This is a genomic window from Marmoricola sp. Leaf446, assembly GCF_001424755.1.
Lineage (GTDB): Bacteria > Actinomycetota > Actinomycetes > Propionibacteriales > Nocardioidaceae > Marmoricola.
Genome location: NZ_LMRF01000005.1, coordinates 1 through 56,114 on the forward strand (window position 1 = coordinate 1; position 56,114 = coordinate 56,114).

Below are 56,114 nucleotides of genomic sequence, written 5' to 3' on the forward strand. Positions count from 1 at the left end.
CGCGACCTGCTCTTCCATACCTCCATCCAAGCACCGAGCACCGACAAGAACCGGCTCTGACCTGGGGTTTCGTCCGGGATGCGGACGCCGTACGGAACTTCTTCCCGGGCGCCGTCGACGGAGGGCTGGGGGGTCTCGAGACGGTCGCGGAGCGACCTCCTCGACCACCCGGACCGCGTCGCAGCGCGACCTCCTCGACCACCCGGACCTGCCTCGCGGAGCGACCTCCTCGACCACCCGGACCGCCTCGCGGAACGACCACCTCGACACCCCCGTCGCGTCGACCCACCGAGCCCTGGCCGCGTCATACGAGACGGTCGCACCGACACCCACCCCGCATGACCGACCCCAGGACGTCATACGAGACGGCCGCCCCCACGACCAGCACGTATGACGCTCCGCCCGCCGACGCTCCGCCCCGGGTAGCGCCGCCCCACCTACAGCGTCAGGTGGCCGTCGGTGACCAGCTCGCGCACGACCGGCAGGTACGCCGCCCGCAGCTCCGACTCGTCCCGCTCGAGCAGCTGGGCGAGCGCGCCGAGGACCTGACCGACGGTGAGCTCGCCGTCGCAGGCCCCGACCAGGGCCGCCTCGACCGTGTCGACCTGGCGGGCGCGGCGCAGCAGCCGCTGCTGACGCACCACGATCTCCTCCGGATCCTCGGCGCCGGGCGCGCCGTAGGTCTCCTGGCGGACGTCGACGCGGGTGACCGGACGCGCGGCCAGCAGGGCCGCGTCGTCCAGGGAGCGCAGTGCCGCGAGCCGGGCGAAGCGGTCGGTCACCTCGGGGCCGATGGGCTGCTCGACGTCGTAGGGCCACTCCTCGAGGTGGTGCTCGCCGGCGCCGCCCGCGCGGAGGTTGATCCAGCCGAAGCCGACGCCCACCGCGCCCTGGTCGGCGAACCACGACAGCCAGGTGTCGTAGCGCTCGGCGTACGACGCGGCGTCGATCCGTCCCGTCGAGGGGTGCAGGCCGGCGTCCTTGAGCCAGAGCTCGACGTACGACGGCAGGTCGACCACCTCGCGCTGCAGCACCCAGGCGTCGCAGGCGTCGGCGCCGGTGCCGTCGGGCAGCCAGGAGGCGAGCCGCTCGTCCCACGACCGGTCGCCGAGGATCATCCAGTTGGCCAGCACCTGGCCGGTGCCGCCCTCGGTCAGCAGACCGGGGAGCCCGCGCACGATGTGCTCGACGACCTGGTCCCCGGGCAGCCCGGAGTCGCGGTAGACCAGCCGCTCCCCCGTCGCCGGCGAGATCACGAACGGCGGGTTGGTCACCACGAGGTCGAAGCGCTCGCCGGCCACCGGCTCGAAGAACGACCCCGAGCGGGTCTCGACGGAGCCGACCGCGTTGAGCTCGGCGTTGACCCGGGTCAGCCAGAGCGCGCGCTCGTTGACGTCGGTGGCCACGACGTGGGTGGCGTGCGGGGCGAGGTGGAGCGCCTGGACGCCGCACCCGGTGCCGAGGTCGAGCGCGCGGCCGACCGGCTCGCGCACGGTGAGCTGGGCCAGCGAGGTCGCGGCCGAGGAGATGCCGAGCACGTGGTCGCCGGACACGTGCGAGGGCCGGCCGTCGAGGCCGGGGGTGAGGTCGCTCGCGATCCACAGGTCGAGGTCCTCGGTGGCGTAGGGACGCACGTCGACCCGCGCCCGCACCTCGGCCACGGACCGCTCGAGCAGCCCGGCCGCGCACAACGGGTCGAGCAGGTCGGGCAGCGCCGCCTCGACCTCGGCCACCGCGACGGGCGCCTGCAGCAGCCACAGCCGGGTCAGCGTCTCGACCGGGCTGCCGCCGCGGGTCGCCCGCAGGCCCGGCACCGTCTCGTTGCGCGACAGCGCGGCGTGGGCCACGGGCCCGAGGGCCTCGGCGACGCCGTCGTAGGTGAACCCCGCGGCCTGCAGCGCGGTGCGCAGCCGCCCGGTCCACGGCGTCGTCGTACGTCCTGACTGCCCCGCCGTGTCCGCCACCCCCGCACGCTATCCGGCCCCGGACGCAGCCCGGCCGGTCGCCCACGGGGGACGACCGGCCGGACCGGTGGTGCGACGGCTCAGGTGGTTGTGCGCGCCTGGGCCGGGGCGTCGTCGGTCATCACGTTGCCGCGTCGCTTGGACACGACGACCACGAAGACGATCAGCGCCAGCGAGACCAGGGCGATCGCGACCCGCAGCACGTCGTTCTGGTCCTCGCCCACGCTCAGCGACACCACCGCGCCCGCGATGAGCAGCGAGACGAGGTTCATCACCTTGATGAGCGGGTTGATGGCCGGACCGGCGGTGTCCTTGAAGGGGTCACCGACGGTGTCACCGATGATCGTGGCCTCGTGCGAGGCCGAGCCCTTGCCGCCGTGGTGGCCGTCCTCGACCAGCTTCTTGGCGTTGTCCCAGGCGCCACCGGAGTTGGCCAGGAACACCGCCATCAGGGTGCCGGTGCCGATGGCGCCGGCGAGGAAGCCCGCCAGGGCACCGACGCCGAGGCCGAAGCCGACCGCGATGGGCGACAGCACGGCCAGCACGCCGGGCGCCACCAGCTCGCGGAGCGAGTCGCGGGTGACGATGTCGACGACCTTGCCGTACTCCGGACGGCCGGTGCCCTCCATGATCCCGGGGATGTCGCGGAACTGGCGACGCACCTCGTAGACCACCGCGCCGGCCGCGCGGGCGACCGCGTTGATGGCCAGACCGGAGAACATGAACACCACGGCCGCACCCAGCAGCACGCCGACCAGGACGCCGGGGTTGAAGACGTCGAAGGTCAGTCGGGACAGCTCGTCGCGGGTCGGCGAGGCCTCGTCGAGGGCCTCGATCACCGAGGTGGAGTAGGACCCGAAGAGCGCCGTCGCCGCCAGCACGGCGGTGGCGATGGCGATGCCCTTGGTGATCGCCTTCGTGGTGTTGCCGACCGCGTCGAGCTCGGTGAGGATCTGCGCCCCCTCCGGGCTGACGTCGCCCGACATCTCCGCGATGCCCTGGGCGTTGTCGGAGACCGGGCCGAAGGTGTCCATCGCGACGATCACGCCGACGGTGGTGAGCAGGCCGCAGCCGGCCAGGGCGACCGCGAAGAGCGAGACCGTCACGGTCGCGCCGCCCAGCAGGAACGCCCCGAACACGGCCGCGCCGATGACCAGCGTGGTGTAGACGGCCGACTCGAAGCCGACCGAGAGGCCGGAGAGGATGACGGTCGCGGCGCCGGTGAGCGAGGACTCGCCGACGCCCTTGACGGGGCCGTACTCCGTGCCCGTGTAGTAGCCGGTCAGCGCCAGGATCCCGGCGGCCATCACGATGCCGATGACCACGGCCAGCGAGGCGATCACCCGGGGGTCGCCCGAGGCGCTCGCCATGTCCGCGCCGCCCACGTTGGCGAACTCCGAGAAGCTGCCGGGCAGGTAGACGAACGCCGCCAGCACCGAGGCGACGGCGCCGACGGAGGCCGAGATGTAGAAGGCGCGGTTGATGGTGGTCAGCCCGTTCTCGCCCGCCCGCGGCTTGGTGATGTAGACCCCGAGGACGGCGGTGAGCGCCCCGATCGCCGGGATCACCAGCGGGAAGACCAGGCCGTCGTCGCCGAACGCCTGCGAGCCCAGGATCAGCGCGGCGACCAGCGTCACGGCGTACGACTCGAAGAGGTCGGCGGCCATGCCGGCGCAGTCGCCCACGTTGTCGCCCACGTTGTCGGCGATGGTGGCGGCGTTGCGCGGGTCGTCCTCGGGGATGTTGTTCTCGACCTTGCCGACCAGGTCGGCGCCGACGTCGGCGGCCTTGGTGAAGATGCCGCCGCCCACCCGCATGAACATGGCCAGCAGGGCAGCGCCGAAGCCGAAGCCCTCGAGGACCTCGGGGGCGGAGTCTCGGAAGACCAGCACGACGGTGGCCGCGCCGAGCAGGCCCAGCCCCACGGTCGCCATGCCCACGAAGGCGCCGGTGCGGAAGCCGATCCGCATCGCCGGGTCGCGGCCGACGGTGTTGGCCGCGGCGGCCACGCGCAGGTTGGCCTGCACCGCCAGCGACATGCCGAGGTAGCCGATCGCCGCCGAGAAGCCGGCACCGACGAGGAAGAACACCGACCGCCCGATCCGGACGCCGATGTCGTCGGCCGGCAGGGCCAGCAGGAACACGAACGCCACGGCGGCGAAGATGCCGAGGGTCCGGAACTGGCGCTGCAGGTAGGCGTTGGCGCCCTCCTGCACGGCGTGCGCGATGTTCTTCATGTTGTCGGTGCCCTCACCGGCGGCGAGAACCTCCTTGCGGAAGACCACGGCCATGCCGAGCGCGCCGAGCGCGATCAGGAGGACCAGGACGACCAGCACGAGGTTGCCACCGGAGAGTTCGACGACGGTGTTCTGCCCGTCCATGTCGCTCCTCGGGGGATGGAAGAAGGTGTGACCGCGCCGGAGTCTACGTGTCACGGGTCACAGTGCTGTGACCTGCGACACACGACCAGGTGTGTCGGCGTGGCGGACGCGCACCAGCCCCGGACCGCAGCGGGTCCGGGGCTGGTGAGGGGCGACGCGGGAGCGGTCGGGTCAGGCGCTGAGCGCCTGCTCCTCGGAGTCGTGGATCGTGAAGACCTTGGCCAGGCCGGTGATCCGGAAGATCTTGAGCAGCCGGTCCTGGGAGCAGATCAGGGCCATCGAGCCGTCGTGGGCGCGGACCTTCTTCAGGCCGCCGACCAGGACGCCGAGGCCGGTGGAGTCGAGGAAGTCGACGCCCTCCATGTCGATCACCAGGTGGTGGTGGCCCTCGCCGACCAGCTCGGTGATCTTGTCCCGCAGCTTGGGGGCGGTGTAGACGTCGATCTCACCGCCGACGGCGACGATGGTGCGGTCAGCCACCTCGCGTGTCTGCAGCGAAAGATCCACGAATCTCACCTCCGAACGAGTTCCTGGCGGTCCTCGCTCCTTGCGTACCGGTCGACGGCAGTCATTGAACCACGCGGCGCGGTGCCGCCGCCGGGCAACTGTCCGAGCCCGCTGACAGACTGTGCGGGTGCAGGTCATGGACGTCGAAGCGCTCGTCGGACGCCTCAGCGGGGCGCCCGGACGCGAGGACGGCCTGACCCACCTCGAGGTCCTCGAGGCCCGCGAGGCGCGGCACGCGCCCTGGCCGGAGTGGCTGCACCCCGACGTCCGCGACGCGGTCCTCGCGCGGGGCGTCGCCCTCCCGTGGACCCACCAGCGCCGCGCCGCCGACCTGGCCCACGCCGGCACCCACGTCGTGCTGTCCACCGGCACCGCGTCCGGCAAGTCGCTGGGCTACCTGCTCCCCGCGCTCCACGCCGTCGAGTCACGGCGCGGCCCCAAGGGCCAGCGCGGGGCGTCGGTGCTCTACCTCTCCCCGACCAAGGCGCTGGCCCAGGACCAGCTGGCCGCCGTACGCCGCCTCGGGCTGCCCGACCTGCGCGCCTCCACCCACGACGGCGACTCCACCCCCGAGCTGCGCGAGTGGACCCGCGACCACGGGGAGTACGTCCTGACCAACCCCGACATGCTGCACCGCTCGATGCTCCCCGGCCACGAGCGGTGGTCGCGGTTCTGGGGCTCGCTGCGCTACGTCGTGGTCGACGAGTGCCACCACTACCGCGGCGTCTTCGGCGCCCACGTGGCGCAGGTCCTGCGGCGGCTGCGGCGGGTGGCCGCGCTCCACGGGGCCAGCCCCACCTTCGTGCTGGCCTCGGCGACCGTCGCCGAGCCCGAGGTCTCGGCCCGCCGGCTGACCGGGCTCGACGTCACGGCCGTCACCGACGACGGCTCGCCGCGGGGACGCACCGCGATCGCGCTGTGGGAGCCGCCGTTCGTCCCCGGCGTCGGCGAGAACGGCGCCCCCGTGCGGCGCTCGGCGGCCAGCGAGGTCGCCGACCTGCTCACCGACCTCGTGGTCGACCGGGTGCGCACCCTCGCCTTCGTCCGGTCGCGTCGCGGCGTCGAGACGGTGGCGCTCTCGGCCCGACGGCAGCTCGCCGAGGTCGACCCGTCGCTGGTCGACCAGGTCGCGGCCTACCGCGGCGGCTACCTGCCCGAGGAGCGTCGGGCCCTCGAGGACGCCCTGCGCGACGGCCGGCTGACCGGGGTCGCCGCGACCAACGCCCTCGAGCTCGGCATCGACGTCAGCGGCCTCGACGCCGTCCTCCTCGCCGGCTTCCCCGGCACCCGCGCGGCGCTGTGGCAGCAGGTCGGCCGCGCCGGCCGGGCCGCCACCGACGCGCTCGGGGTGATGGTCGCCCGCGACGACCCGCTCGACACCTACCTCGTGCACCACCCCGAGGCGCTGCTGGGCGCCCCCGTCGAGGCCAACGTGTTCGACCCCGACAACCCCTACGTCCTGGGCCCCCACCTGTGCGCCGCCGCGGCCGAGTCCCCGCTGCGCCACGAGGACCTGCCGCTGTTCGGACCCGGCGCCCGCACCGCCGTCGACGCGCTCACGGCGGGCGGGCTGCTGCGTCGCCGGCCGCACGGCTGGTTCTGGACCGACCGCAGCCGGGCCAGCGACCTCGCCGACATCCGCTCGACCGGCGGCCCGGCCGTGCGCCTCGTCGAGGACGTCACCGGCCGGGTGCTCGGCACCGTCGACCACGCGGCCTCCCACGGCACCGTCCACCCCGGCGCGGTCTACCTCCACCAGGGCGAGACCTGGATGGTCTCCGAGCTCGACCTCGACGAGTCGGTCGCCGTGCTCCACCGCGACGACCCCGACCACTCCACCTCGGCCCGCGAGGTCGTCGACATCGAGGTGCTCGGCGAGCGCGAGTCGACCTCGTGGGGCCGCGCCCGGCTCACCCTCGGCGACGTCCGGGTCACCCACCAGGTGGTCTCGTTCCTCAAGCGGCGGGTGCCCTCGGGCGAGGTCATCGCCGAGGAGCCGCTCGACCTGCCCGAGCGCACCCTCCAGACCACCGCCGTCTGGTGGACCCTGCCCGCCGCCGTGCTGGCAGAGTGCGGGGTCGACGAGCGCGACCTGCCGGGCGCCGCCCACGCGGCCGAGCACGCCTCGATCGGCCTGCTCCCCCTGTTCGCGACCTGCGACCGCTGGGATATCGGCGGTGTCTCCACCGCGCTGCACCCCGACACGGGGATGCTCACCGTCTTCGTCCACGACGGCCACCCGGGCGGGGCGGGGTTCGCCGAGCGGGGGTACGCCGCCGCGGGTCGCTGGCTGCGCGCCACCCGGGAGGCCATCGCCTCCTGCGGCTGCGCCGAGGGCTGCCCCTCCTGCGTCCAGTCGCCCAAGTGCGGCAACCAGAACAACCCGCTCGACAAGGCGGGAGCCGTCGCCCTGCTCGACGTGCTGCTCGCCGGAGCCCCTGCCGAGCCGCCCCGGGTGCCGGAGCCCCGCGCGGCCGGTCTCGCGGGCTAGGGCAGCTGCCCCACGGGGCCGGCCCGGGCCCGGGCCCGCAGCTCGAGGGCCCCGCCCGGCAGCCGGCCGGTGCGCGCCGCGGTCTCGACCGAGACCACGAACCCCTCGACCCGGCAGCGCACCACCCGGGCGTGGTTGCGGCGCGCCACCTGACGAGCCGCACCGCACGCGTCGCGCCCGTCCTGCACCGCGGTGGCGCCGGCGAGCGAGGCCAGGTCGGCGGCCGCCTGCGCGGCACGGTGCCCCAGCACCACCGAGCCGACCCCGACGGCGGCCAGCGTGACGGTGACCAGGACGCCCAGCAGGGCGGTGGAGGCCACCACCGCGAGGCCGCGCTCGTCGCGGTGGCCGGCAGGTCGCCTCACGACCGGGGCTCCGTCGCGGCGACCGCCTCGGCCTCCACCGTGTGGGCCCCCAGGGCGCCGAACAGGCCGCCCGGGCCCCGCACCGGGGCGGAGACCCGGGCCACGACGAGGTCGCCGCCGACGTCGACGCTGACCCGGCTGCCCGGCGGAGCCACCCGACGACCGAGCGCCGTGGCCGTGCCGGCGGAGTCGGACCGGGCGGCGGCGCGGGCGACCTCGCGAGCGGCGTCCAGAGCCCGGACCTGGGTCACGCCGAGCGAGACCAGCCAGGCCATGGCCAGGGTGAACAGCACGAGGACCGGCAGCGCCATCGCGGCCTCGGCGGTGACGGCGCCCCGCTCGTCGGCCGCGCGCCGCTCGCGCCGGGGCGGGGCGACGTCGGGTCGGTGGTGGTGCATCGGGGTGCTCCTCTGCTCGGGCTGGGCGCTGGAGACCGGCGGGGTGGGCAGCCCGACCCACCCCGCCGGCCGTCTGGGTGCGACCTAGAAGGGCAGCAGGGTGCTGATGCCGCGGAAGATGGCCTGCAGCAGCTCCTGGCCCGCGTCGCTGGTGAGGAACTTGAACAGCAGCGCGCCGAAGCCGACGCCGGCCCCGGTGACCGTGGCGTACTCGGCGGTGGTCGCGCCGTCCTCGCCGCGGAGCCGCACGGCCGCCACCGGGAGCTCGGAGGTGGTCTCGTCACCGACGGGGGCGAGGGATGCGTTCTTCATGGGTTTCTCCTTGGATCGGCCCGGGCCTTGGGACCCCGGGCTGCGTGGTTGGACACCGAGGAGGTTGCTCGGGTGGGAAGCGGTCGGCGAGGGGGTCGGCGCGATCGGTGGACAACCCGGCTGCCGCACCGCCCTGTGGGGGCGAGGTGGCTACCGGAAGACCGCCATCGAGGCGAACGCGCCGGCCACGAGGGGCACGATGCCGAGCAGCACGAAGGCCGGGAGCAGGCACAGGCCCAGGGGTGCGGCGGCCCGCACCTCGATGCTGCGGGCGCGCGTCTCGACCTCGGCCTCCGCCCGCTCCCGGAGCTCGATCGCCAGGCCGCGCACCGCCGTGGCGACGGACGCGCCGCTGTCGTGGGCCCGCGCGACGGTCCGGCCGAGCGGGCCCAGCTGGGGGTGCGAGGCGAGCTCGTGCCAGACCGCCGCGGGGTCGACGCCGAGCTCGAGGCGCGCGTGCACGGCCAGCAGCTCCTCCTCGACCGGGCCGCCCAGCGCCCGACCCACCGTGACCAGCGCGGCCTCGGGCGCGGCGCCCGCGTCGAGGCAGGCGGCGAGCAGGTCGACGCCGGTGGGCAGCTCGTCGTCGAGCCGCTCGCGTCGCCGGGCCAGGGCCGGGTCCTCGGCCCGACCCAGCACGCGCCAGGCCAGCACGCCGGCCACCGGGCCCGCGGCCACGCCGAGCACCCCGCCCAGCAGCGCCCAGACGCCCAGCGCCACGAGGCCGGACAGCGGCGCTCGCAGCCGCACGAGCAGTGCGCGCTCCTCCCCCGGCCCAGCGCCGGCGGGTGGCCCGGTGGCGTCACCGTCGTCCGGGGAGCGCGGTGCCAGCGCCGGGGGCGGGGCCGCGAGCAGCACGCAGGCCCCCGACAGGAGGGCCACCACGACAGCGGCGGCCGGCGTCACCGCAGCACCCGGTCGCCGATGCGTTCCAGCCAGGACAGGCCGAGCCAGGTCAGTGCCAGCCCCGCGGACAGGCAGACCAACCCGGGCGTGGTGCCGGTCAGGAACCCGATCGGGTCCGTCCCGATCCCGATCGCCATCAGGGCGACCAGGGCGGGCAGGGCCGCCAGGGTCCGCGCCGTGGCCCGGGCCCCGGCCAGCTCGGCGGCGACCAGGCGCGTCGTACGCCGCCGGGCCCGGGCCGCCGAGGCCGCCTGCGCGATGGCCGGCCCAAGTCCCGACCCCGTCTCGTGCGCCACCTGCCAGGCCGCCGCGACCCCGCGCAGCTCGCCTGCTCCCGGGAGGTGGCCGACCGCGCGGAGCGCGTCGGGCACGTCGGCGTCCACCCGGGCCGCCACGGCGACGGGCGCGAGGTCGGCCCACTCCTCCGCGGCCCGCTCCAGCGCCCGGACGGGAGGCTGGCCCGCCGCCAGGTCGGCGGCCATGGCCTCGCAGGCGTCGAGGACCTCCCCGCGGCGCCGGTCCGCGTCGGTCCGCTCGCGACCCCGCCGGAGCGACCGCACCACCGCTCCCGCCGCGGCCAGGCCGAGCCCGGCCAGCACCAGCTGCCGGAGGCCGAGCCAGCTCCAGGCGGCCGCCGCCAGCAGACCCACGGCCGGCACCACCAGACGGGCGGCCACCGGACCGGCACCGGCCCTCGGCACGTCGACGACGGCGCGGGACCGGAAGGCCAGCGCAGCCGCGGCCGCGGCGAGACCCGCCGCGAGCAGGCCCCCCGGGCCGAGCGGGACCGACCAGGTCGCCGCGTCGGGGGTGGGCCAGCCGCTCACGGCTCGACCAGCGCGGTGAGGCGGTCCAGGCCCGGGCCGGGCACGAGCCGGCCGTCGTCGCCGAACCCCACCCCGACCTGCACCTCGACCCCACGGTCGCCCTCGCCGACGACGCCCAGCTCGCGGACCCGGCGACGGCGGTCCCGGCCGCGGCCGAGGTGGACGACCACGTCGACGGCCGAGCGCAGCTGGCTGTGGGTCGCCTCCCGGCTCAGCCCGGCGGCGAGCGCCAGCGCCTCGACCCGGCTCGGGACGTCGGCGGCGGAGTTGGCGTGCACGGTCGCGCACCCGCCCTCGTGGCCGGTGTTCATCGCCGCGAGCATGTCGACGACCTCGGCCCCCCGCACCTCGCCGACGACGAGCCGGTCGGGGCGCATCCGCAGCGCCTGTCGGACCAGGGTGCGCAGCGTGACCTCGCCGGCGCCCTCGATGTTGGCCGGGCGCGCCTCGAGGGCGACCACGTGGGCGTGCGCGGGTCGCAGCTCGGCGGCGTCCTCCACCAGGACGATCCGGTCGGTGGGGTCGACCACCGAGAGCAGGGCGTTGAGCAGGGTGGTCTTGCCCGATCCCGTGCCTCCGGAGACCAGGAACGCCAGCCGGCGCTCGACCACCTGGCGCAGCAGCGCGGCCCCCGCCTCGGGCACCGCCCCGGTCGCGACCAGCTCGTCCAGGGTGAAGACCGTCGAGCGCGGCACCCGCAGCGACAACGTGGTGCCGGGGCGGGCCAGCGGCGACAGCACCGCGTGAAAGCGGCTGCCGTCGGGCAGCCGGAGGTCCACGTGGGGCGAGGCGTCGTCGAGACGGCGCCCGGCCGTGGCGGCGAGGCGCTGCGCGAGGCGGCGTACGGCCTGGTCGTCGGGGAAGCGGACCCCGGTCAGCTCCAGGCCTCGGCCCCGGTCGACGTAGACCGCCCCCGGACCGTTGACCAGCACGTCGGTGACGCCCTCGAGCCGCAGCAGCGGCTCGAGGGGCCCGGCGCCGACGACGTCGCGCTGCAGGGCGTCGTGGACGGCCAGCACCGTGGCGTCGCCGACGGGGTGGCCCTGGTCGCGCAGCGCCCGGGCGACCAGCTGCGGCGACAGCGGCGCGGCGTCGCGTGCGAGCCGCTCGCGCACGCCGTCGAGCAGGTCGGCGGCGACCGGCGCCGCCGCGGGGGAGTACGACGGAGCAGGGTGCTCGTCCACCCGGGTCAGGTCGGCCACGGCGTGCTCACGCCACCGCGCCGGCGCCGCCGGCGGGGTCGGCCAGGGCACGCACCACCGACCGCGCCGTGCGCACCAGGACACCGCGCCCCGCCCGGCCGGGGCCGGCACCGAGATCGATGGACTCGTCGAGCCCGCGCTGGTCCGACATGGCGGCCAGCAGCGGGAGCCGCAGCAGCCGGGCGGCCGCCTCCGGGGTCACGCCGCCCGCCCCTCCCCTGGTCACCAGGTGGCGTCGGGGCAGCGGCTCGGGCAACCGGGCGGCCACGCGCGACGCCGCGCTCACCGCCGGGACGGTCAGCCGGGAGACCACCACGACGTGGTCGCAGCGCACCGTGGCCTCCTCCGCGACCGGGTCGGGGTGCCGGGGCAGGTCGACCACGACCGTGTCGAAGCCGCGACGCCCGGCGCTGAGCACCTCGCGGACCGCGAACGCCTGCAGCCGCCCACCCCGGTCCGGGGGCCAGGTCAGCACCGACAGGTCGCCCGACCTCGGCAGCGCCTCGCGCAGCGACCGTGCGCTCAGCCGGCCGGTGGTGCGGTGCAGCGCGTCCCACCGGATGCCGTCGGCGCCGTCGAGCCCCAGCACCCGGTCGAGCCCGGCCCCCAGCGGGTCGGCGTCGACCAGCAGCGTCGGGCCGAGCTCGGCGGCCGCCCGCGCGACCGCGGCGGCCAGCACGGTCGCCCCAGCGCCACCGCTGCCCCCGACCACCCCCACCGTCACGCCGGGCACGCCGCCCCCGTCGCCGACGTCGGTGAGCATCTCCACCAGCCAGGTCTCCGAGGCCGGCAGCTCGCTCACCGTCTCGGCGCCGAGGGCGAGGGCGTGCCGGAAGTGTCCGTCGTCGACCGGAGCCCGGCCGAGCAGGTGCACCCGCGGTCGCCGCGGGGGCCGGCAGTCGGCCAGCCCGGCGGCGCAGTCGGCCCCGACCAGCACGACCGAGGCCGCGGTCCAGGCTCGCAGCGCCTGCACCGAGTCGTGCACGACCAGCGGCACGACACCCGCGGCGGCGGCCAGCCGCTGCACGTCGGAGACCAGCAGGGGGTCGGCGGAGAGCAGCAGCGGGGACGCGTCCGGCCCGGAGGTCAGGGGCGGGGTCGGGTCCGAGGTGTCCATGGCGCCAGCGTCCGCGCCGGGCCCGGCCCCCCGGAGGCACGGCCCCCGGCCTGTGGACGGACCACGTCGTCGCCGGGGCTGTGGACGCCAACTGGCGCGAACGGACCGGGACGAAAGGGATGTCCACCTAGACTCGGCCCATGAGCCCGGGCCCGACGGCCGCCTTCTTCGACCTCGACAAGACGATCATCGCCAAGTCGAGCACGCTCGCCTTCAGCCGGGAGTTCCAGGCGGGCGGGCTGATCAGTCGCGGGGCGGTGCTGCGGTCGGCGTACGCCCAGTTCAGCTATCTCGTCCTGGGGGCCGACCACGACCAGATGGAGCGGCTGCGCCAGTTCATGAGCCGGCTGAGCACCGGGTGGGACGTGCAGACCGTGCAGGAGATCGTGGCCGACGCGCTGCACAACATCGTCGACCCCCTGGTGTACGCCGAGGCGGTGCGCCTGATCGCCGAGCACCACCAGGCCGGCCACGACGTCATCATCGTCTCGACCAGCGGGTCGGAGGTGGTCGAGCCGATCGGGGCGATGCTGGGGGCCGACCACGTCGTCGCGACCCGCATGGAGGTCGCCGACGGTCGCTACACCGGCGGCATCACCTTCTACGCCTACGGCGAGAACAAGGCGATCGCCGTCCGGCAGCTCGCCGAGGAGCGCGGCTACGACCTGCGGCGCTGCCACGCCTACAGCGACTCCATCACCGACGAGCCCATGCTCAGCGCCGTGGGTCACCCCTTCGCCGTCAACCCCGACCGCGAGCTGCGCCGGCTGGCGCAGCGGCGCGGCTGGCCGGTGCTGGTCTTCGACAAGCCGGTCGCGCTGCGCAGCCGGGTGCGGTTCCCGCCGGTGCGCCGCACGGCCGCGGCCGTGGGGGTCGTGGCGGTGCTGTCCGTCGGGGTGGTCGCGTGGCTCGGCGTACGCCGCCGCGACGCCTGATCCGCCGCTGACCTGCGAACTCCTCGCCCGCCGGGAAGTCAAGCCTTGTGGCGCACGTCACGTCGGCGTACAAAGGAGGAACAACTCCACAGGACCACACACGGCGCCGGTACCCACGCGGCGATCCCCCTTCCTACAGGGCGCAGGTCCCCCGGGCACGCCCGGAGGCCGCAGTTAGAGAGTGCACGCCTGGTAGCCATGGCGACGTGTGTCGAGCGGCATCGAGAACGCGTAGGACACAGCTACGCACTCCCGGTGCCGCTCACCTGTGTGCCGGTGCTGCTACCCGCGCAGCGGGCTGCTCTCGGCGCCCCGGGCCTGCGCCTCCGCGGCGTACAGCAGCCAGGCGTGCAGGCCGGACCGGCCGCCGGTGGCGTAGCCGCGCAGGTTGGACTCGTACTCCGCCCGCAGCGCGAGGTGGCCGGCCTCGGGGACGACGAGCGAGGCGGGGTCGACGCCACGCGCCACCAGGACCAGCCGCTCGGCGGCGCGGGCGACCAGGCCGTTGTGGGCCGAGAAGGGCGCGGCGCTGACGACCTCGGCGTGCACGAGCGCGGCGAGCAGCAGCGCGGGCACGCGCGTGGCCAGCACGGTCCGGCCCAGCGAGCGGAGCCGCTCGGCCGCCTCGGGCGAGACCGGGCGGCCGGGGTCGGGGGCGCCGGTGAGGGCGTGGACCCGGGCCAGCGCCTGCAGCGGGGCCTGGCCCAGCACGGGGACGAGCGAGAGCAGCTCGGTGCTGACCCGGACCGCCGCGGCGGCGACGTCGTCGCCGGTGCCGTCGCGGACCTCCTCGAGGGTGGAGGTCGACCCCGCGAGCGCCGCGCTCGCGTGCGCCCCGCGCAGCAGCGACTCCGCGGTCTGCGCCGGGGTGCTGCGCCGCAGGCCGCGGTCGCGCAGGAGCGCGTCGATGCCGTCGCGGGTCGAGGCGAAGCCCGACGGCACGCCCTCGAGACCGGTCAGCCACTCCAGGGGGTCCGGCGAGCCGGTCGCGGTGCGGGACGAGGGGGGCTCGGGGGGGACGGGGGACACGGCGGTGAGGGTATCTTCGGCGCAGCATGAGCGAGCCGACCCCCAGCCCCGCGACGTCGTTCGGCTCCGTGGCCGACGCCTACGACCGCGCCCGGCCGTCCTACCCCGACGACGCGGTCGCGTGGCTCACCGGCGGCGGTCGCGCCCACGTCGTCGAGCTCGGTGCCGGGACCGGCAAGCTGACCGAGGTGCTGCACCGCGGCGGCCACCACGTGCTGGCCACCGAGCCGCTGCTGCCGATGCTCGCGCGGCTGGGCCAGCGGGTGGCGGTGCCCCACGCCGCCGCGGCCGCCGAGGCGATCCCGGTCCGGTCGCGCTCGGTCGACGTCGTGGCGTGCGGCCAGTCCTTCCACTGGTTCGACGCCGAGCGGGCGCTGCCCGAGATCGCGCGCGTGCTGCGACCGGGCGGCGTGATCGGCCTGGTCTGGAACACCTACGACACCTCCATCCCCTGGGTACGCCGGCTGAAGCGACTGCTCAGCCCGGCCTCGGACCGCGACGGCGAGCTGCCCACCCCGGCCCTGCTCGAGAGCCCCTACTTCGGGTTCGTGGAGGAGAAGCGCTTCCGCTTCTGGCAGTCGCACACCGCCCGGTCGCTCGAGGAGCTCGCCCGCTCGGTCTCCCACGTCGCGACGATGTCCGCGAGCGCGCGGGAGCGCACGCTGGCCGAGGTGGCGAGCCTGTACGACGGCTACGGCCGGGGTCACGACGGCATGCAGCTGCCCTGGGTGACGAGGTGCTTCCGGGCCGTCGTACGCCACCAGGACCTGCCGCCCGAGCCCAGCCACGCCCCCGTCGACCACGACGCCGCCCCGCCCGGCCTGGAGGACCAGGACGCCGCCCGGCCCGCCGACCGCCGCCCGCCGGAGGACCCCGGCATGCAGCTGATCGACTTCCGGTAGGCCGCCGTGGTGCTCGACGGCCTCCGCAGCCGCTGGTGGCGCACCCGCCAGCTCGGCACCGACGCCGACCACGCCACCTTCCGCACCCTGCACACCGCCTCGCTCGCCTCCCCCGCCCTGCGGCGCGGGCTGACGGCCGAGACGGCCGACCGGGCGCTGCGCCACCTGCGCGGGCTGCTCGGCACCGCGGCGGTGGCGCTCGCCGACACCGACACCCTCCTGGGGTACGACGGCCTCTCGACCCACCACACCGCGCAGGCGCGGGCGCTCGCCGCCCGGGCGGTCGCCGCGAGCGCGACCGTGGTGGCCGGTCGGGCCGAGCTGGCCTGCGACACCGAGGGCTGCCTGGTCGGGCACGCCATCGCGACGCCGCTGGTCATCGACGACCGGGTCGCGGGCGCGTTGGTCGCGCTGGCGGGGGCCCCGTCGGCCAGCCTGCTGCGGGCGACCGAGGAGGTGGCCAGCTGGGTGTCGGGGCAGCTGGAGCTGGCCGAGCTCGACGAGCAGCGGCACCGCCTGGCCCGCGCCGAGGTGCGGGCGCTGCGGGCCCAGATCAGCCCCCACTTCATCTACAACTCCCTCGGCGCGATCGCGTCCTTCGTGCGCACCGACCCCGACCGGGCGCGCGAGCTGCTGCTGGAGTTCGCCGACTTCACCCGCTACTCCTTCCGCCAGCACGGCGAGTTCACGACGCTCACCGAGGAGCTGCGCTCGGTCGAGCGCTACCTGCTGCTCGAGCAGGCGCGCTTCGGGGAGCGACTCCGGGTGGTGCTGCAGGTGGCGCCAGAGGTGCTTGGCGTGACCATCCCCTTCCTGTGCCTACAGCCCCTGGTCGAGAACGCCGTGCAGCACGGCCTCGAGCGCGAGGGTGGCGGGGTCATCACCATCGTGGCCCGCGACGCCGACCGCGAGTGCCTGATCTCGATCGAGGACGACGGTGCCGGGCAGGACCCCGAGCGCATCCGCGCGGTGCTGGCGGGCGAGGCGGCGGGTGACTCCGTCGGACTCGCCAACGTCGACGAGAGACTGCGCACCACGTTCGGCGACGACTACGGTCTCGTCGTGGAGACCGCACCGGGAGCCGGCACGAGGGTGCTCGTCCGCGTGCCCAAGTTCGCCCCCGGCCTGACCCCGTGAGCCCGCCGTGACCACGCCCGCGGGCACCCCGGGACCGCCCGCCGACGACCGGCCGCTGGCGGTGCTCGTCATCGACGACGAGCGCCCGGCCCTCGACGAGCTGACCTGGCTGCTGCGCCGCGACCCGCGCGTCGGCGAGGTCCACGCCACCGACTCCCCCACCGACGCGCTGCGGCTGCTGCGCCAGCTCGAGGTGGACGCGGTGTTCCTCGACGTGCAGATGCCCGGGCTGTCCGGCATCGACCTCGCCCAGGTGCTCGCGCAGTTCCGCTCCCCGCCCGCCACGGTGTTCGTCACCGCCCACGACGAGCACGCGGTCGAGGCCTTCGACCTCCACGCCGTCGACTACGTCCTGAAGCCGGTGCGCGAGCAGCGCCTCGCCGAGGCCGTGCGCCGCGTGGTCGCCGCCGTGCGCGCCGAGCCGGTCGCCGCCGATCCGGGCGAGGAGCAGGTGGCCGTCGAGCGCGGCGGCGTGACCCGCTTCGTGGCCGTCTCCCGGATCCGCCACGTGGAGGCCGAGGGCGACTACGCCCGGCTGCACGTCGACGGCGAGAGCCACCTGGTCCGCACGCCGCTCTCCCAGCTCGAGCAGGACTGGTCGGCCGTCGGCTTCGTCCGGATCCACCGCTCACGGCTGGTCAACACGGCGTACGTCGAGGAGCTGCACGTCGACGCCGGCCGCTGCTGGGTCGTCGTGGACGGCGCCGACCTCCAGGTCAGCCGGCGCCACACCCGCGAGCTGCGCGACCTGCTCGTGCGGCGCGGCCGACCGCGCAGCAGCCCGACCCCCGGCGACCCGTCGTGACCGAGCACCCCGACCGGACCGAGCAGACCGAGCGCGCCGAGCGCGCCGAGCGGGTCAGGGTGACCAGTCCCCGCACCGGTCGGTCCCGGCAGCGTCCCCGCCCGACGCCCGCCTCGGAGATGGAGGCGCAGAGCGAGCTGGGCGAGATCTACCTCCGCACCCTGCTCCGCGCCCAGCTCCGCCTCGGCCTGGGGGTGCTGCTGGCGCTCGGCCTGACCGTCGGAGCGCTCCCGCTGCTGTTCGTGCTGGTGCCGTGGCTGACCCGCGCCCAGCTGCTGGGGATGCCGGTCTCGTGGGGCCTGCTGGCCTTCGGCTGCTACCCCGTGCTGGTGCTGCTGGCCTGGCGCTACGTCCGGCTGGCCGAGCGCAACGAGCGCGCCTTCGCCCGCGTCGTCGAGCGGTCCTGACCCGTGCTCGACGACACGGGCACCGTGCTGGGGCTGCTCTCGGTCCTGCTCGTCTCGGTCGCCACGCTCGCGATCGGCAGCTGGGGGCTCCGGCTGTCGCGCACGACCTCGGACTTCTTCGTCGCCTCACGGTCGGTGCGGCCCCGCCTCAACGGCTTCGCGATCAGCGGGGAGTACCTCTCCGGCGCGTCCTTTCTCGGCATCGCCGGGCTGGTGCTCAGCAACGGCGCCGAGATGCTGTGGTACCCCGTCGGCTGGACGGCCGGCTACCTCGTCCTGCTCTGCCTGGTCGCGGCCCCGCTGCGCCGCTCGGGCGCCTACACGCTGCCCGACTTCGCGGAGGCCAGGCTGCACTCGCGCGGCGTACGACGGGCCTCGGCGCTGCTCGTGGTGGTGATCGGCTTCCTCTACCTGATGCCGCAGTTCCAGGGCGCCGGCGTCGCGCTGGAGACCACGACCGGGCTCCCCCCGTGGGCCGGCGGGCTGGCCGTGGCCGTCGTGGTGCTGCTCAACGTGCTGGCCGGCGGGATGCGCTCGGTCACCTTCGTGCAGGCCTTCCAGTACTGGCTCAAGCTCACCGCGCTGCTGCTCCCCCTGGTCTTCCTCGTGCTGGTGTGGCTCGGCGACGGCGGCCGATCGCCGGCCGACCCGGGCCTGGTCAGCGCCGGCGTCGACGGCCTGGCCTGGGCCGACCCGATCGACTTCGCGGGCGACCACCCGCTCTACTCGACCTACTCCCTCATGGTCGCGACCTTCCTCGGCGTGATGGGCCTGCCCCACGTGGTGGTCCGCTACTACACCAACCCCGACGGCCGCGCCGCCCGGCAGACGACGCTGGCGGTGCTCGCGCTGCTCGGCGCGTTCTACGTGCTGCCGCCGGTCTACGGCGCGCTCGGCCGGCTCTACGCGCCCGGCCTCGCGGCGTCCGGCAGCGACTCGGTGGTGCTGGCCCTGCCCGGCGTCATGGTCGGCGGGCTCGGCGGCGACCTGCTGACCGCGCTGCTCACGGCCGGCGCGTTCGCGGCCTTCCTGGCCACCTCGTCGGGGCTGACGGTGGCCGTGGCCGGCGTCCTCACCCAGGACGTCACCTCGCGCCGGCTCGAGGGCGTGACCGGCTTCCGGGTCTCGGCCGTGGTGGCGGTCGTGGTGCCCTACCTGCTCTCGCTCGTGACCCGCGAGGTCGGCGTGGCCACGGTCGTCGGGCTGGCCTTCGCGATGGCGGCGGCGACCTTCTGCCCGCTGCTGCTGCTCGGCATCTGGTGGCGCGGGCTGACCGCGCGGGGGGCGGTGGCCGGTCTCGTCGCCGGCGGCCTGCTGACCGGTGCCGCAGTGGTGGACAACCTGGTCGTCGACCGCACCGGGGGCTGGATCGCCTCGCTCGTCGGCCAGCCCGCGGCGTGGGCGGTGCCCCTGGCCTTCCTCACGATGGTCGTGGTCTCGCGGCTGACCCGGTCGCAGGTGCCCGCCCACACCTCGCGGTTCCTGGTCCGGCTGCACACCCCGGAGACCGTCCGGGTCGACCAGGGCTGAGCGGCCCTCGACGAACGCTCAGGAGACCGTGGCACGTGCCACGGTCTCCGGAGTCCCCGCACCTCTCGAGCCGCCCGACGGCCGACCGTTCGTCGTACGACCCCGACCGTTCACCGACGCGCCCGCCCGTCTGCCGCACGCCCGGCCGGGAGGCTCGCCCGGTCCCCGCCCCCGTGCGAGCGTGACGGCGATCACAGCCCCGTCCCCACGCCTGCGCAGAAGGGTGCCCACCCATGAGCCACACCGCGTCCCCACCCCCTGACGGGGGGACCGCCGCCACCGACGCCGCCAACGACGCCGACCGGGCCCGGACCGAGAGGGAGGCCTCCGACCAGGCCGCCAGGCACGACCCCGTCTACGACCGGCTGCACGACATGGCCGAGTTCACCGAGCTGCGCCGGCGCTACCGCGGGTTCGTCTTCCCCGCGACCGCGGCGTTCCTGGTCTGGTACCTGCTCTACGTCATCCTCAGCAACTGGGCGCCGGGCTTCATGGGCGCCAAGCTGTTCGGCAACATCAACGTGGCGCTGGTCTTCGGCCTACTGCAGTTCGTGACCACGTTCCTGCTCGCCTACGCCTACAGCTCGTTCTCCAACCGCAAGCTCGACCCGCTGGCCCGCCAGCTCAACGAGGAGTACGAGCGCGGCCGTCGCGGCGGCTCCGACGAGCGGGAGGCCCGCGCATGAACCACCAGGTCCTGACCACGACCCTGTTCCTCGCCGTCGTCGCGCTGACGATCGGCATCACCTTCTGGGCCAGCCGGCAGTCCTCCGGCGCGGCCGACTACTACGCCGGCGGCCGCAACTTCTCCGGCTTCCAGAACGGCCTGGCCATCGGCGGCGACTACATGTCGGCCGCCTCGTTCCTCGGCATCTCCGGCGCCATCGCGCTCTCGGGCTACGACGGCTTCCTCTACTCCATCGGCTTCCTGGTGGCGTGGCTCGTGGCCCTGCTGCTGGTCGCCGAGGTGCTGCGCAACTCCGGCCGCTACACCATGGCCGACCAGCTGGCCTACCGGATGAAGCAGCGCCCGGTGCGCACCGCCGCCGCGACCTCGACGGTCGTGGTGTCGATCTTCTACCTGCTCGCCCAGATGGTCGGCGCCGGCGCGCTCGTCTCGCTGCTGCTCGGCGTCGACGGCCAGTTCGCCACCAACGTCACCATCTTCGGCGTCGGCATCCTGATGGTCTTCTACGTCACCGTGGGCGGCATGAAGGGCACCACCTGGGTCCAGATCGTCAAGGCCGTGCTGCTCATGGCCGGCTCGGCGCTGATCGTGGTCCTGGTGCTGGCGCAGTTCAGCTTCAACCTCTCCGACCTGCTCGGCACCGCCGCCAGCAACAGCGGCAAGGGCTCGGCGTTCCTGGAGCCGGGCCTGAAGTACGGCGTCTCCACCACCAGCAAGATCGACTTCCTCAGCCTGGGCCTGGCCCTCGTGCTGGGCACCGCCGGCCTGCCGCACATCCTGATCCGCTTCTACACCACCCCGACCTCGCGGGACGCCCGCAAGTCGGTGCTGTGGGCGATCGGCCTGATCGGCGTGTTCTACCTGTTCACGCTGGTCCTGGGCTTCGGTGCCGCCGCCCTGCTGGGCGACTCCGACAAGGAGCGGGTCACCGCCTCGGGCGGCAACCTGGCCTCGCCGCTGCTCGCCGAGACCGTCGGTGGCGGCTCCGGCTCGACCGGAGGCGCGATCCTGCTCGCCGTCATCGCGGCCGTCGCCTTCGCCACGATCCTCGCGGTGGTCGCCGGCCTGACGCTCACCTCGAGCGTCAGCGTCGCCCACGACCTCTACAACAGCGTGTGGCGCAAGGGGAAGGCCACCGAGAAGGAGGAGCTGAAGGTGGCCCGCATCGCGGCCGGCGTCATCGGCCTGGTGGCGATCATCCTGGCCATCCCGGCGCAGAAGCTGAACATCGCGTTCCTGGTGGCGCTCGCCTTCGCGATCGCCGCCTCGGCCAACCTGCCGGCGATCGTCTACAACATGTTCTGGCGCCGCTTCAACACCCGGGGCGCCGTGTGGAGCATCTACGGCGGCCTGATCAGCTCGGTGGGCCTGGTGATCTTCAGCCCGATCATGTCCGGCAAGACCGACGCCGCGACCGGGGCCAACCTCTCGCTGCTGCCGGCCTCGATCGACATCTCGTGGTTCCCCCTGGAGAACCCCGGCATCGTGTCGATCCCGCTGGGCTTCCTGCTGGGCTACCTCGGCTCGGTCACGAGCAAGGAGCCGGCCGCGGAGGACCGCTACACCGAGCTCGAGGTCCGCGCCCTCACCGGCGCCGGTGCCGAGGCCTCGGTCCAGCACTAGGCAGCACCCGCACCCCGACGCGGACGACCCGATCGGAGGGTCGTCCGCGTCGGCGGTCGGGAGTAGGTTCGCGTCGTACGTGAGGCGCGTCACGCAGTCGACGACAAGGAGAAGGCATCCCCATGACCGAGTCCAACGAGACCCTGGCCAACCTGTCCACCGAGGAGCGCCGCTTCGAGCCGCCGGCCGAGCTGGTCGAGTCGGCCAACCTGACCGAGCAGGCCTACGCCGACGCCGAGTCCGACCGGCTCGGGTTCTGGGAGAAGCAGGCCGAGCGCCTCGACTGGGACCAGAAGTGGGAGCGCGTCCTGGACTGGGACGACCCGCCCTTCGCCAAGTGGTTCGTCGGCGGCCGCATCAACGCGGCGTACAACTGCGTCGACCGGCACGTCGAGGCCGGCAACGGCGACAAGGTCGCCTTCCACTGGGTCGGCGAGCCCGAGGACGACGCCCGCGACCTGACCTACGCCGACCTCAAGGACGAGGTCTCCAAGGCCGCCAACGCCCTGGTCGAGCTGGGCGTGGAGACCGGCGACCGGGTCGCGATCTACATGCCGATGATCCCCGAGACCGCGATCGCGATGCTGGCCTGCGCCCGCCTGGGCGCGCCGCACACCGTGGTCTTCGGCGGCTTCTCCTCCGACGCGCTCGCCAGCCGGCTCGCCGACTGCGACGCCAAGGTGATCGTCACCGCCGACGGCGGCTACCGCCGCGGCGCTCCCTCGGCGCTCAAGCCCGCCGTCGACGAGGCGGTGCAGAAGGCGAAGGACAACGACGGCCACGAGGTCCGCAAGGTGCTGGTCGTGCGCCGCACGGGCGAGGACGTGGCGTGGGACGACGACCGCGACGTCTGGTGGCACGACGCGGTCGACGCGGCCTCCGCCGAGCACACCTGCGAGTTCTTCGACGCCGAGCACCCGCTCTACGTCATGTACACCTCCGGCACCACCGGCAAGCCCAAGGGCATCCTGCACACCACCGGTGGCTACCTGGTCGGGTGCTCCTACACCCACTGGGGCATCTTCGACCTCAAGCCCGAGACGGACGTCTACTGGTGCACCGCCGACGTCGGCTGGGTCACCGGCCACTCCTACGGCGTCTACGGACCGCTCGCCAACGGGGCGACCTCGGTGATGTACGAAGGCACCCCGGATACCCCGACCAAGGGCCGCTGGTGGGAGATCTGCGAGAAGTACGGCGTCACGATCTTCTACACCGCCCCCACCGCGATCCGGACCTTCATGAAGTGGGGCGGCGAGATCGCGAAGGACCACGACCTGTCCAAGATCCGGCTGCTCGGCTCAGTGGGTGAGTCGATCAACCCCGAGGCCTACGTCTGGTACCGCGAGAACATCGGCGCCAGCAGCGCCCCGATCGTCGACACCTGGTGGCAGACCGAGACCGGCTCGATCATGATCTCGCCCCTGCCCGGGGTCACCCACGGCAAGCCCGGCTCGGCGATGAAGTCGATCCCCGGCATCGTCGTCGACGTCGTCACCGAGGACGGCGAGTCGGTGCCCAACGGCTCGGGCGGGTTCCTCGTGGTCAAGGAGCCCTGGCCCTCGATGCTGCGCACCCTGTGGGGCGACGACGAGCGGTTCAAGGACACCTACTGGTCGCGCTTCGCCGACCACGGCTTCTACTTCGCCGGCGACGGCGCCAAGAAGGACGAGGACGGCGACATCTGGCTGCTCGGCCGCGTCGACGACGTCATGAACGTCTCGGGCCACCGGCTCTCCACCACCGAGATCGAGTCGGCGCTGGTCTCCCACCCCAAGGTGGCCGAGGCCGCCGTGGTGGGCGCTGCCGACGAGACGACCGGCCAGGCGGTCTGCGCGTTCGTGATCCTGCGCGAGTCGGCCCTGGCCGACGGCGAGGAGGCGCCGGAGTCGCTTATCCAGGAGCTGCGCAGCCACGTGCAGAAGGAGATCGGCGCCATCGCCAAGCCCCGTCAGGTGATGGTGGTCCCCGAGCTGCCCAAGACGCGCTCGGGCAAGATCATGCGCCGGCTGCTCAAGGACGTCGCCGAGAAGCGCGAGGTCGGCGACGTCACCACCCTGGCCGACTCCACCGTCATGGACCTCATCGGCAAGGGCATGAAGAGCTCCTCCGACGACTGACCCCACCCAGGTCGTGTCATGCGCCCCGGTCGCCCTGGCGACCGGGGCGTACGACGTCCGGGGGGGGCGTCGGGTGGGCGGCATACGTCGGCGGCGTACCTCGGTCCGGCGTACGTCGGTCCGGTTTCTCAGGTGATGAACCCGAACTGCCTCTCCACACACGTTGCACCGTGTGCGAGGAGGCGGTTTCCCTTCATCACCTGGGAAACCGGCGACACACGGGCCCGGCACACCGACCCGGCACCCGACCCGGCCCGACCCGGACCCGACGGCGACCCGGCCCGACCCGACGCCGACCGACGTACGACGCTCAGGCGGCCTGGCGCTCCCGGCCGGCGGCGACGAGCCGACCGACGAGCAGCCGCAGGGCCGCCTCGACGTCGGCGTCGGTGATCGCGCCGTCGACGACGGCCTCGTGCACCGTCGCGACCCCGAGGGCGTCCTCGAGCGGCTGGGCACCGGCGACGCGCAGCACCTTGACGAGGTCCTCGCGGGCCCACTGGGCGCCGCGGGGCGAGGGGCTGACGGACAGGACGGCGGCGGGCAGGCCGTCGATGGGCGCCGCTCCGCGGGGGCGCGAGGCCCAGTCGATCGCGTTCTTGAGCACGCCGGGGATCGAGCCGTTGTACTCCGGGGTGGCCACGACCAGCGCGTCGGCGCTCCTCAGCGCCTCGCGGAAGGCGAGCACCGAGGCCGGAGCGGCGTCGCCGTCGAGGTCCTGGTCGTAGTGGGGCAGGTCGCCCAGCCCGTCGTACGCCGTCGCCTCCACGCCCGCGGGCAGCAGCCCGGGCACGGTGTCGACCAGCTCGCGGGTCCAGGAGCCGGCGCGCAGGCTGCCGACGAGCATCAGGATCTTCATGGGGATGGGCCTCTTCCGTTGACGTTTGAACGTTCAACAGAACAGGTGCACCGACGTACTTGTTCCGTGAGCCGGGTCACCCCGGCCCCGAGGGGCCGGGGTGCAGCCTCAGAGGCTCTTGACGCCCGGCTTCTCGTCCTTGCCGGGCAGACCGGTCTTGGCGAGGCTCGCGACGGTGGTGATCACCAGCGTGCCGATGATGACGCCCAGCGAGACCAGGGTCGGGATGTCGGGGGCCCACTCGATGTGCTCGCCGCCGTTGATGAACGGCAGCTCGTTCTCGTGCATGGCGTGCAGGATCAGCTTGACGCCGATGAAGAACAGCAGGAAGGCCAGCCCGAAGGACAGGTAGACCAGGCGCTCGAGCAGCCCGCCGATGAGGAAGTAGAGCTGCCGCAGGCCCATCAGCGCGAAGATGTTGGCCGTCAGCACCAGGAAGGGCTCCTCGGTCAGGCCGTAGATCGCCGGGATCGAGTCGAGCGCGAAGAGCAGGTCGGTGGTGCCGAGCGCGATGATCACGATGAACATCGGCGTGATGACGCGCTTGCCGTTCTCGGTGGTGAAGATCTTCGAGCCGTGCCACTCGGCGGTAGCGGGGAAGCGCTTCTCGACGAACTTGATGAGGCGGTTCTCCTCGAACTCCTCCTCCTCGTCGCTGGCGCCCTCCTTGGCGAGCTTGGCCGCGGTCCAGATCAGGAAGACGCCGAAGATGTAGAAGACCCAGCTGAACTGCTCGATGGCCGCGGCGCCGACGAAGATGAAGATGCCGCGCATGATCAGGGCCAGCACGATGCCGACGAGGAGCGCGGACTGCTGCAGCTCCTTGGGCACGCCGAACTTGGCCATGATGATCAGGAAGATGAACAGGTTGTCGACCGAGAGGGAGTACTCGGTCAGCCAGCCGGCGAAGAACTCGGTGCCGTACTGGTGGCCGGCGAAGACCCACACGCCGATGCCGAAGGCGATGGCGAGCCCGATGTAGACCGCGAGCGCGACGCTGACCTCGCGCTTGGAGGGCTCGTGCGGGCGACGGCCGATGATGAGGATGTCGAAGAGCAGCACCGCGACGGTGATGCCGATCGTGAGCCACCAGACGAGGGGGGAGACGACCACGAGAGAGACGACCTTAGGTGTTCTGGCTGCGCCGGGACGCAGACGTTGTCCGGAGGTCTCTTCCGCCACCGGCCGCCGTGTCGCGCCGCTGACCGACGCGTCCGGGTCAGGGTGCGTCCTGGCCGTGCTGACGAGCGCGTCGCGAGGGAATACTCCCCTCCCGGGCGACCACTCTCTCACTGCAGCGACCACGGGACCAACCGCGGCGGCGCGGCGGCGCCAGGACGGTAGGGTCACAGCGACCCCCGGCGTCCCCAACCGAAGGCAGCACCCCATGGCACACCGCGAGCCCGCAGTCACCGAGGAACCCACGATCGGCAAGCTGGTCGTCGACGCCAGCCGTGACGTCTCCGGACTGATCCAGAAGGAGATCGCGCTCGCCAAGTCCGAGCTCAAGGTCTCCGTCCGCGCCGGCGGCATCAGCATCGGCCTGTTCGCCGCGGCGGCGTTCCTCGCCCTGCTCGCGATCATCATGCTGTCGGTGGCGATCGCCCACTTCATCTCCTTCACCGGGCTCGACCTGGCCTGGGGATTCCTGATCGTGTTCTTCCTCTACCTGCTGATCGCTGGCGTCCTCGGCTTCGTGGGCGTCAAGAAGCTCAAGCAGGTCAAGGCCCCCGAGCGCGCCATCGGTCAGGCCAAGGAGTTCCCGAGCGCGCTCAAGGGCAAGCGCTGAGGGACTGCTGACTCCCCGGACGTCCGGCGGAGGCGCTGATCACCCGGACGTCCTGGTGATCAGCCACAGCCGCCCACCCGTCGTACGCCGACCCCTCAGGTGCAGTTGCCGCTGGACACCCGGGCGGTGGCGTCGATGCCGACCGCCGCGGCGCGCCCGACCTGGCGGGCGGTGAGGGCGTAGCCGGTGTCCGCGTCGCTGACCGAGGCGGCGAACACGACGCCGAGGACGCGGCCGTCGGTCGAGACGAAGGGGCCGCCGGAGTTGCCGGGGCGGACCAGCCCGCGCAGCGAGTAGACCTCGCGGACCACCGTGCCGTTGCCGTAGATGTCGGGCGAGCGCAGGCGCTGGTCGGCGCGGATGCGGACGGCGCGGGCGTCGTACGGGCCGTCCTGGGGGTAGCCGAGGACGGCGCCCTGCTGCCGCTCGCTGCCCTCGAGGTCGAAGCGCAGGGTCGGGCCGTCGAGGCCGGGCACGGCGAGCACGGCGACGTCGATGTCGGGGTCGTAGTGCACGACCGTGGCGTCGAGGGTCTCGCCGCTGTCGGTGACGACCTGGGGCTCGGTGACGCCCGCCACGACGTGGGCGTTGGTCATCAGCCGCTCGGGGGCGTAGAGGAACGCCGAGCCCTCCACGCCGCTGCCGCAGCGGTTGTTGCTGCGCACCTTGTAGACGCTGCGCCCGGCCTCGCGGACGTCGGGGTCGCGCAGCACCCGCGGCCGGGCCGGCGCCACCTCGACGATCCGCTCGGGGGCGAACGGCTCGAGGTAGCGCGGGAAGAAGCTGTTGCCGACGACGGAGTCGAAGGACCGCAGCACCTGCTGGGCCTGCACCGGCATCGCGTCGTTGACGGTCACCAGGACCCTGCTCTCGCGGACCTGCGGACCGATGCCGGGGAGCCGGGAGCCGCTGATCGCGACGCCGAGCATCCAGGCCACGATCAGCACCGCCACCACGCTCAGCACCGAGCCGCCGAGGGCGTCCACGGCGCGCACCGGCTGCCAGGTGATCTTGTCGCGGATGCGGCTGCCGGCCCACTGGAAGAGCGCCTGCCCGATCGAGGCCAGCACCAGCACCACGAACAGCGCCCCGAGCGAGACCCACAGCGAGGGCGCGGCGTCCCCGAGCAGCTGGGGCGCCAGCAGGATGCCGGCGAAGCCGCCGAGCACGAGCCCGGCGGTGGCGAAGGCGCCGGTGACGAAGCCCTGCCAGTAGCCCGAGAGCGCGTAGGCGAGCACCAGCGCGACCAGGCACCAGTCGAGGAGGTTCATGGCTGCGCTCTCGGGTCGGCGGGCGGAGGGGCGGGGCGGAGGTCGGGCGAAGGATCAGGGCGGAGGGTCAGGCGCTCAATCCTGGCCCAGGCCGAGCATGTAGTCCGGTAATGGGTGCTCGACGTGCGGGTCCCACTCGCGGGTCAGCCCGACGTGGTCGAAGAGCTTGTTGACCAGCCCGGCGGTGAAGCCCCACAGCACGAGGTCGTGCTGCTCGCCGATGAGGAACCCCGGGCTGCGGTAGCCCATCGGGTGGGTGACGGTGACGCGGTGCTGCGGGTCGAGCAGCTCCTCGAGCGGCACCCGCAGCACGGCGTGCACCTCGTCGGCGTCGACGACCCCGACCGGGACCGGGTCGCGCCACCACCCCAGCACCGGGGTGACGGCGAAGTTGCTGGGCGGCAGCCACAGCTCGGGGAGCGAGGCCAGCACGTCGACGCCGGCCGGGTCGAGGCCGGTCTCCTCCTCGGCCTCGCGCAGCGCGGCCGCGACGGGCGAGGCGTCGCTCGCGTCGATGGAGCCGCCGGGGAAGGAGACCTGCCCCGGATGGGAGCGCATCGTGTGCGCCCGCTCGGTGAGCAGCAGGTCGGGACCCTGCTCCCCCTCGCCGAAGAGCATCAGCACGGCGCCCTTGCGGGTGCTGGCGCCCTCGGGCGGGACGAAGCGGCTGATGTCCTCGGCCGTGATGGTCGCCGCGCCGTCGCGGATGGGCTCCATCCAGTCGGGGAGGCTCACGCACGCACCCCCAGGTGCTCGGCGACGAGGTCCTCGAGCTGCTGGACCGACTCGATCTCGACGTACTGCTGGAACACGACCTCGCCCTGGGCGTCCACGAGCACGATCCGCGGCAGCGCCTGGGCCCGGGTGACCCCGTCGGGGTCGGAGTAGAGCGGGTAGGTCACGCCGGTCTCCTCGACCAGCGCGGCGGCCTTCTCGGTCTGGGTGTCCTGGAAGTCGATGCCGACCACGTCCACGCGACCGTCGTAGGCCTGCGAGAACGCCTGGTAGTAGGGCAGCTCCTCGCGGCAGGGGGCGCACCAGCTCGCCCAGAGGTTGAGCACCACGGGCCCCTTGATCGCACCCAGGTCGAGCGGCTCCCCCGACCCACCGAAGGCGTCGAGGCGTACGTCGGGCAGCGAGCCGCTCGTCTGACCCTCCAGCGACGGCTGGTCGCCGCCCGTGCTGCCCGTGCCGGCGGGGGCCGGCTCGGCGCCACCGGCGCACCCGGTCAGCAGCAGCGCCGACGCCGCCGCGAGGGCGAGCCGGCGCCTGCGCCTCACGCCGGCCCCTGGGTCTTGACGAGCGCGGCCGCGGCCTCCGCCTCGGTCGGCCCCGCGCCGTACGACGGGCACCAGCGCGCCACCGTGCAGGCACCGCAGGCCGGCTTCTTGGCGTGGCAGACGCGGCGACCGTGCCAGATCAGGTGGTGGCTGAGCATCGTCCAGTCGCGCTTGGGGAACAGCGCCCCGATGGCGTGCTCGGCCTTGACCGGGTCGGTCTCCTCGGTCCAGCCGAGCCGTCGGACCAACCGCCCGAAGTGGGTGTCGACGGTGATGCCGGGGACGCCGAAGGCGTTGCCGAGCACCACGTTGGCGGTCTTGCGGCCGACGCCGGGGAGCTTGACCAGGTCGTCGAGCCGGGGCGGCACCTCGCCGCCGTGGTCCTGCACCAGCGCGGCCGAGAGCTTGAGCAGCGACTCGGTCTTGGCGCGGAAGAAGCCGAGCGGACCGACGATGCGCTCGAGGTCCTCGCGCGGGGCGGCCGCCATCGCCCGCGCGTCGGGGTACGCCGCGAACAGCGTCGGCCGCACGGCGTTGACCCGCCGGTCGGTCGTCTGGGCGCTGAGCACCGTCACCACCAGGAGCTCGAACGGGCTGTCGAAGTCGAGCTCGCAACGGGCGTCGGGATAGGTCTCGCCCAGGACGCGGTCGACCTTGCGGGCGCGGCGCACGAGGGTGGTGGCGGGACCGCTCGAGGGGGTGACGGGGGTGGCGGGCACGGCCCCAGGGTACGGGCGCGACCCGCCTGCCCCGGGTGCGAGGTCCGGGCGTCGGGACCACCTCGGCCCGCCCCCGCGCCCGGTCCCACGGTGTGGTCGCGTGGCGATCACGTGGCCGATGGGACAGACTGTGACCCGCGGCACCCGCCCACGCCCGGGGTGCCCTCCGAGGAAGGGAAACCGACGCGTGACTAACGACGTACTCCGCCAGGCGCCGCTGTTCAGCGCGCTCGACGACGAGGCGGCCTCCGCGCTGCGGTCCTCCATGGGCGAGAACCGCCTCCGCCGGGGCGAGGTGCTCTTCCACGAGGGCGACCCGGGCGACAAGCTCTACATCGTCACCGACGGCAAGGTGAAGCTCGGCCGCACCTCCTCCGACGGCCGCGAGAACCTCCTGGCGATCCTCGGCCCCGGCCAGATGTTCGGCGAGCTGTCGCTCTTCGACCCCGGCCCGCGCTCGGCGACCGTCACGGCCGTCACCGAGACGACGTTCCTCTCGCTGTCCCACGACGACCTGCTGCGCTGGCTCGAGGGCCGACCGGGCGTCGCCCTCGGACTGCTCTCCCAGCTGGCCGGCCGGCTGCGCAAGACCAACGAGGTCGTGGCCGACCTGGTCTTCTCCGACGTGCCCGGTCGCGTCGCCAAGGCGCTGCTCGACCTCGCCGACCGCTTCGGGCGCACCGCCGACGACGGCGTGCACGTGCACCACGAGCTCACGCAGGAGGAGCTGGCCCAGCTGGTCGGCGCCTCGCGCGAGACCGTCAACAAGGCGCTGGCCGACTTCGCCTCGCGGGGCTGGCTGCGCCTGGAGCCGCGCTCGGTCGTGATCCACGACGTCGAGCGGATGCGCCGCCGGGCCCGCTGACCCGCAGCTCGGACGCGCCGGCCGCGCCGGAGGCTCAGACCCGGCCCTGGCCGGCCAGGTGGGCGAGCTGTGCGCGCACCGAGAGCTCGGCCGCGCCCCACAGCACCGGGTCGACGTCGGCGTAGACGACCTCGACCACGCGGCGCGGCAGCGCGTCCTCGTCGAGCTGCTCGTCGCGCAGCGTCCCGAGGGCGGCCTCGACCTGGGCCAGCCGGTTGCGGCGGTGGGCGCGGTAGTGATCGAGCACCCCGAGGGCGTCGTCGAGGACCGGACCGTGGCCGGGCAGCACCCGGGTCAAGCCCTGCTCCTGCGCGAGCGAGTGGAGCCGGTCCAGCGAGCCGAGGTAGGCACCGAGCTGGCCGTCGGGGTGGGCCACCACGGTGGTGCCGCGCCCCAGCACGGTGTCGCCGGTCAGCACGGCCGAGTCCGCGGGCAGCACGAACGACAGCGAGTCGGCGGTGTGACCCGGAGTCGCGACCACCCGGACCTCGAGACCGTCGACCTCGACCACGTCGCCCCCGGCGAGGCCCTCGGACCCCAGCCGCCACTCCGGGTCGAGCGCGCGTACGCCGCACCCCACCCGCTCGGCGAACTCGCGGGCCGCCTCGGAGTGGTCGAGGTGGTGGTGGGTGAGCAGCACGACCCCGACCTCCCCCGCGGCCTCGGCGACCGCGTCGAGGTGGCCGGCGTCCGGCGGCCCGGGGTCGATCACGACCGAGCGGCGGGCACCGGGCTCGCGCAGCACCCAGGTGTTGGTGCCGTCCAGGGTCATCTCGTTGGCGTTGGGGGCGAGCAGGCAGCGGGCCCGCTCGCCGAAGACCCCGCCGGACCAGGCGGGGGCCCCGCTCACGGACGACCCTCGAGCAGCTCCTGCATCCAGGGAGGCGTGGTGAGCGTGGCGCCCTCGGGATCGTCGGGGTCCTCGACGAGCTCGGGCACGAACATCTCGACCGTGCGGTCGGAGCCTGCGGCCAGCACGTCGGCCGGGCCGGCGTGCTGGCCCACCTCGAGGCAGCTCATCCAGGTCGGCGGCAGCATCAGGATCTGCTCGGCGTCGACCTGCGCCACGGCGTCCAGCGCCGGGAGCCAGGCGACGGCGTCGGACTCCGTGGAGACGTCACGGGTGCGCTGCCCCTCGGGCAGGACCGCGGCGAAGAACCAGGTGCGGTAGCGCCGGGGCTCGAACTCCGGGGTCAGCCAGGCCCGGAAGGGCGCCAGCAGGTCGGTGCGCAGCACCAGCCCGCGCCGCTCGAGGAAGTCGGTGAACGCCAGCTCGCGACCCTCCAGGGCCGCCCGGTCGCGCTCCCAGTCCTCGCCGGTCACGTCGGCGACCACGGTCTCGGCCGACTCGCCGGCCAGCAGCACGCCGGACTCCTCGAAGGTCTCGCGCACCGCGGCGCACACCAGGGCGCGGGCGGTGGCCTCGTCGGTGCCGAGCCGCCGGGCCCAGGTCGCGGCGTCGGGACCGGCCCACCGCACGCCGTGGTCGTCGAAGTCGCGCGGGTCGACGCCGCCACCGGGGAAGACGCACATGCCACCGGCGAAGGCCATCGAGGTCTGCCGCCGCAGCAGGTAGACCTCGGACCCACCGGCGCTCCCGGGACGCAGCAGCACCACGGTCGCCGCGTTGCGCGGCTCGACCGGCTGCTTCTCGCCGGTGGTGAAGGCACGGGCGCTCTCGACGAACGCCGCGGGCAGCTGCACCCGGGCCACGCTCAGACCTCCACGAGGAGCTCGACCTCGACCGGGGCGTCGAGCGGCAGCACGGACACGCCGACCGCGGAGCGGGCGTGGCGGCCCTGCTCGCCGAACACCTCGCCGAGCAGCTCCGAGACGCCGTTGGCGACCTGCGGCTGGGCGGTGAAGTCGGGCGCGGAGGCGACGAAGACGACGACCTTGACCACGCGGCGCACGGCCGACAGCTCACCGACCTCGGCGCGCACCGCGGCCAGTGCGTTCAGCGCGCACTGGCGGGCGCAGTCGACCGCCTCCTCCTGGGAGACCTCGGCGCCGACCTTGCCGGTCAGCAGCAGCTGGCCGTCGCGCATCGGCAGCTGCCCGGAGGTGAAGACGTGGGAGCCGCTGCGCACCGCCGGGACGTACGCCGCGACGGGCGCCGCCACCTGCGGCACGGCCAGGCCGAGCCGCTCCAGGCGCTCCTCGGGGGTGTCCGTGCCGCCGGCGGTCACTGCTTGGGCCGCTTGAAGTAGGCGACGAGGTTCTCGGGGTTCATCCCCGGGACCATCTGCACCAGCTCCCAGCCGTCGGAGCCGAAGTTGTCGAGGATCGCCTTGGTCGAGTGGACCAGCACCGGCGCCGTCAGGTATTCCCACTGGGTCATGCCGCCACCCTAGGGTGCTCCTAGGGTGGCCGCCATGAGCGGTCCTCCCCCCGACGCCACCCTGCGCTGGGCCGAGCACGACGACGGCCTGCTCGACGTGCACCTGCCCGGGGGCCGGCTGCCGGCCCGCACCGCCGGCGTGGTGTTCCTGGTGCACGGCGGGTTCTGGAGGGCGGCCCACGACCGGCGCCACACCCGTCCGCAGGCCCGCGCGCTCGCCGACCAGGGGTGGGTGGTGGCGACCCCGGAGTACCGCCGCGTCGGGGCGGGCGGCGGCTGGCCCACCACCGGGTCCGACGTACGCCGGGCGCTGGACGTGCTGCCCGAGCTGCTCGGCCGGATCGGGGTGCGGTCCGGGCCCACCTGGGCGATGGGCCACTCCGCCGGCGGCCACCTGGCGCTCTGGCTGGCCGCCACCGGCGCCCCGCTCGACGGCGTCGTGGCGTTGGCGCCGGTGGCCGACCTCGCCGAGGCGCACCGGCTCCACCTCGGCGACGGCGCCGCCGCGGCGCTGCTCGGCGACCACCCCACCGACGAGGCCGACCCGGCGCTGCTGCTGGAGCGGCGGCCGCCGTACGACGTCCGCGTGGTGCACGGCTCGGCCGACGAGTCGGTGCCGCTGTCGCTGAGCCGCGGCCTCGTCGGACGGCACCCGTGGGTCGCGCTGACCGAGCTGACGTGCGACCACATGTCGCTGATCGACCCGGCCTCGGACGCCTGGCCGACGGTGCTGCGGCAGCTGCCACCCGCCCCGTGACGGCACGAGGCCCGGGACACGCGGTGAGCGCGTCCCGGGCCTCGTCGGGCCGAGCCTGGGTCAGCTGGCCTGGTCGAGCGTGGGGTAGTCGGTGTAGCCCTCGGCGCCACCGCCGTAGAAGGTGTCGGCGTCCGGCTCGTTGAGCTCGGCACCCTCGGCCCAGCGCGTGGCCAGGTCGGGGTTGGCCAGGAACGGCCGACCGACGACGACCGCGTCGGCCAGCCCGGTCGCGAGCAGCTCCTCGACCGAGTCCAGGCTGGTGACGTCACCGAAGCCGCTGTTGAGCAGGACCGGACCGCCGAAGCGGGCCTTGAGGTCCTTGACCAGCGCCTCGAGCGGCTCCAGCGGGCTGGCGAGCAGCGAGAGGTAGGCCAGGCCGAGCGGGGCGATGCCGTCGACGACGGCGCGGTAGGTCGCCTCGAGGTCCTCGCCCTGCTCCTCGCCGATGCCGTTGAACTGGTGGCCCGGGGACAGGCGCACGCCCACCCGGTCGGCGCCGATGGCCGCGGCCACGGCCTGCACGACCTCGATGACGAAGCGGGCGCGGTTCTCCGGCGAGCCGCCGTGGTCGTCGTCGCGCAGGTTGATGGTCGGGTCGAGGAACTGGTGGAGCAGGTAGCCGTTGGCCGCGTGGACCTCGACCCCGTCCAGCCCGGCGTCGACCGCGTTGCGGGCGGCGGTGGCGTACTCCTCGACGACCGTGGCGAGCTCGTCGGTCGCGATCGCGCGCGGCTCGTCGTGGGGCTTGGGGCCCTCGGCGGTCACCATCTCGCCGGGAGCGCGCACGGCGCTGGCGGAGACGGTGTCGACGCCGTCCTTGTTGTCGGCGTGGGCGATGCGGCCCGCGTGCATCAGCTGCGCGACGACGGTGCCGCCCTTGCGGTGCACCTCGTCGGCGACCATGCGCCAGCCGGCGACCTGGTCCTTGGTGTAGAGGCCCGGCACGTTGAGGTAGCCCTGGCCGACGTGGCTGGGGGCGACGCCCTCGGTGATGATCAGACCGGCGCCCGCCCGCTGCCCGTAGTAGGTGGCGTTGAGCTCGGTGGGGGCGTTGCCCTCACCGGCACGGTTGCGCGTGAGCGGGGCCATCACGAAGGACTGCGGGAGCTCCCAGCGGCCGATTCGGACGGGGTCGAATGCACGGGTCACGAGGTGGACCTCCGGAGTAGTGGAAAGTTTGACCACTCCAGAACGCCCCGGGTCGCCCAGACATTCCCGACATCCCCGTCGAGCCCCGCGAGCTCCTCCGATCCGGCGTACGCCGCCTAGTGGACGTGGACCGTCGGCTCGGTCTTCTCGCGCACCTCGTCCTCGGTGACTCCGGGCGCCAGCTCGACCAGCTGCAGGCCCTCGGGGGTGACGTCGAGGACGCACAGGTCGGTGATGATCCGCTGCACGACGCCGCGGCCGGTGTAGGGCAGCGAGCACTCCTCGACGATCTTGTAGGAGCCGTCCTTGGCGGTGTGCTCCATCAGCACGATGACCTTGCGCGCGCCGTGGACGAGGTCCATCGCGCCGCCCATGCCCTTGACCATCTTGCCGGGGATCATCCAGTTGGCGATGTCGCCGGCGGCCGAGACCTGCATCGCGCCCAGGATGGCGGCGTCGATCTTGCCGCCGCGGATCATCCCGAAGGACAGCGCGGAGTCGAAGATCGAGGCGCCGCGACGCAGCGTGACCGTCTCCTTGCCCGCGTTGATCAGGTCGGCGTCCTCGTCGCCCTCCAGCGGGTAGGCCCCCACGCCGAGGAGGCCGTTCTCGGACTGGAGCACCAGCTCGACGTCGTCGTCGACGTAGTTGGGCACCAGCGTGGGCAGCCCGATGCCGAGGTTGACGTAGGACCCGTCGGTCAGCTCCGAGGCCGCCCGGGCGGCCATCTCCTCGCGGCTCCAGCTCATCGCGGGGTCACCGTCCTCTTCTCGATGCGCTTCTCGGCCGCCTGCTCGGGCGTCAGCTCCACCACGCGGTGGACGAAGACGCCCGGGGTGTGCACGTGGTTGGGGTCGAGGTCGCCGGGCTCGACGAGCTCCTCGACCTCGGCGATGGTGACCCGGCCGCACATGGCGGCGAGCGGGTTGAAGTTCTGCGCGGAGTCGCGGTAGACGAGGTTGCCGTGCCGGTCGCCCTTCCAGGCCCGGACCAGCCCAAAGTCGGCGACCAGCGCCTCCTCCATCACGAACTCGCGGGGACCGTCGGGGGTCTCGAAGGTGCGCGTCTCCTTGGGCGGGGAGGCGACCACCACGTTGCCGGCGTCGTCGTAGCGCCAGGGCAGGCCGCCGTCGGCCACCTGGGTGCCGCCGCCGGTGGCGGTGAAGAAGGCAGGGATGCCGACGCCACCGGCGCGCATCCGCTCGGCCAACGTGCCCTGCGGGGTCAGCTCGACCTCGAGCTCGCCGGAGAGGTACTGCCGGGCGAACTCCTTGTTCTCCCCGACGTAGGAGGCCACCATCCGGCGGATCCGACCGGCACCGAGCAGCAGCCCGAGACCCCAGTCGTCGACGCCGGCGTTGTTCGAGAACGCCTCCAGGTCGGTCGTGCCCTGCTCCAGCAGCGCCTGGATCAGCACCGACGGGATCCCGCACAGCCCGAACCCGCCCACCGACAGCGTCGCGCCGTCACCGATGTCGGACACGGCCTCGGCCGCGCTCGCACTCACCTTGTCCATGGTCGTAGACCACCTCCGCGGCCGATCCTGCCACGGGCATGGCGCAGGTCACATGGCGCCGCCGCACACCCTGCCCCGGACCGGTGTGGGTCGCCGCACACTCCGCCCGGTCGGGGGCGCCCGGCCTCTACGCTCGAGGCGTGCCCTCACCCTCGCGTCCCCCCGAGCTGTTCCCGGGGGTCCAGCTCCACGTCGTCTCCGGCAAGGGGGGCACCGGCAAGTCCACCGTCTCGGCCGCCCTGGCCCTCGCGCTGGCGTCCCGGGGCAAGACGGTGCTCCTGTGCGAGGTGGAGGGCCGGCAGGGCGTGGCCCAGCTCTTCGACGTCCCCCCGCTGCCCTACGAGGAGCGGCTGCTGGTGCGGCCCCAGGCCGGGTCGGGCGAGGTCTACGCGCTGGCCATCGACCCCGAGTCGGCGCTGCTGGAGTACCTCGACATGTACTACCGGCTCGGCCGGGCCGGCAAGGCCCTCGACCGGTTCGGCGTCATCGAGTTCGCCACCACCATCGCGCCGGGCGTGCGCGACGTGCTGCTGACCGGCAAGGTCTACGAGGCGGCCAACCGCAACAGCCGCAACAAGGGCGCGAGGACGTACGACGCGATCGTGCTCGACGCCCCGCCCACCGGTCGGATCGCGCAGTTCCTCAACGTCAACGACGAGCTGGCCGGACTGGCCAAGGTCGGACCGATCAAGTCGCAGGCCGACACCGTCACCACGCTGCTGCGCTCCGAGCGCACCGTGATCCACCTCGTCACCGTGCTGGAGGAGATGCCCGTGCAGGAGACCGCCGACGGGATCGAGGAGCTCCGCGGCACCGGCCTGCCGGTCGGGGCGGTGGTCGTCAACCAGGTCCGACCGCGGGACCTCGACCACGACGACCGCGCCGCGCTGCTCGCCGGGTCGGTCGACCGCTCGCGGTTGGGGTCGGTCCTCACCGGGGCCGGCGTCGAGGTCACCGACGAGCTGCTCGCGGGCCTGCTCGACGAGGGCGTGCAGCACGCCGAGCGCCGCGACCTCGAGGACGGCCAGCGGGCGCTGGTCCGTGACCTGGGCGTGCCGGTGGTCGAGCTGACCCGGCTGGCCTCCGGTGTCGGCGGGCAGGACCTCGGCGGCCTCTACGAGCTGGCCGAGCAGCTGTGCACCCAGGGGCTGGCGTGAGCGCCGCGCCCCGCGCCCGTCGCGCCCGCGCCCGCGTGGGCCCGCTCGTCGCCACCCACGACCCCGCCCGCGTGCTCGACGTCGACGCCCTGCTCGACGACCGCTCCCGCAGCATCATCGTGTGCTGCGGCTCCGGCGGCGTCGGCAAGACCACGACGTCGGCGGCCCTGGCGCTGCGGGCCGCCGAGCGCGGCCGCAAGGTCGTCGTGCTGACGATCGACCCGGCGCGCCGGCTCGCGCAGTCGATGGGCATCGAGGCCCTCGACAACACCCCCCGGCCGGTGCCCGACATCGACGCCACCGCAGGCGGCTCGCTCGACGCGATGATGCTCGACATGAAGCGCACCTTCGACGAGGTGGTGCAGAGCCAGGCCAGCCCCGAGAAGGCGGCCCAGATCCTGGCCAACCCGTTCTACGTCGCGGTGTCGAGCTCGTTCGCCGGGACGCAGGAGTACATGGCGATGGAGAAGCTCGGGCAGCTCGACGCCGAGGCGCGGCGCACGGGCGCGCACGACCTGATCGTCGTCGACACCCCGCCCTCGCGCAGCGCGCTGGACTTCCTCGACGCCCCCGAGCGGCTCTCCAGCTTCCTCGACGGCAAGTTCATGCGGCTGCTCCTGGCGCCGGCCCGCGGCCCGGCCCGCCTGATGACCGCCGGCTTCGGCATGGTCACCAACGCGGTCACCAAGATCATCGGCGCCCAGGTGCTGCAGGACATGAAGGCGTTCGTCGCCGCCTTCGACACCCTCTTCGGCGGGTTCCGGGCGCGGGCGCAGCGCACCTTCGAGCTGCTCCAGGACCGGCGTACGGCGTTCGTGGTGGTCGCCGCCCCGGAGCCGGACGCGCTGCGCGAGGCGGCGTACTTCGTCGAGCGGCTGCGGTCCGAGGACATGCCCCTGGCCGGCCTGGTCGTCAACCGGGCCAGCAGCGCGCCCGCGGACGGCCTCACCGCCCACGCGGCCCTGGCCGCGGTCGAGCGGCTGCGCCCGGCCGGGCGCGACGACAGCGAGGAGCACGACCTGGCCGCCGGGCTGCTGCGGCTGCACGCCGACCGGCTGACGCTGGTCGAGCGGGAGCGGACGCTCACCGCCCGCTTCGCGACCTCGCACCCCGACGTGCCCACGGCGGTGCTGCCGGCGCTGTCGACCGACGTGCACGACCTCGACGGCCTGCGCCGCATCGGCGACCTGCTGGGCGCCCAGCCCGCAGCCCGCCGTGACGCCCCGAGGGGCTGATCACGCCGCGGGTCGCGCCCTCCCCGACCCGACCCGCGGCACGAACCGGTCGCTCAGACCGCCTGCACCCCGCCACCCACGGTGGCCTCGTGCTCGGTCTTGGCCGTCTCGAGCAGCTGCCGCCACGAGGTGACGTTGGGCCGCTTGCGCAGCAACGCCCGACGCTCGCGCTCGGTCAGGCCGCCCCACACGCCCCACTCGATCTCGTTGTCGAGAGCCTCCGCGAGGCACTCGGCGCGCACGGGGCACGCCCCGCACACCACCTTGGCCTTGTGCTGCTCCGCGCCACGCACGAACAGCTCGTCAGGCTTCGACGTCTTGCACAGGGCCACGTTGGCCCACATCTCGTTCCAGGACATAGTTCCCTCCAGAGTCCAAGTCCCGGGCTTTTTAGCGGCTCGCCCCGATACGTCCGTTTTCCACCCAGGAATCAGACTAAAGAGACTGCGAGGATCGAAACAGGCACGGAGAGGGCAGATCTGCATAGTCCGTTCGGACTAGTCGGGCTGCGCCGCTCGGTCGGATCACCACCACGCTCCCGTATCCTTGTGGTATGTCGCGACGCCGTCCCCACGTCTCGTTCGGCACGGTCGTCTCCCACCTCGGAGTCATCGTGGTCGTCTCCGTCGTCCTCGGTGTGCTCACCGCCGGGCTCGCCGTCCCCCTGGTCGGTGCCCTCGGCGCCGGCGCCAAGGCGACCTCGGCCTCGATGCGCAACCTGCCCGAGGAGCTCAAGGCCGAGCCGCTGGCCGAGCGCACCCGCGTGCTCGACGCCGACGGCGACCTCGTCGCGACGTTCTACGACGAGAACCGGGTCAACGTCCCGCTGAGCAAGATCTCCCCGGTGATGCGCAAGGCGATCGTCGCCATCGAGGACTACCGCTTCTTCCAGCACGGCGCGCTCGACCTCAAGGGCACGATGCGCGCCTTCGTCAACAACCAGACGGCCAGCGGCAGCACCCAGGGCGGGTCCTCGATCACCCAGCAGATGGCCAAGATGACGCTCGTGACGCAGGCCGACACCGACGAGGAGCGCGCGGCGGCCACCGAGAACACCTACCAGCGCAAGGTGCAGGAGCTGCGGCACGCGATCGCCTTCGAGGAGAACTACTCCAAGAGCTGGATCCTCGAGCGCTACCTCAACCTCGCCTACTTCGGCGACGGCGCCTACGGCGTGCAGGCCGCCGCCCGCCACTACTTCTCCGTCCCCGCCTCGCAGCTCGACATCAAGCAGGCCGCCACGCTCGCCGGCCTGGTGAAGAACCCCGTCGGCTTCGACCCCACCCGCTTCCCCGACCGCGCCGAGGCCCGCCGCAACGTCGTGCTGGCCCGGATGGCCGAGCTCGGCGTGATCCCCCAGGAGCGGGCCGACACCCTCAGCGACCGCAAGCTCGGGCTCAAGGTCTCCCGCACCCGCAACGGCTGCCTGGGCACCTCGGCGCCGTTCTTCTGCGACTACGTGCGCCGCTACCTCCTCGAGGACCCGGCCCTGGGTCGCACCGAGCAGGACCGCGCCCAGCTGCTGAACGCGGGCGGCCTGACCATCAAGACGACGCTCGACCTCGACTACCAGCGCTCCGCCGACGAGGCGACGAGCGAGGCCGTCGACCCCACCGACACCGCGATCGGCGGCCTGGCGATGGTCCAGCCCGGCACCGGCGAGGTGCGGGCGGTCTCGCAGAGCCGGCCGATGGGACGCGAGAAGAGCAAGGGCCAGACCTACCTCAACTACGTCGTGGACTCCAAGTACGGCGACTCCAACGGCTTCCAGGCCGGGTCGACGTTCAAGGTGTTCGTGCTGGCGGCCGCCCTCGAGCAGGGCCTGCCCCTGTCGACCGGCTTCAACTCGCCGGAGAAGATCTCGATCCCGCAGAGCGACTTCACCTCCTGCGAGGGCGCCTACCCCGTCAGCACCCCGTGGGAGCCGGGCAACAGCACCACGAGCGGCTTCAAGGACATGACCACCGGCACCCGCGAGTCGGTCAACACCTTCTACGCCCAGCTCGAGCGCCGCACCGGGCTCTGCGAGCCCTACGCCCTCGCCAAGGCGATGGGCGTCGACCTCTCCGACCCCGACCGCGAGCGGGTGCCGTCGTTCACGCTCGGCATCGCCGACGTCAGCCCGCTCGAGATGGCCTCGGCGTACGCCACCTTCGGTGCTCGCGGCGTGCACTGCGACGCCCGGCCGGTGACGCAGATCCTCAACGCCGAGGGCAAGGTGTTCAAGAACTACCCGGCCCGCTGCGAGCGCGTGATGAAGGAGTCCACGGCCGACGCGGTCAACCAGATCCTCCGGGGGGTGCTGCAGCCCGGCGGCTTCGGCCAGGCGCTGGCCCTCTCGGTGCCCTCGGCGGGCAAGACCGGCACGATCAACAGCAACATGGCCGTGTGGTTCGCGGGCTACACCCCGACCATGGCGACCGCCGCGATGATCGCCGGCGCCGACCAGAACGGCAACTGGGTCAGCCTCAACGGCCAGGTCGTGGGTGGCAGCTACGTCTACTCCGCCGCCGGCTCGACGCTGGCCGGGCCGATGTGGGCCGATGCCATGCGCGGCATCTCCGACGGGCTCCCCTACGAGGACTTCACCTCACCGTCCTTCGGCGACGCGCCCGTGACCGTGCCGGTCGAGGACGTCGCAGGGATGCGCGCCAAGAGCGCGCTCCAGGCCCTGTCGGGCCAGGGCTTCCAGGTCACCCTGGGCGACGCCCGCAGCAGCGACGGTCGTCGGGGCACCATCGCCGCCACCGAGCCCGCGGCCGGCACCCAGCTCGAGCGCGGCACCACGGTCACGCTCTACCCGTCACGCTGACCCCCGACCCGGCCCGCCGCCACGGCAGGCCGGGCCAGGTCGGGCTGGTGGGGCAGGTCGAGCTGGTCGGGGCGCCGGTCAGCCGGCGGTCAGCTGGGCCTTGACGACGGCTGCCACGGCCCCGCCGTCGGCGCGGCCCTTGGTGCGCGGCGTCAGCACGCCCATGACGCGACCGATGGCCCGCGGGCCGTCGGCGCGCACGCCGAGCTCGTCGATGGTCCGGGTCACCAGCGCCTCGATCTCGGCCTGGTCGAGCTGCTGGGGGAGGTACTCCGCGATCACGGCCGACTCCGCCCGCTCCTTGGCCGCCTGCTCCTCGCGGCCGGCGTCGCCGAACGCCTCGGCGGCCTCGCGCCGCTTCTTGCCCTCCCGGGTGAGCACCGTCAGCACGTCCTCGTCGGTCAGCTCGCGGTGCTCCTTGCCGGCGACCTCCTCGGTGGTGACGGCGGTGAGCACCATCCGCAGCGTCGAGGAACGGAGCTCGTCACGGGCCTTGATGGCGGTGGTGAGGTCGCTGCGCAGTCGCTCCTTGAGGGTCATGGAGACCATTGTGGCAGCCTGGCTCCATGCAGCCGCACCGGATTTCCGGCCCCGTCCAGCCCGCGGCCGCAGCCCGGGCGCTGCGCCTGACCGGCGCCGTCGTCGGCGGCGGGGCGCTCCTCGGCGCCACCACCCTGGCGTACGCCGCCGGCATCGAGGTGCGCAGCTTCGTCGTACGCCGGGTCGAGGTGCCGCTGCTCCCGCCCGGCCACCGGCCGCTGAAGGTCCTGCACCTCAGCGACCTGCACCTCACGCCCTCGCAGGGCCGGAAGCGTCGCTGGCTGGCCTCGCTGGCCGACCTCGAGCCCGACCTCGTCGTCAACACCGGGGACAACCTGGCCCACCGCGACTCCGTCGGGCCGGTGCTGGAGGGACTGGGCCGGCTGCTCGACGTGCCCGGGGTGTTCGTCCCCGGCTCCAACGACTACTTCGCCCCCAAGCCGCGCAACCCGCTGTGGTACCTCCTGCCCGACGACGGCCGCCGCAACACCCGCACCCCGAGGCTCCCGTGGGGCGAGATGCGCGACGCGTTCACCGGCGCCGGCTGGCTGGACCTGACCAACACCTCGGGCCGGCTGCGGGTCGACGACCTCGACCTGGCCTTCGTCGGCGTCGACGACCCGCACCTGGAGTACGACGACCTCACCGCCGTCTCCGGACCCGCCCCGCGGGACGCCGACGTGCGGGTGGCGGTCGCCCACGCGCCGTACCTCCGGGTGCTCGACCAGTACGCCCGCGACGGCTGGGACGTCACCATCGCCGGCCACACCCACGGAGGCCAGGTGTGCCTGCCGTTCAAGGGCGCCCTGGTCACCAACTGCGACCTCGAGCCCGCCCGGGCCAAGGGCCTGCACCGGCACCCCGCCGACTCCCGGCCCGGCCAGGTGGGCACCTCGTGGCTGCACGTCTCGGCGGGCGCGGGCACCTCGCCGTACGCCCCGGTGCGGCTGTGCTGCCGCCCCGAGGCGACGTTGATGACCTGGACGGCGCGGGACCACTGAGCCACCGCCCGCGACCTGCCGGACCCGGTTCGGCGGCACGGGCGGGCTCTGTATAGACTCGCCGGGCCTTCGGGGTGTGGCGCAGCTTGGTAGCGCGCGTCGTTCGGGACGACGAGGCCGCAGGTTCAAATCCTGTCACCCCGACCACCAGGTCCACCTGCGAGCTCCCGGCCACCGAGTGGCCGGGAGCTCGTGGCTTTCCCGGGCCCGCGACGACCGGGTCCGGCCGGTCGAGCCGGCGGCGGGACGAAGCCGCGTAGCCGCCCCGTCCGACGGTGCGGCGTGGCACGATGCGCCCATGGCAGGTGCAGGCGGCGACGAGCCCAACCTCGAGCTCCCCTCGTTCTTCGGCCGACGCCGCAAGCGCCAGCGCGAGGAGCCGTCGGGGCCCGACGCCGCGGCCGCGCCCGCGGAGGCTCCGAGCGCCGGACCGGTCGACCCCGCCCCGACCGACCCCACCCCGACCGACCCCGCCCCGACGTCCGGCGGGTTGCGACCTGCGGCCGGGGCCAAGCGGGTCCCGCCCCCGCGCCGGGCGCCGGCCCCGCCGTCACCGTCTCCGTCGCCCGAGCCGACCCAGCCGGTCGCCCGGCCCCGGCCCACGCCCGCCCCGCCGGAGCCCGTCCGACCCGTCGCAGACCCCGTCGAGGAGCCGGTCGCCCAGCCCGCGGCCCGGACCGTCGCAGAGCCCCCCGCCCAGCCCGTCGAGCGCCCGGCCGAGCCGGTGGCCCAGCCGGTGGCCCAGCCGGTCGTGCAGCCGGTCGCCGAGCCGGTCGCGGCGCCCGAGACCACACCGGCGCCGCGGCGTCGGCCCCGACCGGCCGCCCGCACCGTCCCACCGCCCCCGCCGCGCACCCGTGGCCCCGAGATGGCCTACCCGGAGCAGCCGGCCGAGACGCCGACGAGCGTGCTCACCGCGACCCGACCCGAGGACGACGTCGAGCGCGGTGACGGCGGCGACGCCGCCGACGGCGAGGGGCGCCGCCGACGACGACCCTCGGTGAGCCTCCCGCACGTGTCGCCCTGGCTGGCGGCCGCCCTGAGCGGGGCCGTCGCCGCGCTCGTGGGCGTGGCGCTGGCCTGGGTGGCCCTGCGCGGCTGCGACGCCGTGCGCGGCGTCTCCAGCTGCGGCGGCGGGCCGGGCCTGCTGCTGCTCCTGGGCGTCGTGGTGGCCGAGGTCGCCGTCGGGGCCGCGCTGCTGCGCGCGCTGGGCGCGGTGCAGCCGACGGGCACCAGCCTCGTGGGGGTGGGCCTCGTCGTCGTGCTGGCGATGTTCTTCCCCGCCGCGGCCGTCACCTCGGTGGCGGCGGCCGTCGTGCTGCCGGTGGCGACGGCGCTGACCTTCGTGGTCGCCCACGTCGCCGCCACCACCGTGGTCGACCTCGGCGACTAGCGCGAGGCGAGCAGCTCCGCGATCTGCACGGTGTTGAGCGCCGCGCCCTTGCGCAGGTTGTCGTTGCTGATGAACAGCGCCAGGCCACGCTCGTCGGGCACGCCCGGGTCGTGGCGCAGCCGGCCGACGTACGACGGGTCCTGGCCGGCCGCCTGGAGCGGGTTCGGGACGTCGCTGAGCTCGACGCCCGGAGCGCCGGCGAGGATCTCGCGGGCCCGTGCCACCGGCATCGAGCGCGAGAACTCGGCGTTGATCGCCAGCGAGTGGCCGGTGAAGACCGGCACCCGCACGCAGATGCCGGAGACGAGCAGCTCGGGCAGGCCGAGGATCTTGCGCGACTCGTTGCGCAGCTTCTTCTCCTCGTCGGTCTCGTCGAGACCGTCCTCGACGATCGACCCGGCGAGCGGCACCACGTTGTAGGCGATGGTGCGCTCGTACTTCACCGGGGCCGGGAAGTCGACGGCCGACCCGTCGTAGGACAGCTCGCGGGCCTTGTCCCCCGCCGCCGCGACCTGGCCGGCGAGCTCCTCGACGCCGGCGACGCCGGAGCCCGAGACGGCCTGGTAGGTGGAGGCGATCAGCCGGGTCAGGCCGGCCTCGACGTGCAGCGGCTTGAGGACCGGCATCGCGGCCATCGTGGTGCAGTTGGGGTTGGCGATGATCCGGCGGCCCGAGAGGGCCAGCTCGATCGCCTCGGGGTTGACCTCGCTGACCACCAGCGGGACGTCGTCGTCCATCCGGAAGGCCGAGGAGTTGTCGACCACGACCACGCCGGCCTCGGCGAACCGCGGCGCCTGGGCGCGCGAGGTGGTGGCCCCGGCGGAGAACAGCGCGATGTCGAGCCCGGTGGGGTCGGCGGTGGCGGCGTCCTCGACGGTGACCTCGCGGTCACCGAAGGACAGCACGGTGCCGGCCGAGCGGGCCGAGGCGAAGAAGCGGACCTCGTCGGCGGGGAAGCCCCGCTCGAGGAGGATCTGGCGCATGGCGACGCCGACCTGGCCGGTCGCGCCGACGATCCCGATGCGTGCCACGTCAGCGCCCCGTCCCGCCGTAGACCACGGCCTCGACCTCGTCGGAGTCGAGGTCGAAGGCGGTGTGGGTCGCCGTCACGGCAGCGTCCACGTCGCCCTCGTCCACGATCACCGAGATCCGGATCTCCGAGGTGGAGATCATCCCGATGTTGACCCCGGCCTCGGCCAGGCAGTTGAAGAACTTCGCCGTCACGCCGGGGTGCGAGCGCATCCCCGCGCCGATGAGCGAGACCTTGCCGATGCGGTCGTCGTAGATCAGCGAGTCGAACCCGATCGCGCCCTTGAGCGCGTGCAGCGCCTGCATGGCGGTCTGGCCGTCGGTGCGCGGCAGCGTGAAGGAGATGTCGGTGAGGTTGGTGGAGGCCGCCGAGACGTTCTGCACGATCATGTCGAGGTTGATCTGCGCCTTGGACAGCGCGTCGAAGATGCGCGCGGCCTCGCCGACCTTGTCGGGCACCCCGACGACGGTGATCTTGGCCTCGCTGCGGTCGTGCGCGACGCCGGAGATGATGGCTTGCTCCATGGTGCCCTCCTGGGACTCCTGGTCGTCGATGCTGCCGGAGACCACGGTGCCGTGGAGCTGGCTGAACGACGAGCGGACGTGGATCGGGATGTCGTAGCGGCGGGCGTACTCCACGCACCGCAGGTGCAGGATCTTGGCGCCGCAGGCGGCGAGCTCGAGCATCTCCTCGTAGGTGACGCGCTCGAGCTTGCGCGCGGTGGGGACGATGCGGGGGTCGGCGGTGAAGACGCCGTCGACGTCGGTGTAGATCTCGCACACGTCGGCGTCGAGCGCCGCGGCCAGGGCGACGGCGGTCGTGTCGGTGCCGCCGCGGCCGAGCGTGGTGATCTCCTTGGTGTCCTGGCTGACGCCCTGGAACCCCGCCACGATCACGATGTGGCCCTCGGCGATCGCGTCGGTGATGCGCCCGGGGGTGACGTCGATGATCTTGGCCTTGCCGTGGACCGAGTCGGTGATGACGCCGGCCTGCGAGCCGGTGAAGGACCGCGCGGTGAAGCCGAGGTCGGAGATCGCCATCGCGACCACGGCCATGGAGATCCGCTCACCGGCCGTCAGCAGCATGTCGAGCTCGCGCGCCGGGGGGACCGGGCTGACCTTGCTGGCGAGGTCGAGCAGGTCGTCGGTGCTGTCGCCCATCGCCGAGACGGCGACCACGACGTCGTTGCCCTGCTTCTTGGCCTCGACGATGCGGCGGGCCACGCGCTTGACCGCGGCGGCGTCGGAGAGGGAGGACCCGCCGTACTTCTGCACGACGAGGCCCCGGGTCGCGGCCTGGTCGGCCACCTCAGTGCTCACGGGAATCCCCTGGGCTCGGCTGCTGGGACGTCGGTCCGACAGGCGGACCGTCGTCGATTCTACGGCCGGTCAGGAGCGGGTCGTGCCGGCGTCCACGGCGTCGGCGGCCGGCGGCACGTCACCGAGCTGCTCGGCCGCCTCGATCTGCTCCAGCTCGCCCTCGACGTCGCGGTCGAGCCGGTCGTGCGCCACCACGGAGTGCAGCGCGCTGAGCACGCCGCAGGCGCTGGTGCCCCAGGAGGCGAGGTAGGAGTACTGCCACCACCACAGCGCCTCGCGGGCGTCGCCGTGGCGGAAGTGCCGCAGCCCGTGGGCGACGTCGGTGGCGATGATGGTGAGGTCGTCGGAGAGCTGGCTGGGCAGCGTCGCCGGGTCGTAGGGCTCGAAGTTGTGGGCGTAGGTGTCGATGTCGCCCAGCACGTCGGCGAGCCGCAGCCGCATGGCGTCGAGGTCGGGGTCGGGCCCGACGTCGGGCTGGTAGCGGGTCGGGGTCTCGAAGTCGACCTGGGCGCCGAGCCGGGCGCCGGCGAGCAGCAGCTGGCTGACCTCGAGCAGCAGCAGGGGTACGGCGGCCCCGCCGGCCGCCTCGCCGCGCGAGATCGCCTGCAGGCCGAGCAGGTAGACCTCCACCGCGTCGGCCACCTGCTGGGCGAGCTCGTCGTGCTCCTGGACGGGCACCTCGGCCCCCGGGTCAGTCACCGGCGTTCCTCCTCCCCGCGAAAGCACGTCCGAGGGTGACCTCGTCGGCGTACTCGAGGTCCCCTCCCACCGGCAGTCCACTCGCCAGTCGCGTCACGCGCAAGTCGAGCGTCCGCAGGAAGCGGCTCAAGTAGGCCGCGGTCGCGTCGCCCTCGATGTTGGGGTCGGTCGCGAGGATCACCTCGACGACCGTCCCGTCGGCCAGCCGACCCATCAGCTCACGGATCCGCAGCTGGTCGGGGCCGATGCCCTCCAGCGGCGAGATCGCGCCGCCCAGCACGTGGTAGCGCCCCCGGAACTCCCGGGTGCGCTCGATCGCGACGACGTCCTTGGGCTCCTCGACGACACAGATCAGCGTCGGGTCGCGGCGGGGGTCGGCGCAGATCCGGCACTGCTCGGACTGGGAGACGTTGCCGCAGGTGGAGCAGAACGTCGCCTTGGCCTTCATCTCGAGCATGGTCTCGGCCAGGCGGCGCACGTCGGTCGGCTCGGCCGCCAGCAGGTGGAAGGCGATCCGCTGCGCGCCCTTGGGCCCGACGCCGGGGAGCCGGGCGAGCTCGTCGATGAGGTCCTGCAGGACGCCTTCGTACACCTAGAAGCCCCCGGGGCGACGCGGCTCCTGCGGGTCGGCACCGGGGCCGCCCAGGGAGCCTCCGAGGGCGCCGCCGAGGTCCCCGCCGAGGTCCAGGCCGCCGCCGGCGAGCGGGCCGAGGGCGTCGGCGGCGAGCTCGTCGACGCGGCTCTTGGCGTCGCGGTAGGCCGCGACCACCAGGTCACCCAGGTCGGTGAGGGACTCGGCGTCGGTGCCGGCCACGGCCTCGGGCGAGACGGTGACGCCGGTCAGGTCGCCGGTGCCGCTGAGGGTGACGACCACGCCGCCGACGGAGCCCTCGACGGTGCGTTCGGCGAGCTCGGCCTGCGCCTGCATCAGCTGGGCCTGCATCTGCTGGGCCTGCTCGAGCATGGAGCTGAGGTCGAGGCTGCCGAAGGGGTTGTCGGTCATGTCGTGGCTCCAGGTGGGTGACGAGGTGGGGTGACGGGGTGGGTCGGTGGTGGGGTGGTGCCGGGAACGGTTGGTGCGGGGTCGTGCGGAGGTGGTGCGGCTCGGAGGCTCAGCTGTGCGGGATGTCCTCGATGACCGTGGCACCCAGCTCGCGGGCGAGCAGCTCGGTGGTGTCGATGCCGTTGTCGGCCGCCGACGGGTCGTCGCGGTGGGCGTCGGCGTCGGGGTCCTCGCGGGGCCCCTGCTCCCCCTCGGGGGTGCCGGGGCCTCGGGTGGCCGCGATCCGGGCGCGGGCGGCCTCGCTCGCGCCGGCACGGGGCGCCGCGGGCGGGGCCGTTGCCGCGGGTCCGGGGTCGGGCGGCTCCGGGCCGGAGGGGGGCTCGGGGGCGTCGGGCACGGCCGGCCGGGTGACCCGCATCGCGGTCTGCGCACCCGGGTCGGTCGCGGAGTCGACGACCGTCTCGATCTTCCAGTCGGCGCCGACCATGTCGATGGCGGCCTGGCGCAGGATCTCCTCGCTGCCGCCGCCGAGGAAGGAGTCGCGGGCGCCGGCGGTCTTGAAGCCGACCGTGAGGCTGCGCTGGTCGACCCCGATGACCTGGGCGTTCTGGCTGAGCAGGATCCAGGTGAAGCGCCGCATCCGCTTGACCTGCTCGAGCAGGTCGGGCCAGAGCCGACGGACGTCGGCCAGCGAGAGCTGCCCAGGGGCGGCCTCCTCGGCGACCGCGGCGGGGTCGGAGGCCGGCGCGGGGACCGGCTCGGTGGCCGGCTGGGCGGCGGGCTGGGGCGCGGGCTGGGGCGCGGGCTGGTCGGGGCCGGCCCCGCGCGAGGGGCGCTGCGCGACCTCCTCCGGCATCCGGGGGCCGGCGGGCGCGGCGGGGGCGGCCTGCTCCGCGCGGCGGGAGTCGGGCGCGGGCGGCTCGGACCGGGGGCCCTCGGGCGCAGGGGGCTGGGTCCGGGGTGCGGCCGGCGCGGGCGGCTCGGCCCGGGCGGCCGGGCGGGCGGCGGGCAGGTCGAGGGGGCCGGAGCCGGCGACGTCGAGGCGGCGCTCGAGGCGGTCCATCCGGGCGAGGACGCCGAGCTCGGCGTGGTCGGCGCCGGGCAGCAGCACCTTGGCGCACAGCAGCTCGAGCAGCAGCCGGGGCGTGGTGGCGCCGCGCATCTCGGTCAGCCCCGCCGCGACGAGGTCGGCGGCGCGGACGAGGTCGGCGCGGCCGAACCGCGCGGCCTGGGCGACGAGCCGCTCGGCCTGGTCCTCGGGGGCGTCGAGGAGGCCCGAGGCGTGGGCCTCGGGGACGGCGGCGACGATGACGAGGTCGCGCAGCCGGCGCAGCAGGTCCTCGGTGAAGCGGCGGGGGTCCTGGCCGGTCTCGATCACCTTGTCGACCACCCCGAAGACCCCGGCGCCGTCCTGGGCCGCGAAGGCGTCGACGACCTCGTCGAGCAGGTTGTCGGGGGTGTAGCCGAGCAGCCCGGTGGCGACCTCGTAGGTCACTCCGTCGGGACCGGCGCCGCCGAGCAGCTGGTCGAGCACCGAGAGCGAGTCGCGCGCGGACCCGGCACCCGCCCGCACCACCAGCGGCAGCGCGGCGGCGTCGATGCGCACGCCCTCCTTGGTGCACAGCTCGGCGAGGTAGTCCGAGAGCACCCGCGGCGGGATCAGCCGGAAGGGGTAGTGGTGGGTCCGCGAGCGGATCGTCGCGATGACCTTCTCGGGCTCGGTGGTGGCGAAGATGAACTTGAGGTGCTCCGGCGGCTCCTCGACCAGCTTGAGCAGGGCGTTGAAGCCCTGCGAGGAGACCATGTGGGCCTCGTCGATGATGTAGACCTTGTAGCGGCTGCTGACCGGCGCGAAGAAGGCCCGCTCGCGCAGGTCGCGGGCGTCGTCGACGCCACCGTGGCTGGCCGCGTCGATCTCGATGACGTCCACCGATCCGGGGCCGCCGCGGGCCAGGTCGACGCACGACCGGCACTCGCCGCACGGGTCGGAGATCGGCGCGCGCTCGCAGTTGAGCGCCCGGGCCAGGATGCGGGCGCTCGTGGTCTTGCCGCAGCCACGCGGGCCCGAGAACAGGTAGGCGTGGTTGACCCGGTTGTGGGCCAGAGCCGCACGGAGCGGCTCGGTGACGTGGTCCTGCCCGATGACCTCGGCGAACGTCTCCGGCCGGTAGCGGCGGTAGAGGGCGAGCGAGGACTGCACCCGGTCACCCTAACGACCGGCGCCGACAGGCGTACGACGGCCGCGTCGAGGCGCTCCGGGGAGCGAAAGGCCCCCCGTGCACCCGGCAGAGCCCACCTGCCCTTGCTGCCTTCCGGCCCTGGGGGAGTTCAGTGAGGTACCGCCGCACGGGGGGTTGTCCCGGAGTCTAGGCGAGGGGTCGACCGCTCGCCCAACCGGGCGATTTCCCGCGCGCGAACCGGGGGCGGTAGCCTCTCCGGCGGAGGATTCGCCTAGTGGCCTATGGCGCTCGCTTGGAAAGCGGGTTGGGTTAACGCCCTCAGGGGTTCGAATCCCCTATCCTCCGCCGCTCGTGGGCCCGGGGGTCCGGCTCCGGCCGGGCCGCCGGGCCCACGTCTGCACCCGGGGTGCGAGCGGTCCGGCCCGCAACGGGTACAGCGTCCGGGTCGTGCGCCCACCGATCGACCGCCGACGCCCGCCTGACACCGGACCGCCGAGGAGCACGTCGTGACCGCGCTGGAGCACAAGACCCCCAACCAGGTCCAGCACCTGACCGATGCCGACGTCGAGCGGCTCGGCGAGGAGCTGGACGCCATCCGCCGCGAGGTGCTGGCCTCGCGCGGCGCCGCCGACGCGGCGTACATCCGGCGGGTGATCCTGGTGCAGCGCCTGCTCGAGCTCGGCGGCCGGGCCGCGCTGCTCGGCAGCCGCCGCCGGCCGGTGTGGCTGCTCGGCACCGCCGCGCTGAGCCTGTCCAAGATCCTGGAGAACATGGAGATCGGGCACAACGTGCTGCACGGTCAGTGGGACTGGATGCGCGACCCCAAGATCCACTCCACGACCTGGGAGTGGGACCACGCCACCCCGGCGGCGGAGTGGAAGCGCTCGCACAACGGCTCGCACCACGTGAACACCAACATCCTCGGCATGGACGACGACCTGGGCTACGGGATCATGCGCGTCGACGAGGAGCAGCCGTGGAAGCCGCGCTACCTCGCCCAGCCGGTGTGGAACGCGCTCAACGCGTGCTTCTTCGAGTACGGCATCGCGGCGTACGACCTGCAGCTCGGCGAGAGCTTCCGCTCCGGGTCGGGGCTCACCGACGACCAGCGGGTCCGGCTGCGCGCCACCCTGCGCAAGGTCGGCCGCAACGCCGCCAAGGACTACCTGCTGATGCCGCTGCTCTCGGGCCGCTCGTGGCGCCACACGATGGCCGCCAACGCCACGGCCAACCTGACCCGCAACGTCTGGAGCCACTCGATCATCATGTGCGGCCACTTCCCCGAGGGCGTCGAGACCTTCGCGCAGGAGGCGATCGACCCCGACGAGACGCGCGGACGGTGGTACCTCCGCCAGATGCTCGGCTCGGCCAACATCTCCGGCAGCCCGCTGCTCCACCTGCTCAGCGGCAACCTCTCGCACCAGATCGAGCACCACCTGTTCCCCGACCTGCCGAGCAACCGCTACGCCCGGATCGCGCCGCGGGTGCGTGGGGTCTTCGAGCGGCACGGGCTGCGCTACCACTCGGGCTCCTTCCCCACCCAGCTCGCCTCGGCCTGGCACAAGGTGGCGCGGCTCTCCCTGCCCGACGGCTGGGTGGAGCGCCGGCGGCGCGGCCTGCGCGACGCCCTCCGCTCGTCCGTCTCCGCTCCCGCCCTGCGCGGGGTGGCCGCGTGAGGGTCCTCGTCACCGGCGCCACCGGCTACGTCGGGTCGCGCCTGGTCCCCCGCCTGCTCGAGCGCGGCCACGACGTCCACGCGGCCGTGCGCCGCGAGGGCTCGGCCGACCACTACCCCTGGGTCGACGACGTCGAGCTGACGCGCTTCGACATCACCGACCCCGACCTCGTCCGCGAGGCCGTGCAGGGCATGGACGCCGTGGTCTACCTGATCCACTCGCTGGACTCCGAGGACTTCCTGACCAAGGACCGCGAGGCCGCCGAGCTGGTCGCGGGCGCCTGCGAGCAGGCCGGCGTCGGCCGTGTCGTCTACCTCTCCGGGCTGGTGCCCGACGGCGAGCTGTCGGAGCACCTGCGCTCGCGGCTCCAGGTCGAGGAGGTCTTCCTCGGCTCCTCGGTGCCCGCCACCGTGCTGCGCGCGGCGATGGTCATCGGCGCCGGGTCGACCTCGTTCGAGATCCTGCGCCGCCTCACCACCCGGGTCCCCGTGGCGCCGATCCCGACGTGGATGCGCTCGCGGCTCCAGCCGGTGACGATCGAGGAGGTCACCCTCGCGGTGGCCGGCGCGCTCGACGGCGAGCCCCGCGACCGGCACTACGACGTGGGTGGCGACGACGTGGTCAGCTATCCCGAGCTGCTGCGCGTGATGGCCGACGTGCTCGGCGTACGCCGCCCGCAGGCGACCGTCCCGCTCGTGCCCAAGGGCCTGGCCGGGCGCATCGTCGCCGCGGTCACCCGGATGGACCGCCCCACGGTGGTCTCGTTGGTCGACAGCCTCTCGCACGACCTGGTGTGCGGCGAGGACGACGCCAAGCGCGAGCTGCTGCCCGACGACTACCGCTCGGTGCCGCTGCGCGAGGCGCTGCGTCGCTCCCTCGACGACGACGGCGCGGAGGGCACCTCGACGACCGGCGACAGCCTGTCGGGCGCGGGCACCGACCCGGCCTGAGCCCCCGCGTCCGGGGCCCGCCGTCGTCGGGTCGTGAGGCCGGAGGGGCGCCAGGGCGCCCCGTGGGACTCACGACTCCACCTGGTGCGGTCGCTCAGCGGTTGCGGCGGGCGATCGAGCCGTTGAGCGCGGTCGCGAAGGTGCACCAGGCGGGGTACGGCGCGAGCGCGGCGCCCAACGCGGGGTCGGCCGAGGCCACCCGGCGGACCAGCACCCCGGAGTGAGCGGCCAGGGCGGCGCACCACACGGTCGACAGGACGGGCCGGCGGGACCGCCAGAACAGCACGCTCCAGCCGGTGTTGAGGACGAGGTTGACCGCCAGCGTGCGGCGCAGCATCGCGGCGTCCTCGGTGCGGCCCTGCTCCTCGAGCTCGACGAGGGCGGCGGCGCCGGTGACCGCGATGTCGGCGTAGAGCGGCGTCCAGACCAGCGGGAACGCGATCGGCGGCGGGTCCCACGGGGGCTTGGCCAGGGCGCGGTACCACGGGTCGTCGGGCGTGGTGGCGGCCGCGCCGAGCGCGGCGCTGGTCGCGGCGGCGGCGCCGGTGGCGGCCAGCGTGCGCAGCCCGCGCCGGGTGGCCACCCTGCTCCAGGCGCTCATGCGGACTCCTCCTCGTCGTCGCGGTCGAGGGGGCCGGCCCCCGGGGCGCGATCGGCGAGACCGGCCATCCCCCACCGCACCAGGGCGGTCGACAGGCTGCCCGCACCGGCCGCCACGGTGACCCCGGGACCGAAGACGGGCAGCGCCAGCTGCAGCCGGGCCCAGCGCGGCAGCAGCGCCACGCCCCCGGCCGCGATGAGCGCGTAGCCCGGACGGGCCAGCACCGGCACCGGCGGGTTGAGCAGCATGAAGCGGGTCGCCTCGCGGGCCGCCGCGGTGATGCGCAGCTCGGGACGGAAGGCCTCGAGCACCTCGTCGAGCTCGGCCACCGACTCCGGCAGGTCGCGCGCGCCCAGGCGGGAGGCCGCGACGTTGGTCTGCCGGACGTAGAGGTCGGCCTCGGCGTCGGTCAGCGGCTGCGCGGCGTAGGTCTGGTAGGCCCGCAGGAACGACCACACCTCGGCGACGTGGACCCAGCGCAGCAGGTGGGGGTCGTCGGCGGCGTAGGGCACGCCCTCGTGCTCGCCGCGCACCCGCCGGTGGACCGCACGGACCACGGCGATCGACTGCTCGGCGTCGGCGACGGTGCCGAAGGTCGTCACGGCGAGGTAGTGGCTGGTGCGCTGCAACCGGCCCCACGGGTCGCCCTTGTAGCCGCTGTGGCCGGCGACCCCGGCCATCGCCAGCGGGTGCAGCGACTGCAGCAGCAGCGCGGCGATGCCACCGGGGAACATCGCGGCGTCGGCGTTGACGCGCCACACCGGGTCCTCGGGGGTGAACCATCGCTCGCCCTCGGCGCCCCAGATCCGGGCGGCACGCTCCGGGGCGTCGTCGCCGGCGACCCGGGACCGCAGTGCGAGGCCGAGCCGTCGCTGGGCGGCGCGCGACGCGGCGCGCGGGAGGTCGAGGGGTGAGGTCACCTCACGAACGTACCCAGCACCGCCAGGCGGCACCGGGGTCCCGACGGGCTACCGGCGGCCCGTGCGGAACATCCCGCGCACGATCTCGCGGGCGGCGGTGCGCACCACCTGCTTGAACGCGGTCGAGCCCATCACCTGCTCGGCCATCGACTTCTCCTGGCGGCGGGCGCGGGGACGCGAGCCCGAGCGGGGCCGGGTGGCGCGCTCGCCCTCGCGGCGCAGCCGGTCCTCGGGGGTGTCGGCACGCTCCTGGCCGGCCTGCGCCGCCTCCTGCTCGGCCCGGGCCTTCGCGGCGCCGGCCTCGAGCTTGCCGGCGAGGATCTCGCGGGCCGACTCGCGGTCGACGGCCTCGGCGTACTTGGCGTGCAGGCTCGAGCCGGTCACCGCCGCCTCCATCGCCGCGGGGTCGGCCGGGCCCATCAGCGACTGCGGGGCGCGCAGGCGGGTCCAGGCGACCGGGGTGGGGGCGCCGCGCTCGTTCATCACGGTGACGATCGCCTCGCCGATGCCGAGCGAGAGGATCACCTGGCCCAGGTCGTCGTAGGCGGAGTGGGGGTAGGTCGCGACGGTCTGCTTGAGCGCCTTGGCGTCGTTGGGCGTGGCCGCGCGCAGCTGGTGCTGCACCCGGGACCCGAGCTGGGCCAGCACCGCGTCGGGCACGTCGGTGGGCGACTGGGTCACGAAGAAGACGCCGACGCCCTTGGAGCGGATCAGCCGGACGGTCTGCGCGATGGAGTCGAGGAACGCCTTGGAAGCGTCGTTGAAGAGCAGGTGCGCCTCGTCGAAGAAGAAGACCAGCTTGGGCTGGTCCACGTCGCCGACCTCGGGCAGGTCGTGGAACAGGTCGGCCAGCAGCCACATCAAGAAGGTGGAGAAGATCGCGGGCCGGTCCTGCAGCCGCGGCAGCTCGACGAGCGAGATCAGGCCCCGGCCGTCGGCGGTGGTGCGGAGCAGGTCGGCGGACTCGAACTCCGGCTCGCCGAAGAAGGCGTCGGCGCCCTGGTCGGAGAAGGCGATCAGCTCGCGCAGGATCACGCCCGCGGTCGCCGCGGACAGCCCGCCGAGGTCCTTGAGGTCGGCCTTGCCCTCGTCGCTGGTGAGGTGCTTGACCACCTCGCGGAGGTCGGCGAGGTCGAGCAGCGGCAGCCCCGCCTCGTCGGCGTAGTGGAAGACGAGCCCGAGGGAGGACTCCTGGGTGTCGTTGAGGCCGAGCACCTTGGACAGCAGCGTCGGGCCGAAGGCCGTCATGGACACGCGCAGCGGGATGCCGGTGCCCTCGCCGCCCAGCGCGTAGAACTCGACGGGGTGGCCGGTCGCCTGCCACTCCTGGCCCACCGACGCGGCCCGCTCGACCACCTTGGGGTTCTCGGCGCCCGGGGCCAAGAGCCCGGAGAGGTCGCCCTTGA

The 56,114-nt window shown here is 73.9% G+C and carries 55 protein-coding genes, 2 tRNA genes and 1 other RNA gene (1 of these 58 running past the window's edge); 22 read left to right on the forward strand and 36 right to left on the reverse strand.

Annotated elements, in window-relative coordinates:
• Positions 1-437: 437 nt before the first annotated feature.
• The 3 genes from ASG49_RS12730 to ASG49_RS12740 form a co-directional block, all read right to left on the reverse strand.
• Positions 438-1,964: a methyltransferase gene (locus ASG49_RS12730; protein ID WP_056542482.1), complete on the reverse strand. Its 1,527-nt coding sequence runs from the start codon at positions 1,962-1,964 to the stop codon at positions 438-440.
• A gap of 80 nt (positions 1,965-2,044) precedes the next feature.
• Positions 2,045-4,345 carry a sodium-translocating pyrophosphatase gene (locus tag ASG49_RS12735; RefSeq protein WP_056542484.1) on the reverse strand — a complete coding sequence of 767 codons (2,301 nt, stop codon included), beginning with the start codon at positions 4,343-4,345 and terminating at the stop codon, positions 2,045-2,047.
• A gap of 171 nt (positions 4,346-4,516) precedes the next feature.
• A complete protein-coding gene (locus tag ASG49_RS12740; protein ID WP_056542486.1) occupies positions 4,517-4,852 on the reverse strand; it encodes an STAS domain-containing protein in 336 nt (111 codons plus the stop codon).
• Positions 4,853-4,988: 136 nt separating this feature from the next.
• Between ASG49_RS12740 and ASG49_RS12745 the strand changes: the two genes are divergently transcribed.
• Complete coding sequence (locus ASG49_RS12745) at positions 4,989-7,343, forward strand: DEAD/DEAH box helicase (RefSeq protein WP_056543081.1); 2,355 nt, start codon at positions 4,989-4,991, stop codon at positions 7,341-7,343.
• Here the strand turns inward: ASG49_RS12745 and ASG49_RS12750 are convergent.
• From ASG49_RS12750 to ssd, 7 genes are all read right to left on the reverse strand, one after another.
• Entirely contained in the window at positions 7,340-7,708 is a 369-nt protein-coding gene (locus tag ASG49_RS12750) for an Rv3654c family TadE-like protein (protein WP_056542488.1), read from the reverse strand. The two genes, ASG49_RS12745 and ASG49_RS12750, sit on opposite strands and share 4 nt — an antisense overlap.
• Positions 7,705-8,106 (reverse strand): TadE family type IV pilus minor pilin, encoded by a 402-nt coding sequence (locus ASG49_RS12755; RefSeq protein WP_056542490.1) that lies wholly within the window; start codon positions 8,104-8,106, stop codon positions 7,705-7,707. The genes ASG49_RS12750 and ASG49_RS12755 overlap by 4 nt, the downstream gene beginning before the upstream one ends.
• 84 nt (positions 8,107-8,190) lie before the next feature.
• A complete protein-coding gene (locus ASG49_RS12760) occupies positions 8,191-8,418 on the reverse strand; it encodes a DUF4244 domain-containing protein (protein WP_056542492.1) in 228 nt (75 codons plus the stop codon).
• 150 nt (positions 8,419-8,568) lie between these two features.
• Positions 8,569-9,300 carry a type II secretion system F family protein gene (locus tag ASG49_RS12765; RefSeq protein ID WP_200936315.1) on the reverse strand — a complete coding sequence of 244 codons (732 nt, stop codon included), beginning with the start codon at positions 9,298-9,300 and terminating at the stop codon, positions 8,569-8,571.
• Between the two features lie 20 nt (positions 9,301-9,320).
• Complete coding sequence (locus ASG49_RS12770; protein ID WP_056542496.1) at positions 9,321-10,151, reverse strand: type II secretion system F family protein; 831 nt, start codon at positions 10,149-10,151, stop codon at positions 9,321-9,323.
• Positions 10,148-11,344: a TadA family conjugal transfer-associated ATPase gene (locus ASG49_RS12775; protein ID WP_235562103.1), complete on the reverse strand. Its 1,197-nt coding sequence runs from the start codon at positions 11,342-11,344 to the stop codon at positions 10,148-10,150. The genes ASG49_RS12770 and ASG49_RS12775 overlap by 4 nt, the downstream gene beginning before the upstream one ends.
• Positions 11,345-11,360: 16 nt before the next feature.
• A complete protein-coding gene (gene ssd, locus ASG49_RS12780) occupies positions 11,361-12,470 on the reverse strand; it encodes a septum site-determining protein Ssd (RefSeq protein ID WP_056542498.1) in 1,110 nt (369 codons plus the stop codon).
• A 140-nt stretch (positions 12,471-12,610) separates the two neighbouring features.
• Here ssd and ASG49_RS12785 point away from each other — a divergent pair, with 140 nt between their 5' ends.
• Positions 12,611-13,405: an HAD family phosphatase gene (locus ASG49_RS12785; RefSeq protein WP_056542499.1), complete on the forward strand. Its 795-nt coding sequence runs from the start codon at positions 12,611-12,613 to the stop codon at positions 13,403-13,405.
• 282 nt (positions 13,406-13,687) lie between these two features.
• Here ASG49_RS12785 and ASG49_RS12790 read toward each other — a convergent pair whose 3' ends face one another.
• Positions 13,688-14,434 (reverse strand): oxidoreductase, encoded by a 747-nt coding sequence (locus ASG49_RS12790; RefSeq protein ID WP_235562063.1) that lies wholly within the window; start codon positions 14,432-14,434, stop codon positions 13,688-13,690.
• Positions 14,435-14,460: 26 nt separating this feature from the next.
• Here ASG49_RS12790 and ASG49_RS12795 point away from each other — a divergent pair, with 26 nt between their 5' ends.
• The 8 genes from ASG49_RS12795 to acs all read left to right on the forward strand — a co-directional run bounded on the left by ASG49_RS12795 (position 14,461) and on the right by acs (position 23,646).
• On the forward strand, positions 14,461-15,336 hold the full coding sequence (locus ASG49_RS12795) for a class I SAM-dependent methyltransferase (protein WP_056542501.1): 876 nt from the start codon (positions 14,461-14,463) through the stop codon (positions 15,334-15,336).
• A gap of 9 nt (positions 15,337-15,345) precedes the next feature.
• The gene (locus ASG49_RS12800) at positions 15,346-16,473 is read left to right on the forward strand and encodes a sensor histidine kinase (protein ID WP_056543087.1); all 1,128 of its coding nucleotides are present in this window, start codon (positions 15,346-15,348) and stop codon (positions 16,471-16,473) included.
• A gap of 7 nt (positions 16,474-16,480) precedes the next feature.
• Entirely contained in the window at positions 16,481-17,278 is a 798-nt protein-coding gene (locus ASG49_RS12805) for a LytTR family DNA-binding domain-containing protein (protein WP_082534111.1), read from the forward strand.
• Entirely contained in the window at positions 17,275-17,685 is a 411-nt protein-coding gene (locus tag ASG49_RS12810; protein ID WP_056542503.1) for a hypothetical protein, read from the forward strand. The genes ASG49_RS12805 and ASG49_RS12810 overlap by 4 nt, the downstream gene beginning before the upstream one ends.
• A 3-nt stretch (positions 17,686-17,688) precedes the next feature.
• Complete coding sequence (locus tag ASG49_RS12815) at positions 17,689-19,215, forward strand: cation acetate symporter (protein ID WP_235562064.1); 1,527 nt, start codon at positions 17,689-17,691, stop codon at positions 19,213-19,215.
• A 233-nt stretch (positions 19,216-19,448) separates the two neighbouring features.
• Positions 19,449-19,901 carry a DUF485 domain-containing protein gene (locus ASG49_RS12820; RefSeq protein WP_082534112.1) on the forward strand — a complete coding sequence of 151 codons (453 nt, stop codon included), beginning with the start codon at positions 19,449-19,451 and terminating at the stop codon, positions 19,899-19,901.
• Positions 19,898-21,526, forward strand: a complete 1,629-nt coding sequence (locus tag ASG49_RS12825) for a cation acetate symporter (protein WP_056542505.1) — start codon at positions 19,898-19,900, stop codon at positions 21,524-21,526. The genes ASG49_RS12820 and ASG49_RS12825 overlap by 4 nt, the downstream gene beginning before the upstream one ends.
• Before the next feature lie 122 nt (positions 21,527-21,648).
• Entirely contained in the window at positions 21,649-23,646 is a 1,998-nt protein-coding gene (acs, locus tag ASG49_RS12830) for an acetate--CoA ligase (RefSeq protein ID WP_056542507.1), read from the forward strand.
• A 310-nt stretch (positions 23,647-23,956) separates the two neighbouring features.
• Here the strand turns inward: acs and ASG49_RS12835 are convergent, their stop codons facing one another.
• Positions 23,957-24,505: an NADPH-dependent FMN reductase gene (locus ASG49_RS12835; RefSeq protein WP_082534113.1), complete on the reverse strand. Its 549-nt coding sequence runs from the start codon at positions 24,503-24,505 to the stop codon at positions 23,957-23,959.
• A 108-nt stretch (positions 24,506-24,613) separates the two neighbouring features.
• Positions 24,614-25,618 (reverse strand): TerC family protein, encoded by a 1,005-nt coding sequence (locus ASG49_RS12840; RefSeq protein ID WP_056542509.1) that lies wholly within the window; start codon positions 25,616-25,618, stop codon positions 24,614-24,616.
• A 274-nt stretch (positions 25,619-25,892) separates the two neighbouring features.
• Between ASG49_RS12840 and ASG49_RS12845 the strand changes: the two genes are divergently transcribed.
• A complete protein-coding gene (locus ASG49_RS12845) occupies positions 25,893-26,294 on the forward strand; it encodes a phage holin family protein (RefSeq protein WP_056542511.1) in 402 nt (133 codons plus the stop codon).
• A gap of 95 nt (positions 26,295-26,389) precedes the next feature.
• Here ASG49_RS12845 and ASG49_RS12850 read toward each other — a convergent pair whose 3' ends face one another.
• The 4 genes from ASG49_RS12850 to nth form a co-directional block, all read right to left on the reverse strand.
• Positions 26,390-27,565 carry a MarP family serine protease gene (locus tag ASG49_RS12850; protein ID WP_056542513.1) on the reverse strand — a complete coding sequence of 392 codons (1,176 nt, stop codon included), beginning with the start codon at positions 27,563-27,565 and terminating at the stop codon, positions 26,390-26,392.
• Between the two features lie 75 nt (positions 27,566-27,640).
• Positions 27,641-28,300, reverse strand: coding sequence for a CoA pyrophosphatase (locus ASG49_RS12855; RefSeq protein ID WP_056542515.1), 660 nt, complete (start codon positions 28,298-28,300; stop codon positions 27,641-27,643).
• Complete coding sequence (locus ASG49_RS12860) at positions 28,297-28,845, reverse strand: TlpA disulfide reductase family protein (protein WP_056542517.1); 549 nt, start codon at positions 28,843-28,845, stop codon at positions 28,297-28,299. Before ASG49_RS12860 ends, ASG49_RS12855 begins: the two co-directional genes overlap by 4 nt.
• Positions 28,842-29,564 (reverse strand): endonuclease III, encoded by a 723-nt coding sequence (gene nth / locus ASG49_RS12865; RefSeq protein WP_056542522.1) that lies wholly within the window; start codon positions 29,562-29,564, stop codon positions 28,842-28,844. The genes ASG49_RS12860 and nth overlap by 4 nt, the downstream gene beginning before the upstream one ends.
• A gap of 187 nt (positions 29,565-29,751) precedes the next feature.
• On the opposite strand from nth, the gene ASG49_RS12870 reads away from it, so the two are divergent.
• A complete protein-coding gene (locus ASG49_RS12870) occupies positions 29,752-30,429 on the forward strand; it encodes a Crp/Fnr family transcriptional regulator (RefSeq protein WP_056542524.1) in 678 nt (225 codons plus the stop codon).
• Between the two features lie 34 nt (positions 30,430-30,463).
• Here ASG49_RS12870 and ASG49_RS12875 read toward each other — a convergent pair whose 3' ends face one another.
• The 4 genes from ASG49_RS12875 to ASG49_RS18660 are packed head-to-tail and all read right to left on the reverse strand — an operon-like array spanning position 30,464 to position 32,770.
• Positions 30,464-31,279 (reverse strand): MBL fold metallo-hydrolase, encoded by an 816-nt coding sequence (locus ASG49_RS12875; protein WP_056542526.1) that lies wholly within the window; start codon positions 31,277-31,279, stop codon positions 30,464-30,466.
• The gene (locus ASG49_RS12880) at positions 31,276-32,142 is read right to left on the reverse strand and encodes an NUDIX domain-containing protein (RefSeq protein WP_056542528.1); all 867 of its coding nucleotides are present in this window, start codon (positions 32,140-32,142) and stop codon (positions 31,276-31,278) included. Before ASG49_RS12880 ends, ASG49_RS12875 begins: the two co-directional genes overlap by 4 nt.
• Positions 32,143-32,144: 2 nt before the next feature.
• Positions 32,145-32,618 (reverse strand): RidA family protein, encoded by a 474-nt coding sequence (locus ASG49_RS12885; protein ID WP_056542530.1) that lies wholly within the window; start codon positions 32,616-32,618, stop codon positions 32,145-32,147.
• Complete coding sequence (locus ASG49_RS18660) at positions 32,615-32,770, reverse strand: DUF4177 domain-containing protein (protein ID WP_123388689.1); 156 nt, start codon at positions 32,768-32,770, stop codon at positions 32,615-32,617. The genes ASG49_RS12885 and ASG49_RS18660 overlap by 4 nt, the downstream gene beginning before the upstream one ends.
• Before the next feature lie 34 nt (positions 32,771-32,804).
• On the opposite strand from ASG49_RS18660, the gene ASG49_RS12890 reads away from it, so the two are divergent.
• The gene (locus ASG49_RS12890; RefSeq protein ID WP_056542532.1) at positions 32,805-33,527 is read left to right on the forward strand and encodes an alpha/beta hydrolase; all 723 of its coding nucleotides are present in this window, start codon (positions 32,805-32,807) and stop codon (positions 33,525-33,527) included.
• A 60-nt stretch (positions 33,528-33,587) separates the two neighbouring features.
• Here the strand turns inward: ASG49_RS12890 and ASG49_RS12895 are convergent, their stop codons facing one another.
• From ASG49_RS12895 to ASG49_RS12905, 3 genes are all read right to left on the reverse strand, one after another.
• Positions 33,588-34,676 carry an alkene reductase gene (locus tag ASG49_RS12895; RefSeq protein ID WP_082534115.1) on the reverse strand — a complete coding sequence of 363 codons (1,089 nt, stop codon included), beginning with the start codon at positions 34,674-34,676 and terminating at the stop codon, positions 33,588-33,590.
• A 116-nt stretch (positions 34,677-34,792) separates the two neighbouring features.
• Complete coding sequence (locus ASG49_RS12900; RefSeq protein ID WP_056542533.1) at positions 34,793-35,425, reverse strand: CoA transferase subunit B; 633 nt, start codon at positions 35,423-35,425, stop codon at positions 34,793-34,795.
• Positions 35,422-36,192 carry a CoA transferase subunit A gene (locus ASG49_RS12905; RefSeq protein WP_056542535.1) on the reverse strand — a complete coding sequence of 257 codons (771 nt, stop codon included), beginning with the start codon at positions 36,190-36,192 and terminating at the stop codon, positions 35,422-35,424. Before ASG49_RS12905 ends, ASG49_RS12900 begins: the two co-directional genes overlap by 4 nt.
• A gap of 140 nt (positions 36,193-36,332) precedes the next feature.
• On the opposite strand from ASG49_RS12905, the gene ASG49_RS12910 reads away from it, so the two are divergent.
• Both ASG49_RS12910 and ASG49_RS12915 read left to right on the forward strand, forming a co-directional pair.
• Positions 36,333-37,349 carry an ArsA-related P-loop ATPase gene (locus ASG49_RS12910; protein WP_235562065.1) on the forward strand — a complete coding sequence of 339 codons (1,017 nt, stop codon included), beginning with the start codon at positions 36,333-36,335 and terminating at the stop codon, positions 37,347-37,349.
• Between the two features lie 35 nt (positions 37,350-37,384).
• Entirely contained in the window at positions 37,385-38,584 is a 1,200-nt protein-coding gene (locus tag ASG49_RS12915) for an ArsA-related P-loop ATPase (RefSeq protein ID WP_082534156.1), read from the forward strand.
• A gap of 53 nt (positions 38,585-38,637) precedes the next feature.
• Here the strand turns inward: ASG49_RS12915 and ASG49_RS12920 are convergent, their stop codons facing one another.
• Positions 38,638-38,943, reverse strand: coding sequence for a WhiB family transcriptional regulator (locus tag ASG49_RS12920; RefSeq protein ID WP_056542537.1), 306 nt, complete (start codon positions 38,941-38,943; stop codon positions 38,638-38,640).
• A 194-nt stretch (positions 38,944-39,137) separates the two neighbouring features.
• Here ASG49_RS12920 and ASG49_RS12925 point away from each other — a divergent pair, with 194 nt between their 5' ends.
• A complete protein-coding gene (locus tag ASG49_RS12925; RefSeq protein WP_056542539.1) occupies positions 39,138-41,396 on the forward strand; it encodes a transglycosylase domain-containing protein in 2,259 nt (752 codons plus the stop codon).
• A gap of 78 nt (positions 41,397-41,474) precedes the next feature.
• Here the strand turns inward: ASG49_RS12925 and ASG49_RS12930 are convergent, their stop codons facing one another.
• The gene (locus ASG49_RS12930; RefSeq protein ID WP_369814228.1) at positions 41,475-41,936 is read right to left on the reverse strand and encodes a GatB/YqeY domain-containing protein; all 462 of its coding nucleotides are present in this window, start codon (positions 41,934-41,936) and stop codon (positions 41,475-41,477) included.
• A gap of 26 nt (positions 41,937-41,962) precedes the next feature.
• On the opposite strand from ASG49_RS12930, the gene ASG49_RS12935 reads away from it, so the two are divergent.
• The 3 genes from ASG49_RS12935 (at position 41,963) to ASG49_RS12945 (ending at position 44,330) form a co-directional block, all read left to right on the forward strand.
• The gene (locus tag ASG49_RS12935) at positions 41,963-42,937 is read left to right on the forward strand and encodes a metallophosphoesterase (protein WP_082534117.1); all 975 of its coding nucleotides are present in this window, start codon (positions 41,963-41,965) and stop codon (positions 42,935-42,937) included.
• 70 nt (positions 42,938-43,007) lie between these two features.
• Positions 43,008-43,084, forward strand: a tRNA-Pro gene (locus ASG49_RS12940).
• Positions 43,085-43,235: 151 nt separating this feature from the next.
• Entirely contained in the window at positions 43,236-44,330 is a 1,095-nt protein-coding gene (locus tag ASG49_RS12945; RefSeq protein WP_056542543.1) for a hypothetical protein, read from the forward strand.
• On the opposite strand, the gene ASG49_RS12950 is transcribed toward ASG49_RS12945, so the two are convergent.
• The 7 genes from ASG49_RS12950 to ffs form a co-directional block, all read right to left on the reverse strand.
• A complete protein-coding gene (locus ASG49_RS12950) occupies positions 44,327-45,313 on the reverse strand; it encodes an aspartate-semialdehyde dehydrogenase (RefSeq protein WP_082534157.1) in 987 nt (328 codons plus the stop codon). The two genes, ASG49_RS12945 and ASG49_RS12950, sit on opposite strands and share 4 nt — an antisense overlap.
• A gap of 49 nt (positions 45,314-45,362) precedes the next feature.
• On the reverse strand, positions 45,363-46,679 hold the full coding sequence (locus tag ASG49_RS12955; protein ID WP_235562066.1) for an aspartate kinase: 1,317 nt from the start codon (positions 46,677-46,679) through the stop codon (positions 45,363-45,365).
• A gap of 69 nt (positions 46,680-46,748) precedes the next feature.
• Positions 46,749-47,378 (reverse strand): DUF5063 domain-containing protein, encoded by a 630-nt coding sequence (locus tag ASG49_RS12960; protein WP_056542547.1) that lies wholly within the window; start codon positions 47,376-47,378, stop codon positions 46,749-46,751.
• Positions 47,371-47,970 (reverse strand): recombination mediator RecR, encoded by a 600-nt coding sequence (gene recR / locus ASG49_RS12965; protein WP_056542550.1) that lies wholly within the window; start codon positions 47,968-47,970, stop codon positions 47,371-47,373. Before recR ends, ASG49_RS12960 begins: the two co-directional genes overlap by 8 nt.
• Positions 47,971-48,381 (reverse strand): YbaB/EbfC family nucleoid-associated protein, encoded by a 411-nt coding sequence (locus ASG49_RS12970; RefSeq protein WP_056542551.1) that lies wholly within the window; start codon positions 48,379-48,381, stop codon positions 47,971-47,973. It lies immediately after the preceding gene.
• Positions 48,382-48,490: 109 nt separating this feature from the next.
• The gene (locus ASG49_RS12975; protein WP_056542553.1) at positions 48,491-50,581 is read right to left on the reverse strand and encodes a DNA polymerase III subunit gamma and tau; all 2,091 of its coding nucleotides are present in this window, start codon (positions 50,579-50,581) and stop codon (positions 48,491-48,493) included.
• Positions 50,582-50,646: 65 nt separating this feature from the next.
• Positions 50,647-50,737: signal recognition particle sRNA small type (ffs, locus tag ASG49_RS18350), an RNA gene on the reverse strand.
• Between the two features lie 84 nt (positions 50,738-50,821).
• Between ffs and ASG49_RS12980 the strand changes: the two genes are divergently transcribed.
• The 3 genes from ASG49_RS12980 (at position 50,822) to ASG49_RS18930 (ending at position 53,187) form a co-directional block, all read left to right on the forward strand.
• Positions 50,822-50,906, forward strand: a tRNA-Ser gene (locus tag ASG49_RS12980).
• Between the two features lie 161 nt (positions 50,907-51,067).
• Positions 51,068-52,237, forward strand: a complete 1,170-nt coding sequence (locus tag ASG49_RS18925; RefSeq protein ID WP_056542558.1) for an acyl-CoA desaturase — start codon at positions 51,068-51,070, stop codon at positions 52,235-52,237.
• A complete protein-coding gene (locus ASG49_RS18930) occupies positions 52,234-53,187 on the forward strand; it encodes an NAD(P)H-binding protein (protein WP_056542560.1) in 954 nt (317 codons plus the stop codon). Before ASG49_RS18925 ends, ASG49_RS18930 begins: the two co-directional genes overlap by 4 nt.
• 94 nt (positions 53,188-53,281) lie before the next feature.
• Here ASG49_RS18930 and ASG49_RS12995 read toward each other — a convergent pair whose 3' ends face one another.
• The 3 genes in view from ASG49_RS12995 to ASG49_RS13005 are tightly spaced (at most 48 nt apart) and all read right to left on the reverse strand, a layout consistent with a single transcriptional unit that may run on beyond the window.
• On the reverse strand, positions 53,282-53,788 hold the full coding sequence (locus ASG49_RS12995; RefSeq protein WP_156384335.1) for a TspO/MBR family protein: 507 nt from the start codon (positions 53,786-53,788) through the stop codon (positions 53,282-53,284).
• Complete coding sequence (locus tag ASG49_RS13000) at positions 53,785-54,708, reverse strand: oxygenase MpaB family protein (RefSeq protein ID WP_056542564.1); 924 nt, start codon at positions 54,706-54,708, stop codon at positions 53,785-53,787. Before ASG49_RS13000 ends, ASG49_RS12995 begins: the two co-directional genes overlap by 4 nt.
• Positions 54,709-54,756: 48 nt before the next feature.
• Positions 54,757-56,114 carry the 3' portion of a helicase HerA-like domain-containing protein gene (locus ASG49_RS13005; protein ID WP_056542566.1) on the reverse strand. It continues 259 nt past the right edge of the window, so only the last 1,358 of its 1,617 coding nucleotides appear in the window; its start codon lies off the right edge, out of view; the stop codon is at positions 54,757-54,759.

Excerpts from the sequence above, each read along its gene's own strand:
- ASG49_RS12735 (WP_056542484.1), bottom strand. The coding sequence starts at position 4,345 with ATGGACGGGCAGAACACCGTCGTCGAACTCTCCGGTGGCAACCTCGTG.
- ASG49_RS12745 (WP_056543081.1), top strand. The coding sequence starts at position 4,989 with ATGGACGTCGAAGCGCTCGTCGGACGCCTCAGCGGGGCGCCCGGACGC.
- ASG49_RS12755 (WP_056542490.1), bottom strand. The coding sequence starts at position 8,106 with ATGCACCACCACCGACCCGACGTCGCCCCGCCCCGGCGCGAGCGGCGC.
- ASG49_RS12760 (WP_056542492.1), bottom strand. The coding sequence starts at position 8,418 with ATGAAGAACGCATCCCTCGCCCCCGTCGGTGACGAGACCACCTCCGAG.
- ssd (WP_056542498.1), bottom strand. The coding sequence starts at position 12,470 with ATGGACACCTCGGACCCGACCCCGCCCCTGACCTCCGGGCCGGACGCG.
- ASG49_RS12785 (WP_056542499.1), top strand. The coding sequence starts at position 12,611 with ATGAGCCCGGGCCCGACGGCCGCCTTCTTCGACCTCGACAAGACGATC.
- ASG49_RS12795 (WP_056542501.1), top strand. The coding sequence starts at position 14,461 with ATGAGCGAGCCGACCCCCAGCCCCGCGACGTCGTTCGGCTCCGTGGCC.
- ASG49_RS12820 (WP_082534112.1), top strand. The coding sequence starts at position 19,449 with ATGAGCCACACCGCGTCCCCACCCCCTGACGGGGGGACCGCCGCCACC.
- ASG49_RS12825 (WP_056542505.1), top strand. The coding sequence starts at position 19,898 with ATGAACCACCAGGTCCTGACCACGACCCTGTTCCTCGCCGTCGTCGCG.
- acs (WP_056542507.1), top strand. The coding sequence starts at position 21,649 with ATGACCGAGTCCAACGAGACCCTGGCCAACCTGTCCACCGAGGAGCGC.
- ASG49_RS12835 (WP_082534113.1), bottom strand. The coding sequence starts at position 24,505 with ATGAAGATCCTGATGCTCGTCGGCAGCCTGCGCGCCGGCTCCTGGACC.
- ASG49_RS12845 (WP_056542511.1), top strand. The coding sequence starts at position 25,893 with ATGGCACACCGCGAGCCCGCAGTCACCGAGGAACCCACGATCGGCAAG.
- ASG49_RS12850 (WP_056542513.1), bottom strand. The coding sequence starts at position 27,565 with ATGAACCTCCTCGACTGGTGCCTGGTCGCGCTGGTGCTCGCCTACGCG.
- ASG49_RS18660 (WP_123388689.1), bottom strand. The coding sequence starts at position 32,770 with ATGACCCAGTGGGAATACCTGACGGCGCCGGTGCTGGTCCACTCGACC.
- ASG49_RS12890 (WP_056542532.1), top strand. The coding sequence starts at position 32,805 with ATGAGCGGTCCTCCCCCCGACGCCACCCTGCGCTGGGCCGAGCACGAC.
- ASG49_RS12900 (WP_056542533.1), bottom strand. The coding sequence starts at position 35,425 with ATGAGCTGGAGCCGCGAGGAGATGGCCGCCCGGGCGGCCTCGGAGCTG.
- ASG49_RS12905 (WP_056542535.1), bottom strand. The coding sequence starts at position 36,192 with ATGGACAAGGTGAGTGCGAGCGCGGCCGAGGCCGTGTCCGACATCGGT.
- ASG49_RS12920 (WP_056542537.1), bottom strand. The coding sequence starts at position 38,943 with ATGTCCTGGAACGAGATGTGGGCCAACGTGGCCCTGTGCAAGACGTCG.
- ASG49_RS12925 (WP_056542539.1), top strand. The coding sequence starts at position 39,138 with ATGTCGCGACGCCGTCCCCACGTCTCGTTCGGCACGGTCGTCTCCCAC.
- ASG49_RS12930 (WP_369814228.1), bottom strand. The coding sequence starts at position 41,936 with ATGACCCTCAAGGAGCGACTGCGCAGCGACCTCACCACCGCCATCAAG.
- ASG49_RS12935 (WP_082534117.1), top strand. The coding sequence starts at position 41,963 with ATGCAGCCGCACCGGATTTCCGGCCCCGTCCAGCCCGCGGCCGCAGCC.
- ASG49_RS12945 (WP_056542543.1), top strand. The coding sequence starts at position 43,236 with ATGGCAGGTGCAGGCGGCGACGAGCCCAACCTCGAGCTCCCCTCGTTC.
- ASG49_RS12950 (WP_082534157.1), bottom strand. The coding sequence starts at position 45,313 with ATGCGCCAGATCCTCCTCGAGCGGGGCTTCCCCGCCGACGAGGTCCGC.
- ASG49_RS12970 (WP_056542551.1), bottom strand. The coding sequence starts at position 48,381 with ATGACCGACAACCCCTTCGGCAGCCTCGACCTCAGCTCCATGCTCGAG.
- ASG49_RS12995 (WP_156384335.1), bottom strand. The coding sequence starts at position 53,788 with ATGAGCGCCTGGAGCAGGGTGGCCACCCGGCGCGGGCTGCGCACGCTG.